The sequence below is a fragment of the Bacteroides sp. ET489 genome, from assembly GCF_030518095.1.
GTDB lineage: Bacteria > Bacteroidota > Bacteroidia > Bacteroidales > Bacteroidaceae > Bacteroides > Bacteroides ndongoniae.
Map to the genome: position 1 here is coordinate 57,672 of NZ_JAULLJ010000012.1, position 53,241 is coordinate 110,912.

Here is a 53,241-nt window from a genome sequence, read left to right on the forward strand (position 1 = left end):
ATGCAGACAGAGGCGTGAACCCTTGTGCCCGTATAGTTCATCGCCCACAATGGGGCAATCTAATCCCAGCGGATGGGCGGCATGCACCCGAAGCTGGTGGGTGCGGCCCGTCAGCGGGTAGAAGGCTATCAGTGTGCGGCCATCTCTGCGGCACAGCACTTCGTAGTCGGTGATGGCTTCTTTGCCATAGATGGTGTGCACCAGTTGCCGCGGACGGTCGTGCGGGTCGGGGCAGAGGGGCAGTGTGATGCGGCCTTTGTCGTTCGGCACGGCTCCTTCGAGCAGGGCGGTGTAGCGTTTTCGTACGCGGTGCTCTTCGAATTGTTTCTGCAAAGCCTCGTGCACCCGCTTCACTTTGCTGACGATGAGCAGGCCCGAGGTGTTCATGTCCAGACGGTGCACCATCATAGGCTCTTCGGCATTGGGGTAGCGCTGGCGCATCAGGCTGTATACCGATACGCAGTTTGGGGTCTTGCCGGGTACGGAGAGCATGCCCGCAGGCTTGTCGACTACCACCAGCCATTTGTCTTCGTAGACGATGGGCAGTGCCTGGGGCATGGTGTGGTAGTTTTCCATCGGATTGTCGTCTACATCCAGGCCGACGAGCATATGCGATAGGATAGGCCCGCACTTGCCCTTACAGGCGGGGTAGAAATTGCCCTGCCGACGTATTTCGGTTTTGGGCGACTGGCCCCACCAGAATTCGGCCATAGCTATGGGTTGCCAACCGTTCAGATAGGCTTGCTGAAGCAGTTTGGGGGCAGCACATTCGCCGGCTCCTGCGGGGGGTATTTTTTCGAAATCTTGGATAAATATATCGTGCAGGCTCTTGCGTTCGCCCTTGGCGTTCAGCAGGGTGAATTGGTCGAACAGGCGCCGTTGCAGGGCGGCGGAACGCTGGCGGCGCTCCGACCTCAGACAAGCCATCTTTTCCTCTGCTTCGTTGGTCAGATTACGCGAGGCATCGAGCCATGCGGACAAGCGTTTTTCGAGCCGTTTGTATTCGGCCTTCTGAAACTGGCTTTCACGTATCAGGGCGGCTTCTTCGTCGGGAGCGAGGCGACCTTTGGGCGTCAGTGAGGCTTCTTTTCGGCGTTCTTCTCGCCGCAGGCGGGCTTCTCTCATCGCGGTTTTGGCATCGTCGAGCACCTTGTGTACGGCTCTCTCTCTTTGGAGTAGTGTGTTTTTCTGGTGTATGTACTGTTCGTCGGTCTGCATAGCGTCGATGCGTGCGTTGAGCTGCGAGATCTGCTCTTCTTCGATCTTAAAGAAACCGTCGGGCTGAAGCAGGTCGTAGACAGGCGGTACGAAGAAAGGGTGCATGTTTTTACCAGCCAATATGCCCGAGAAAGCCGCCAGATAACCCAACTGGCCGTCGGCAGTGCGCACTACCAGTACGCCAAACATCTTACCAGCGTCGAGCTCCTGCTTCCATTGGGCCTGCTGCTTCAGGTATTCCTGCACTTCGTAGGAAGCTATGAGGCAGAGGGGGTGGGGTGTATAGCAGAAGGGATAAGTGAATTTTGTCGGCAAGGCGATGTGGTCGATGGGAACGTGAAAACGGTGTAGCATATTGTCGGTGAGGCGTTAACTGAGTTTTTTGCGATAGTACGAGTGGGCGGTATAGAGCGTGGCGGCTGGGTTGTTGCCCGTTACACGGTCTTTGGTGACCAGCGTTGTTACGTAGGCATCAGAATATTTGTAGAAGAGGCTGTCGTGCCCCACACACAGGCCGATGACTACGTTCAGGTCGGTCTGGGCTTTGTTCAGCAGGCGTGCTTGCAGGATGGGGTTACACATGGCTGCACCGATACTTTCGCACTGCTGCGGGATGCCGACTGATGATTTGGCCTGTCCGGCCACCTTGCAGACGACGGAATAGACTTCGAAGCCGTTTTCACGCAGGATGCGGGCAAAGATGCGCGCTTCGCTGACGAGGCCGATGCAGTTGGCGATGCCTATCTTGTGGGCGCCTATCTTACGGGCAAAATGCATGATTTCTTCCACACGCGTCCATTGGCAATAACCTTCGTATTCGACTTCGGCACTGGCCACCATGATGTCGTGGTTACGTCCTTCGTCGTAACGCTCCAGAGCCCATTGCTGGTCGGCAGGGTCGAGGTGGGTAGTCAGACAGAAGCCGGGGTAAGTCTTGGTCTTATATTTACAGTTTTGGGTGCCGCAGTCCACGCACGAGGGCGGTGTAGCTCCTGTGTCGGGCTTTACGCTTTCGGCAGGCGTTGTACTTTCGGCAGATGCCGCCTTGCCGGTTGTCGGCGGGGGAGTGGGATGCGTCTTTCGCTTGCCAAGTTTTTTTTCTCGCTCCCAGGCGGCTTTGCGTGCCTGGTATTGCTCGAATTGGTTTTCAAGATAGTTGTCAGCCATATATGTATTAAGTTTTTTAGTTTATCAGTTTATTCGTTTGTAAGTATATGAGCTCATGAACCGTTGCTCTGCTCTCACTTGGAAACGTAAGTCTTACAAACGGCTTTTTCAGTGCGATTTGTTTTCTGCTTCTCTCTCCGAACAAGGCTGTGGAAGGTGAAAATCGCGTTTAGGGGCGCAAGTTACGAATTAATCTGTTCGGATGTATCGTTGCAGACTTGCTATTTTTCGTTCACGGGCGGTTCGGATAAAATAAGTACCTGCATGCGGACACCTTATCGGATTTTATTCGTATGTTTGTGTCTACCATTTGATTTTATTATAAGGAGGAAATACAGAAATGCTTGCATATACTTACATTGAGAAAGGCCGCTTCGCCTTAACCGAAAAACCGATTCCGCAATTGATTGATCCGCGCGACGCACTGGTGCGCGTTACCCTGGGAAGCATCTGTACCAGCGATTTGCATATTAAGCATGGCAGTGTGCCTCGCGCTGTGCCCGGTATCACCGTGGGGCACGAGATGGTAGGCATCGTCGAGCAAGTAGGCTCCGCCGTAAAGACGGTGAAGCCCGGCGACAGGGTGACAGTCAATGTAGAAACCTTCTGCGGCGAATGCTTCTTTTGCCGTCAGGGCTATGTAAACAATTGCACCGATGCCAATGGCGGTTGGGCGTTGGGCTGCCGCATCGACGGTGGACAGGCCGAATACGTGCGTGTTCCCTATGCCGATCAAGGGCTGAACCGCATCCCCGACTCGGTGAGCGACGAACAGGCTCTTTTCGTGGGCGATATTCTGGCTACAGGTTATTGGGCAGCCCGCATATCCGAGATTAAGCCCGATGATACAGTGCTGCTTATCGGAGCAGGTCCGACGGGTATCTGCACCTTGCTTTGCGCCCTTTTGAAGCAGCCTCGGCGCATCATTGTCTGCGAGAAGTCGGCCGAAAGAAGACGCTTTGTCGAAGAACACTATCCTGATGTGTTGGTGACGGAACCCGACGCGTGTCAGGACTTTGTACTTGCGCACAGTCTTCATGGAGGCGCCGATGTGGTAATAGAAGTAGCTGGCTCGGACGATAGCTTTCGCCTGGCATGGCAGTGCGCACGCCCCAATGCAGTGGTCACCGTCGTAGCCCTCTACGACCGTCCGCAGGTGCTTCCGCTGCCCGACATGTATGGTAAGAATCTGACTTTCAAGACGGGTGGAGTGGATGGATGCGATTGCGCCGGGATACTCCGTCTGATCGAACAGGGAAAGATAGATACCACACCGCTCATCACCCACCGTTTTCCGCTCTCCGACATTGAAGAAGCTTACCGCCTGTTCGAAAACCGTGCGGATGGAGTAATCAAGGTGGCCGTTATCATGGAAGGAGGATGCCGATGAAGCCAAACATCATCCTGATGAATTTCACCCACGTTTACGAAGAAGAGAACTTCATAAAGAATCGCCGCTTCCGATGGATTGACTGCACCGACCTGAACGGTGTGGATTGCTATTGCGATGTCGATGCCCGTCGTCGGCTCGAAGAGAAGATAGCTTCGTTTTCGCCTGAAGGCATTCACTTTATCGATTCGGGCAACTATCACTATTTGAGCAAATTGTGGACGGATAAAATTCGTGAACCTTTCTCGTTGGTCGTTTTTGATCATCACCCCGACATGCAGCCTACATTGTTCGAGGATATGCTATCGTGTGGATCGTGGGTGAAGGATGTGCTCGAAACCAACCCCTTTTTGCATAAAGTGTTCATTGTGGGGGCTGCCGAATCGCTGGTCGAAGCTATGACGACGGGCTATGGCGATAAGGTGAAGTGTTATAGCGAAACCGACTTATCGCACGAAGAGGGCTGGAACCGTTTTTCGGAAGAACATGTCGATTGCCCCGTTTATATATCTGTCGATAAGGATGTGTTGAACGGAGCATCGGCCGCTACCAATTGGGATCAGGGCTCACTTACACTGGACGAACTCGAAAGTTTGCTGGGCATTATCCTGAAAAAAGAAGCCGTTGTAGGGGTGGATATTTGTGGCGAATGTTCTCGTTCGCTCAATTTCTTTGAAGAAAAAAGAGAACTCGCCATAAACGGAAAAGCCAATAGCGAGCTGCTGGCTTTGTTTCTGAAATCAGCCGAATCGCATGGATGCCGTAAACATGTTACATTTATGTCTCGTAAATGAGATTTTAAAAAGGCTTTGAATGCCGCTGTACCGTTTTGTGGGGGCGTTTGCGGATTGTTATCATTAGTTTTTTTAGTTAAAAAACTATTTTTCAAAGAATAATATGTATTTTTGCGGGCACAATAAAGTTGAGATATAATGACATATATGACTAGAGAACTACTGACCCCCGATTATATTTTTGAAGCAAGTTGGGAGGTATGTAATAAAGTAGGTGGTATTTATACGGTTTTGTCGACAAGGGCAAATACTTTACAAAATAAGTTTCGTGACAGAGTGATCTTTATAGGGCCTGATTTCTGGCAGGGAAAGGAAAATCCCCTGTTTGTCGAATCAGACAATTTATGCGCAGCATGGAAAAAACATGCGACAGAGAAAGATCAGCTCGCAGTGCGTGTAGGCCGTTGGCAGATTCCTGGAGAACCGATTGTCATACTCGTTGACTTCCAGCCTTTTTATTCACAGAAGAATGAAATTTATACCGAAATGTGGAATCGCTATCAGGTTGATTCCCTGCATGCGTATGGCGATTATGACGAAGCGTCTATGTTTGCTTATGCGGCTGGCCGTGTTGTGGAAAGTTTTTATCGCTACAACCTGACGACAGCCGACAAGGTAGTTTTTCAGGCACACGAATGGATGACAGGCATGGGAGCCCTTTATCTGAAAACGGCTGTTCCTGAGATAGCAACCATTTTTACTACACACGCCACTTCGATAGGTCGCTCGATTGCAGGTAATGACAAGCCGCTGTACGATTATCTCTTCGCTTACAACGGCGATCAGATGGCGGTCGAACTGAATATGCAATCCAAGCACTCCATCGAGAAGCAGACTGCCCACAACGTCGATTGCTTTACAACCGTCAGCGAGATTACCAATAACGAATGCCGCGAGTTGCTCGACAAGTCGGCCGATGTCATCCTGATGAACGGATTCGAAAACGATTTTGTTCCGAAGGGGGCTACTTTTACAGGTAAGCGCAAGCGCGCACGCGCCCTGATGCTGCGTGTGGCCAATTGTCTGTTGGGCGACAACCTGGACGATGATACACTGATTATCGGTACGAGCGGACGCTATGAATTTAAGAATAAGGGTATCAATGTCTTTCTGGAATCATTGAATCGCCTGAATCGTGATAAGAATCTGAAAAAGAAAGTACTGGCCTTTGTCAATGTGCCCGGATGGGTAGGCGATCCGCGCGAAGACCTTCAAGCCCGTTTGAAAAAGAAAGGCGGCAAATACGATACTCCGCTCGAATGTCCCTTTATCACCCACTGGTTGAGGAACATGACGCACGATCAGGTGCTTGACATGTTGAAATATCTGGGCATGGGCAATCGGGTAGAAGATAAGGTAAAGGTTATCTTCGTGCCCTGCTATCTGGATGGAAAAGACGGTATCCTGAACAAACATTATTATGACGTCATTCTGGGCGAGGACCTCAGCGTCTATCCTTCGTATTACGAGCCGTGGGGATATACGCCGCTGGAGAGTGTGGCTTTCCATGTGCCCACCGTTACAACCGACCTTGCCGGGTTCGGGCTTTGGGTAAAAAGTTTGAAGAACCAGCATGGCATCGACGACGGTGTAGAAGTGTTGCATCGCTCGGACTATAATTATTCGGAAGTGGCCGACGGCATCAAAGATACCATTTCGGCGTTCTCGGCTAAGACCGAATCCGAAATCAAAGAAATACGTAAAAGAGCAAGCCAGGTAGCCGAACAGGCTTTATGGAAGCACTTTATACAATATTATTATGAGGCTTATGACGTTGCCTTGCGCAATGCCATGAAGCGTCAGTTGGGTTAACGTAATTATTTATCAATCAAGTTATCATACAATGAAGATTAAAGTTAGTAATGTAAACACTCCGAATTGGAGGGAAGTGAATGTGAAATCTCATATTCCTGAAGAACTGGAGAAGTTGTCTGAATTGGCACGAAACATCTGGTGGTCGTGGAACTATGAAGCTACTGAGTTGTTTAAAGACCTTGATCCGGCTCTTTGGAAAGAAGTGGGACAAAATCCCGTTCTACTATTGGAACGTATGAGTTTTGCCAAACTTGAAGCATTGGCAAATGATAAAGTAATTCTTCGCAGATTGGAAGCGGTTTACTCCAAGTTCCGTACTTATATGGATGTAGAGCCGGACAAAAAACGTCCTTCTGTAGCCTATTTCAGTATGGAGTATGGTTTGAACCATGTTCTTAAAATATATTCAGGCGGTTTGGGTGTACTGGCCGGTGACTATCTGAAGGAAGCTTCGGACAGCAATGTCGACTTGTGCGCGGTAGGTTTCCTCTACCGTTATGGCTATTTCACTCAGACACTGTCGATGGACGGCCAGCAGATTGCCAATTACGAGGCACAGAACTTCGGCCAGTTGCCTATCGACCGTGTGCTCGATGAAAACGGTCAGCAAGTAATTGTCGATGTACCTTATCTCGACTATTATGTACATGCTTATGTATGGAGAGTAAACGTAGGTCGTGTTTCTCTGTATCTGCTCGATACGGACAACGAGATGAATAGCGAGTTCGACCGCTCTATCACTTACCAGCTTTATGGTGGCGACTGGGAAAACCGTTTGAAGCAGGAAATCCTGTTGGGTATCGGTGGTATCCTGACGCTGAAGAAGTTGGGCATCAAGAAAGATATCTATCACTGCAACGAAGGACATGCTGCTCTTATCAATGTTCAGCGTATCTGCGACTATGTAGCCGAAGGACTGACTTACAACCAGGCTATCGAATTGGTTCGTGCTTCTTCGCTTTACACCGTTCATACACCTGTGCCTGCCGGTCACGATTATTTCGACGAAGGCCTGTTCGGTAAGTACATGGGAGGCTATCCTTCAAGAATGGGTATCACTTGGGATGAACTGATGGACTTGGGCCGCAACAATCCGGGCGACAAGGGCGAGCGCTTCTGTATGTCTATCTTTGCCTGCAACACTTCTCAGGAAGTCAACGGCGTAAGCTGGTTGCACGGAAAAGTATCGCAAGAAATGTTTGCACCTATCTGGAAGGGCTACTTCCCCGAAGAAATGCACGTAGGTTATGTAACCAACGGTGTACACTTCCCGACATGGAGTGCAACCGAGTGGAAACAGCTTTATGCTGCTCACTTCGACGAAAACTTCTGGTTCGACCAGTCGAATGCAAAGATCTGGGAAGCCATTTACAATGTGCCCGATGAAGAGATCTGGAAGACCCGCATGGGATTGAAGAACAAGCTGATTGACTACATCCGCCGTCAGTTCCGTGAAAGCTGGCTGAAGAATCAGGGTGATCCTTCGCGCATTGTATCTCTGCTCGACAAGATCAATCCGAATGCATTGCTGATTGGATTCGGTCGTCGTTTCGCTACTTACAAGCGTGCTCACCTGCTGTTCACCGACTTGGATCGTCTGGCCAAGATTGTGAACAACCCCGACTATCCTGTTCAGTTCCTCTTCACTGGTAAAGCTCACCCGCACGATGGTGCTGGCCAGGGATTGATCAAGAAGATTATCGAAATCTCTCGTCGCCCTGAGTTCTTGGGTAAGATCATCTTCCTTGAGAACTACGATATGCAATTGGCACGTCGTCTTATTTCGGGTGTTGACATTTGGTTGAATACACCAACTCGTCCGCTCGAAGCATCTGGTACATCTGGCGAAAAGGCATTGATGAATGGTGTAGTCAACTTCTCTGTACTCGACGGTTGGTGGCTCGAAGGCTATCGCGAAGGTGCTGGTTGGGCTTTGACCGAGAAACGTACTTATCAGAACCAGGAACATCAGGATCAGCTCGATGCTGCTACTATCTACAGTATCCTGGAAACTGAAATTCTGCCTTTGTACTATGCTCGCAACAAGAAGGGATATTCTGAAGGCTGGATCAAGACGATCAAGAATTCTATCGCTCAGGTTGCACCTCACTATACAATGAAGCGTCAGCTGGACGATTACTATAGCAAGTTCTACAATAAGGAAGCCAAACGTTTCCATTTGCTGGAAGCCAACGGTTATGCGAAAGCCAAGGAAATTGCCGCATGGAAAGAAACTGTGGCTGAAAAGTGGGATAGCATCGAGATTGTTTCGAGTGAAAAGTCTGAAGAAGTTAGACAAGGATCTATCGAAAGCGGTAAGGAATATACCATTACTTATGTAATAGATGAGAAAGGCTTGGACGACGCTATTGGTTTGGAATTGGTTACTACCTATACTGCAGCCGATGGTAAGCAACATGTATACTCTGTAGAACCGTTCGAAGTAGTGAAGAAGGAAGGTAATCTCTATACTTTCCGTGTAAGTCACAAGTTGGAGAATGCTGGAAGCTTTAAGGTTGCATATCGTATGTTCCCCAAGAATCCGGATCTGCCTCATCGTCAAGATTTCTGTTACGTTCGTTGGTTTATCTGATACGAAGTAAGCGATAATCAGGATTGGGGTTTCCTGTCCTGACAAAAGAATAGGCTGCGTCGGCAAAGTGTCAATGACAGATTTTGCTGATGCAGCCTTTTTTGTGTTCGGGTGTTTGTCGCAATGTTTCGGGCAGGTTGGTGTATGCGGGCAGTTTCTATTTTTTGTGTACTTTTTTAGTTTCTTCAAAATTTTATTTGTAAGTTTGTCAAATAAAAGAAGAATGATATGGATATTTCCGTTATATTCCAATTTTTGAAAGATTTGGCCGCAAACAATAATCGCGAATGGTTCAATGCGCACCGCGATTACTACGAGGCCGCCCGTAGCGAGTTCGATCATTTACTTTCTGCGGTTATCTCTCGGATTGCCCTGTTCGACGAGAGTGTCCGGTGTCTGGAGCCTAAAGACTGCACCTATCGGATTTATAGAGATACCCGTTTTTCGGAGGACAAGACTCCTTATAAGATACATTTTGGCGGGTATATCAATGCAAAAGGGAAAAAGTCTTATCATTGCGGATATTATGTGCATTTGCAGCCGGACAATTGTCTGCTGGCAGGAGGCAGTTATTGTTTGCCGTCGCCTTTGTTACGTGCTATAAGGCAGGCGGTGTACGACAATATGACAGAGTATCGCAGTATTGTAGAAGATCCTCTCTTCAAACAGTATTTTCCGGTTGTAGGAGAGACCTTCCTGAAAACCGCTCCCAAGGGTTTTCCGAAAGATTATCCTTATTTGAAGTATTTGCAATGCAAGGAATATACAGTGGCTTGTAGTCAGCCGGATCATTTCTTTCTTGAACCGGATTGTCTGGATCGCATCGATGATATTTTCAGGCAGATGAAGCGCTTTTCAGACTTTATAAACTATACAATCGATGAGTTCGAATATGAATAATGCTTATATGATAATAACCAACTAACATCTTAAAACTATGGTAATAGACAAATTGGAGCATATAGGAAAGTACGTCTCTCTGCATCCGTTGTTTGCACAGGTGGCAGAATTCTTGAAATCGTGCGATTTGAAGAATATGGAAGTCGGAAAAACAGAGTTGAAGGGTAAAGAGCTTTGGGTAAATGTGGCTCAGACACAGCCGAAAACTTCAGAGCAGGCCCGACTGGAAGCTCATCAGGAATATATAGACATTCAGATTCCTCTTTCAGGAGATGAAATCATGGGGTATACGCCGGTTCAGGATTGCCTTTCGGTAAGTACACCTTATAATGCGGAAAAGGATATTGTCTTCTTTGACGGTCCTGCCGAAAGCTATATTACTGTCAAGCCTGGCATGTTTGCCATCTTTTTCCCTCAGGATGGTCATGCTCCCGGCATCACACCCGATGGAGTGAAAAAAATTATTGTGAAAATAAAAGTCTGACTGTATAAAATCCTAAGATAGTATTTTATGGAAACATTGAACTTGATAAAGAATGACCCGTGGCTTGAACCTTATGCTGACGCTATCAATGGTCGTCATCAGCATGCCATAGACAAGGAAGCCGAACTGACCAACAAGGGAAAGAATACTTTGTCGGACTTCGCATCCGGTTATTTGTATTTTGGCTTGCATCGTACTGCCGACGGATGGGTATTTCGTGAGTGGGCTCCTAACGCAACTCAGATATTCTTAATCGGAACTTTCAATAATTGGAAAGAAGAAAAGAAATATAGCCTGAAGCGCAAGGCCAATGGTAATTGGGAAATCAAATTGCCTGCAAATGCCATGAAGCATGGTGACCTGTACAAAATGATGGTACATTGGGAAGGCGGTCAGGGCGAACGCATCCCTGCATGGGCTACACGTGTGGTGCAGGACGAGCAGACAAAGATTTTCAGCGCACAGGTTTGGGCTCCCGAGAAACCGTATAAGATGAAGAAACGGGCATTTAAGCCTGTGAAAAATGTGCCTCTGTTGATTTACGAGTGCCACATCGGTATGGCTCAACGCGAGGAGAAGGTTGGCACTTATAAGGAATTTCAGGAAAATGTGCTTCCGCGTATAGCTAAGGATGGTTACAACTGCATTCAGATTATGGCTATTCAGGAGCATCCATACTATGGAAGCTTTGGCTATCATGTTTCCAGTTTCTTTGCTGCATCATCGCGTTTTGGTACGCCCGAAGAACTGAAGGAACTTATTGATACCGCTCACAGCATGGGCATCGCCGTAATCATGGATATTGTCCATTCTCATGCCGTAAAGAATGAGGTCGAGGGACTGGGTAATCTGGCAGGCGATCCCAATCAGTATTTCTATCCGGGCGATCGTCATGAGCATCCGGCTTGGGATTCGCTGTGTTTCGATTACGGAAAGAATGAAGTGCTTCATTTCCTTCTGTCTAATTGCAAATACTGGCTCGAAGAGTACCACTTCGACGGATTCCGTTTCGACGGAGTTACTTCCATGCTTTACTATAGTCATGGTTTGGGCGAAGCTTTCTGCAACTATGGCGACTACTTTAACGGACATCAGGATGATAATGCGATCTGCTATCTGACGCTTGCCAACCGACTGATTCATCAGGTCAATCCTTTGGCTATCACTATTGCTGAAGAAGTATCAGGTATGCCGGGTTTGGCAGCCAAGTACGAAGATGGCGGATATGGCTTCGATTATCGGATGGCCATGAATATCCCCGACTACTGGATAAAGACTATCAAGGAAAAGATTGATGAAGACTGGAAGCCTTCCAGCATGTTCTGGGAAGTAACCAATCGTCGTAGCGATGAAAAGACTATTTCGTATGTCGAAAGCCACGACCAGGCCTTGGTGGGCGACAAGACCATCATTTTCCGACTGATCGATTCGGATATGTATTGGCATATGCAGAAGGGTGACGAGAACTATCGCGTTCATCGCGGTATTGCCCTTCACAAGATGATTCGTTTGCTTACTGCTACTACCATCAATGGTGGTTATCTGAACTTTATGGGTAATGAGTTCGGTCATCCTGAATGGATCGATTTCCCACGCGAAGGTAACGGATGGTCGTGCAAGTATGCTCGCCGTCAGTGGGATTTGGTCGACAATCATAATCTGGCATATCATTATATGGGCGATTTTGATGTCGATATGTTGTCTGTCATCAAAGGAATGAAAAATTTCCAGGATACTCCTGTACAGGAAATCTGGCATAACGATGGCGATCAGATATTGGCTTATATGCGTAAGGATCTTGTGTTTGTCTTCAACTTCAATCCTAGACAGTCGTTTACCGATTATGGTTTCCTGGTACCTGCAGGTTCTTATGAAGTAGTTTTGAATACTGATAATCCTGCCTATGGTGGCTATGGGTTCAGTGACGATACCATTAAACATTTCACCATGCCCGATCCTCTTTATAAGAAAGAGAAGAAAGAGTGGCTGAAGTTGTATGTACCTGCGCGTACGGCAGTTGTATTGAAGAAAACAAAATAAGAAATACGAAACGTTTTGAGTAGCGTTTTAAGCAAGGAGGGTGTTTGTACATCCTCCTTTTTTTGTCAGTGCCGATGCGTTTTCTTGCCGAATCGTACTTGAGCCCTAATTCAGGCAAGTGCTCGATGCGAGCCACACAAGTGTCTGAGGTGAGCTGCACAAGTGTTCAATAAATGGATTACAAGTGTCTGGCGGGGTAGGGGCTTGATGAGAGGAAACAGAAAAGGAAGCCTCAAAACTGTTTCCAGTATTTTGCAGACTTCCTTTCTCTGTGATTCCGTTGCGATTCGAACGCAAGACCCACGCCTTAGAAGGAAAAAGACGAAAATTGTCTTAATGGTATAATTATCAACTAACTACAAGTCTTAAAATATTTAGTTTCGGTTCGTTTTTTCTATTTGTATGCCTTGCCTATTCTATCGCCTGTTACCCATCCGTCACCGAACTGGCAATCCTTAATATCCACGATATAGACACCCTTTATATCCAGTCCCTTGCTCTGGGCTTCTTCGAGGTATGTGCGTGCATAGACATCAAAGTTAGCTCCTGGATAGGCGTCAACAGCAAGCACAAGAAAGTTAGCATCGGTCAGTTCACCTTGGTAGATCCCTATTTCGGCATCCACAAGACTTTGAACATATCTATCAGCCTTGTCTTTCTGTTCCTGCGATGGCTTGTTACTTCCACAACTGAAAAATAATATAGCCAATAGAACGGGCACTAATAAATTCTTCATAACTTCATCAAGTATTAAGTTTGTTCCTCAGTTCATTATATAAATCGGGGTCCTTCATATCCTCCCAATAATACTTTCTGTATCGGCTTCTACTGAATCCGTTCTTGTTATCATAAACCATAATACATTCTTTGTCACACAAGACGATTAACGAAGATAGAAGCAACTTGGCATAAGAGAATGCTTGAAGGAAGGCCGCTTCTATTTCCTGATTATTCTTCATGTGATATTTTACTTCAATCAGCACCTTTGCCTTTTCTTCTTCCGGTTTGTTGTCGTAATGAAGTGCGTAATCCGGGAAAATACGGTGCCCTCTGCCTGCATGGATTGGCAACTGACGAATGAAGTCCTTATGCTCATACCACCCCATACTATTCAACAAAGGTTCCAATAAATTCACTTCAACATCTCTTTCATTATTTACAATTACTCCCTCCGGCAACGAAGGTGTGTAGATTTGCGGAAGTGCAGACGTATCAAACCCTTTGGCCGCAAGCAATCGAAGAAATTCAGAATAATCCTTTCCAGTAACCGGCCACCCGTTAACTCCTTGGAAATTTTTCCTTACGAGCGGATGGTTGGAAAAGTATTCATCAGCTTTCAGGTCTTTCAAAGAAATGTTAGGTATAGCTATCCTGTCTCCGATATATGTATTACTATAATAATGAAAGAATGGGTCTACTACTCCATCGGTCTGCGCAATCCACAGGCAAGTAATGGCACTCACAGGAGAAGTTTCATAATGAATAAGAATATCTCCCCTCTTAGTATCCATGTTTGTTTGCCAGAATCCGGTAGTCCAATGAGTACCATATCCTTTGATCAATCCTCCGATAAACCACGCAGCGGATGGCTTGGGCATTTCCTTCTTTACGTCAATCCCTATGACGCCTGGAACATGATCGTACATGAATGCGCTCAACTCAGCAGGTGACAATTCATTCTCTTTTCTGAATTGATAGAAAACTTTGCATAGTTCCCAATAATACATGCACCTTGCTCTATAATCAGGTTTCTTGGGGATTGGAGGCAATTCTATTTCAAAGCAATCAGAAAGTCTTGTAAGCTGGTAAAAATCATCAATATAAAGATATGGGAAGAAATATTCTCCGAACAAATAGTTCAATTCCATTGACAAAAATGGTACGAACTCAAGCATTCGGTCAAAGTCGCCAATCTTCAGAATTTCTTCCGATTCTATCATTAGCCCGGTGGATATGATTTCCTCATACAGCTTTCCTGCATCATCCAGAGAGTTTAATTCAATCCCATCGTATTCTGAAACCTTATAACACCAGAAGTCCTCCAGTATTCCACAAATCATTTCTGAATTGAAAGAATCCTTGATTTTAGGATTGTACTTCTCGAACAGACGTTCCTCTTCCATCCACTCTTTTCTGTCCGAAAATGCGGATATGGTAGACTTTCCTTTATGAGAATTCTTGTATAGGTTCCAAATGTATGGAGAGAACTTCATGACTAAACCCAATTTATAACATTGACTACTCCAACTACAAGCGCCCAATCTTGAATCTCGTCTATTGGCAAGTCGTAAGGAGGAAAATCTTCTTCTTCGTTAAATGACACACAAGTGATGTATCCTTCTTTTTGTGATGGCATTATTTTTTTTATTACGACTCCATCAGGAGTAGCAAGTGCATATACCTCTCCCCATCGAACATGTGTCCTACTTTTCCAAATACGACATCCGACAATTGAACGCTCAGGAATACTTCTTTCTGGGTATTTCCTATTAATCATACTTCTTCCACATGTTCTTATTGTAAAATCACATCCTGCTAAATCTGGAATGATATACTTATCGCATTTGTTTGATTCAATTGCGATTTCAAATCCTGACGGCATTCCACAAGAAGCGGCTTCTGCCTCAAAAAGTGGAATTGAATTTCTATTGTTAGATTCAATATGTGGAGTTACCTTTGCGATATTATCGCTAATTTCTTCAATAAATGGAGCGATAGTCCCTATGCCTACTTTTTCTATAATAGTATTGTATAACTCTTCAGTTAGTTCTTTTTTACCTGTTTCAAGTTCAGATAGATACGATTGTGATATACCACAAATCTCTTTCCTAAAAACTTCTTGACTCATTTTAAGGGACTTGCGAAGTTTGGCGATATTTAGTCTTTTCATAATAGTTAAATATTGTCAATATAGCGATATTATATTGCGATAAATAGCGATATATTGCGATAAAACTGTAAATTTGCGTCAGAAACGTAACAATGATACGAAACAAAGATAAGCAATTTACTAAAAACTACACACGATTATGAAAAGAAATGTATTACACGAGATTATGAGCCTTGCTTGGCAGTTCGTAAAGCGTAACGGCTTTACGATGAGTGAAGCGCTGAAATGTGCTTGGGCTAACATGAAACTGAAAACTGCAATGAAACAGAGAATCGTCAAGTTCTACTTTAAAAAGGTAGATGGATCTGTTCGTGAAGCTTACGGCACACTGAAAGAAAACCTGATGCCTGCCACCAGCGGTGACAACAGAAAGAAGAATGATACCGTTCAGGTGTACTTCGACACAGAGAGACAAGAATACAGATGCTTCAAAAAAGCGAACCTGATGACTAACCTTTAATACTTACCGATATGACACGTTACGAGATAGAACAAGAACTTGACAGTCTGTATCAGGACTTGAACATCGCCCACAATGCTGACGATCAGACTGTATGCCGGACTTTCAATGTAGATACGAAACAAGAGGCTATCCGGATGCTTACCAGCGAGATTGATAATTACGAAGCTGTTCTCGAACAGTTTGATTTGCCCGACGACGACGGTATGGATTATGATGCCCTGTGTCGTGTGCAGGGACTTGCCCGATATGCTTAATCTTTTCAACCCCTGCTGACGGCCAGCGACCGGTAACCGATAGCGAGAATCGGGTGGGGGACTACACTCATTTGATTAGTTCTTTGACATGTTGGAAGATTTTAGGCTTGCCGTTAAGCCTGACGCAAAAGGGAATCGACTGAGTAGCGATAACGGCGCGGTGAAAAGGATGCGAGTAAGGGACTGACAATAAGCAAACGCAGCGCATTAATCACCGTGATAACAAAAAGTGACTTATACGATTGCAGGTGGCCGTAGGTCGGCTACAAACACGTTCTTCACTGAGCAGGCACCAGCATGAACTATATAATCCCGCAGGCCACCGGCCTCGTAACCCAACAAAGCGAAAGCCATAGACATCGGAACTGGGGCGGGAACTTAACCCGGAGAAACCGCAGAAAAGGTCAGTGCTATATGCCTTGCCAAAAGCCGTGGGGGACGCGAAGTGCGCACCGCTATCCTCTTACCCTCGCAAGGGCGGTTTTCTCTTCTTAATCTATTTATCAATATGAATGTAAAGACTATATCGGCCGTTATGGTTGTGTCGTTTATCGTTTGTGCGGTCACGGTTTCAGGCCTTGGGCTGCTGTTTTGGTTGTCGCTGACCGTCTTCTCTTGGCCGTGTCTATACACTGGCAGGCACAAAGATACCCTGTCGGCCGAACTGGACAAAATATTCGGTAGTGACGAAGAACTCAGATGAATACATTTTGTGTGAAACAGTCAGTGTGTGCGGTCTGTGAAGATAGCACACCTTTTTTATGGGTGATTAGCTCAGTCAGGTAGAGCGGCGCATGTTTCGGGATTGGTTGTGTGTTTTCCATAGTTTGTTTTAAGGTTAGTTAGATATGCGCAGGTCGCGGCGTTCGAGTCCCGCATTACCCACTTGAAATATTAAATCCCAAAAAAGTTATGATACGAGAAATTGCAGTAGATGAAAGTTATCAGACAGTGCGGCTGTTTGATACGATGAAGCAGGGCGACATCTATAAAGTGCCCTACGACAAGAAGCGACACAGCGGCATCAAGCTGGAGGCATCGCGGCGCAACCGCGACTTGAGGCTGACGGGTGTGTTGAAGAATAAAATGGACGTGAAATACCGCGTGTCGGCCACCGAATATCCGGGCTACACGGCCATCATGTGTATAAAATAAACAAGGATAGGGGAGGAACGGATATGGTGAACGAAGATGTACTGAAAATCGTACTCAACGACAAGACCTTCGGCCGCGATCAGGCAGCCGACATCGTGGGTGGGCTGTCCCGCCTGATGCGTTTGGTGGGGCAAGGCCTGATCCGTGCCGAGAAGAGGACGAACAAGCAGAACGGGAAATGGTTCTGCAACGCTTGGGACGTGATTAAACATGCGCAACTGAAATAAACCAACCAATTCAATATCAATATTATGAGTCTGATTAAGAAATCCAATGAATTAGTAATTCCTTCCACCGTAAAGATGATGATTTACGGACAGGCAGGTATGGGTAAGACAACCGTGGCTTTGAGCGCACCGAAACCGCTTTTGTTAGACTTCGACAACGGCGTGAAACGTGTAAACATGGCTCACTTGGACGGCATCGACATCGTACAGGTAAGTTCTTGGCAGGACGTACAACAGGTTTTGCAAGAAGATCTTTCGGCCTACCAAACCATCGTAGTAGATACTATCGGTAAGATGATGGACTTCATCATTTCTTATAAGTGTGGCACACGCCAGCCGCAAATTAAGGATTGGGGAGGTATTAACGCCGAATTCTCTTGGATGACGCGCACGCTTTCTTCGCTGAACAAGAACGTGGTGTTCGTTGCCCATCGTGATACCCGCAAGGAAGGCGACGATACTGTATTTATCCCGGCCTTGCGCGAGAAGTCTTATAACTCAATCGTTACCGAACTCGATCTGCTGGGCTATCTGGAAATGCGAAACGAGAATGGCGCACAGAAGCGAACCATTACTTTCGACCCCACATCGCGCAACGACGGGAAGAATACCTGCAACCTGCCGGGTATCATGTTTGTGCCTAACATCCTCGACAAAAACGGCAATCCGACCGCAAAGAATGACTTCATCAACACCCAAGTCATTCAGCCATACCTGAACATGCTTCAGGTGAAGAAAGAAGAAGCTGCTAAGTACGACCGTGTGATAGCCGAAATCAAAGAGAACATCGAATTAATCACCGACGCCAATTCAGCCAATGAATTTGCTTCACACATCAACGAGTTCGATCATGTAGGAAGCTCATTGAATATGGCCAGAAACCTTTTCTCGGCCAAGGTAAAAGCCCTCGGGCTGATATTCGACAAAGAGACCAAGACCTATGCAGACAAAGCAGCCTAAGTTTAAGTTTTATGCCACGCTTCTCGATGCCTTCACTGGGTATCTGAGAAGCGATGTCATATACGAAAGGTATTGGGGATTCAGCGATAATCCACCGCATACCCCCGAAGAATTCAGAGAAAAGCAGTTTCAAAGCCTGATTGATACGATCAACCGCGTGCCGTTCGACAGCGAGGCAGCCGACAAGGGAACGGCTTTCAATGAAGTGATAGACTGCATGATTGAGAACCGGAAATCGGAAAAGGTACAGGTGGAAAGGTTGCTGTCGATCATGCCGGACGGCAAGCAAGTCGTAGCAGGATTGCAAGTTACTTACAACAACCGTCTGTTCGAGTTTCCTATATCCATCTGTCGCGAGTTTGCCGACTATTACAAAGGCGCGCTGACCCAGCAACAGGTGGAAGCCATCCTGCCCACTTGCTTTGGAAATGTTCTTTTGTACGGCTATATAGACGAGCTGATGCCCATGTCCATCCACGACATCAAGACCACCGGCAGTTACTACGTTGGCAAGTTCAAAGACCACTGGCAGCACATGGTTTATCCATACTGTCTGATGCAGGGCGGCAGCGATGTCAGGTTGTTCGAGTATAACATCACGGACTTTCGTGCGACCTACACCGAAAGCTATACTTTCGTTCCCGAGCGGGATATACCCATCCTCACTGAGCATTGTGAGGACTTTATCCGGTTCTTGAACGATAACAGAAATTTGATAACCAATAAGAAGATTTTTGCAGAAGATGCCTAACCAAATCACCGGACGCCTCCTGTCCATCGGGCAGACCGTCCAAATCCCAACCAAATCGGGGGCGACGTTCAAGAAGCGTGAGTTCCTGCTCGACGCAACCACTTACAACACCTACACCGGTGAACGAAGCCCGTACGACAACATCCTTCCGCTGGAATTGAGCGAAGAAAAGTGTGCCGAACTCGACCGATTCCACGTCGGCGACATCGTTACCGTATCGTTCGCCCTGCAAGGCCGACAGTGGCAGACGCAGGACGGAGAAGTGAAACGTATGATCGGCATCCGCTGCTACAAGCTGGAGCAACACAATGCGCATCAACAGGCACCAGCGGCTCAACAGCCGATGCAACAAACCGCATCCGACGCACAGCAGTATGCGCCCAAACCCGCATCCGCCGCAGCCGTGCCGACAATGGTAAACGCATTCCCGCCCAAGGTGGATGCAAACGGAAAACCTGAAGACGATCTTCCATTCTAACTATGATTTTCAACCTGCAAAACGAATACGAGATTCCCAAGTTCAAGGAATACATCAACCGCCTGTTCCGCGAGCGGGCCGTTATCGAGGTGAAGAAGAAACACCCCAACCGCACGCTCGCCCAGAACAGCTACCTGCACCTGCTGCTCGGTTACTTTGGCAGCCAGTACGGTTGCAGCCTCGATGAAGCCAAGATAGACTTCTACAAGCGGACGTGCAACCGCGAACTATTCGAGCGGAAAACCATCAACAAGCGAGGCCGCGAAGTAACCTACCTTCGCAGTTCGGCCGAGCTGACTACCGCCGAAATGACCCTCTCGATAGACCGCTTCCGCAACTGGTCGGCACACGTGGCAGGTATCTACTTGCCGTCGCCCGAAGAGCACCAGATGATTGTGTTTGCGCAGCAGGAGATTGAGAGAAACAATGAATTTTTATAGTAAAAAACAGACTACATCCCCGACTGGTTCATCCCCTCGGGAAGCAAATAAATCAATGTTCAACCCCGCTTTCACCAAAGTCTGACATTGGAGGCATTAATGTCTGACATTGGACCGACCAAAGTCTGACATTGGTGGAAGCACTAAAAACTCAATCATTATGGCTTTTTACAAGAAGCAATTTCACAAAGAAACGGGAGTTTACTACCCGCAAGCAGTCACAGTGGGCAACCCCGTGGAAACCAAAGAAGTAGCTGAACGACTCGCGCAGATCAGCACAGTAAGCAAATCAGATGTAGCCGCCGTCTTGGGCGACCTTGCCGGCGTGCTGGCCGACTTCATGAAGCAAGGCAAGTCCGTCCGCCTCGACGGGCTTGGCACATTTCGCCTGACGCTCGACACCACCGGCGTAAAAGAAGAGAAAGACTTCGACTTCAACAAGCAGGTCAAAGCCGTGCGCGTGCAGTTCACCCCGCAGCGCGAAGGCAACACCAAGCGCGGCGAAACCATTACCCGCGGACTGGTATCGACCGGCATCGAGTGGCTGCCCTTCAGTGCCGAAGCCGCCACTACCGATGACGGCACCGACGACACACAGCAGCCGGGCGAGGGCGGGGAAGATCCGCTGGGATAATTATTTAATGGATAATGGAAAATGGATAATTGATAATTAGTTCCACATTCTCCATTCTCAATTATTAATTCTCCATTCTCAATCCAAGGCGGTTCGTTCACATGGGAGGACGCTCCCGCACGGGAGAAAAGCCGGTTCGATTCCGGCACCGCCTGCAAAGAAACTTAATCAATAGGATTATGCCATACTACATCAAACGAAAACCCAAGAAGAAGAAAGAAAAACCCTTGCCACTCTTCGACCGTGCAGGCATCAAGGTCAAAAAGAAACCCGACCTGAAAGCAAAGCTCGACAAGGAGTTCAGCCGCTATATCCGGCTTCGCGATTGCATGCCCGGTGGATATTTCCGCTGTATCTCGTGCGGTCAGATAAAGCCATACGAACAGGCGGACTGCGGACACTTCCATTCGCGCCGCCACATGGCCACACGCTTCGACGAGGACAACGCCCACGCCGAGTGCCGGGCGTGCAACCGTTTCAGTGCCGACCATCTGATACGCTATGAGGCAAACCTGAAAGCTAAAATCGGGCAACAACGTTTCGACAAATTAGCTTGGAAAGCCGGTCAGGCACGAAAGTGGACCGACTTTGAATTAATCGAACTAACCAAGTATTACAAGGCTTTGGCCGACAAACTGAGCAAGGAGAAAGGACTATGACATACAAGCTACGTGATTATCAGCAGCAGGCCAGCGATGCCGCCGTCCGCTTCTTCAACGACAAAAGGACGAAGCGCAACGCCATCATGGTGCTGCCCACCGGTGCCGGAAAAAGTCTGGTGATAGCCGACATTGCCAGCCGCCTCGAAGGGCATACGCTGGTGTTTCAGCCCAGCAAGGAGATACTCGAACAGAACTACCTGAAGCTCTGTTCCTACGGCGTACTGGATTGCTCCATCTACTCCGCTTCCTTCGGCCGGAAAGAAATATCGCGCATCACCTTCGCCACCATCGGCAGCGTCAGCAACCATCCCGAACTCTTCCAGCACTTCCGCAACATCATCATCGACGAATGCCACCTTGTCAACCCCAAAGCAGGCATGTACAAGGAATTTCTCGCTATGCTGCGCTGCAAGGTGCTGGGGCTGACGGCCACGCCTTACCGCCTGTCGTCGAGCCGCGACTACGGATCGGAGCTGAAGTTCATCACCCGGACCCGTCCGTGCGTGTTCTCCGAGGTAATCTACCACGTCCAGGTATCAACGCTGCTCGACATGGGCTATCTTTCGAAGCTCAACTACTACCCGATGAACCCGTTTGGCTGGAACGAACTCAACCTTGAGGTGAACACCACCGGTGCCGACTACACCGACCGTTCCGTTGTCCGCGAATACGAACGCATCGACTTCTACGGCTTTCTGGTCAGCATCGTCCGCCGGCTGATGAACCCCAAGAGCGGCGTCAAGCGCAAGGGCATCCTTGTCTTTACCCGCTTCCTGAAAGAAGCCGAAAGGCTCACACGTTCCATTCCCGGTACGGCCATCGTCAGCGGTGACACGCCCAAAGCCACCCGCGAGATGATACTTCGGCAGTTCAAGTCCGGAGAAATACCCGTTGTAGCCAATGTCGGGGTACTCACTACCGGATTTGATTATCCAGAGCTGGACACCATCGTCATGGCCCGCCCCACGATGTCGCTCGCTCTGTGGTACCAGATAGTAGGCCGCGCCATCCGTCCGCATCCCGACAAGGAAGCGGGCTGGGTCGTTGACCTCTGTGGCAACCTGAAACGCTTTGGCGAAGTGAAAGATCTCCGCCTTGTGGACGGAGGCAACGGCAAGTGGGCGGTATATTCTAATAACAGACAATTAACCAATGTAAGATTTTAATCTATGAGAAGCGGATTTGTTTTCTACCGAAGCTGGTTTGAAGCAGTCAAGAATCTGCCGAGAGAGATGCAGGGAGAAGTGCTCACAGCTATAATAGAGTATGGCTTAAACGGAGAAACAACTGGATCACTGAAGCCGATTACGAGTGCTATGCTGGCAATGGTAAAACCTCAGATTGACGCGAATAACAAACGGATGGAGAACGGCTCTAAAGGTGGAAGGCCATGCAAGGCCACTTCCGCAGAAGAGCAGTCCTACAACCAAGTAGTAACCGAACAAGAACCAAACAATAACCAAACCAAAACCAAACCAAAACCAAAAGAAACCAAACCAAAACCAAACCGAAACCAAACCGAACCTAAAGAAAAAGATAAAGAAGACGATAAAGATAAAGAAAACTCTACTAGCGTAGAGTCAAAGAAAGACGCGGCTAAAGCCGCTACACTCTTACGGAAAGAAACCTTCTATCAGATACTCGTTCCATACGTCGGGCAATACACGAAGGAAATGATACGTTCCTTCTTCGACTACTGGAGCGAACTGAACCGATCAGGAACCAAAATGCGATACGAGCTGGAAAAAACATGGGAGCTATCCAAGCGGCTGGCCACTTGGGCTTCCCGCGAGCGGATGCCCGCAAAGGTGGACACTGGCATGATACTCACTAACAACTCAACTGAGAAATATAACACTCCTGAAGAACGAAAATGGGAAGAACGATGGAAACAATAAATTTTAAAACTACCCTCGACAGCCTGCGCGAAGTTGGTTTCAACCCAGTTCCCAACCAAGTGCATATAACCGTTCCCGGGGCTAAGGATGTGCTTTGGAGAGGCTTGAACTATTTCACAGACGGACAAGCCAAGTGGTTGCCGGAATATGATCAGATAGTCCAGTGGCTCACCGACAACCGTGGAAGGGGGCTATTATGTCACGGAAACTGCGGACGCGGAAAGTCGCTTATCTGCTGGAAAATTATTCCGTTACTGCTCAACCACTACTGCCGCAAGATAGTATCATGCTACGACGCCCAGCAGATGAACGCAGAACTTGACACCGTGAAGCAGAAGCACATCCTCTACATCGACGACGTTGGCACCGAAAGCATGGCCGTGAAGTATGGCGAGCGACGCCTTGCCTTCTGCGAGATAGTGGACGAAGCCGAGAAACGCGGCAAAATGCTTATGCTCACTACCAACCTGTCCCTCGACGAAATTTCCCAGAAGTACGGCGAGCGCACCATGGACCGACTGGTTGCTATCACCCGCCGCGTCAAGTTCGAAGGAACCAGCCTGCGCCGATAATCCCATGAGACTGACTATCTGCTGGACAAAGAAAGGCCGGCAAAAGGATTGCTACAACAGCATCCGCGAAAAATTCGTCCTCCCCGACTACATGACCGTGAACCACGAAACTCCATGCGACATCCGCCCGGAGGACATGGAGTTGTTGAGGGAATGCGAGAGGAGAGGATTTTTGATGATAAGATTTAAAAAGGAAACGAAATGCCAATAAGCGAAGTATATAACATGGACTGCATGGAATACATGCGAAACATACCGGATAAGTTCTTTGAGCTGGCGGTGGTGGACCCGCCGTACGGAATAAATGCGCCAAACATGACAATGGGCACCAATTTAAACCGGAAACATGGAGGGTATAATGGTGAAAGTGTAGCGCAACGGCTGAAAAAAGCAAGATTAAATCAAGGAGCGGGAAAGCTAAAAAACAGAGCATTAAATACAATGCAATGCGATTGGGATTTCAATCCGCCAAAGAAAGAATATTTTCAAGAACTTGTTAGAGTTTCAAAGAACCAGATTATTTGGGGAGGAAACTATTTCGAACTGCCACCTACGCGTTGCGTTTTATACTGGGATAAAATTCAGCCGTGGGAAAGCTTTTCCCAATTTGAATTAGCATGGACTTCGTTCGATTATCCGGCAGCTATTATTCACTTATCGAACAAGGGAGGAGACAATAAAGAGAAAAAGATTCACCCGACACAAAAACCCATAAAGCTGTATAAATGGGTTTTAGAAAAGTTTGCGAAGCAAGGAGACAAGATACTCGATACTCACTTAGGTTCCGGAAGCAGCCGAATTGCCGCTTACAAAATGGGTTTTGATTTCTACGCAACTGAGATTGACAAGGAATACTTCGAAGCACAGGAAAGAAGATTCAAGGAAGCATGCATGGGGCAGATTGAGACGGGGCACGGAACGTTAGTGCAAAAAACATTATTTGAATAATAACAGAAAATAATTAACCATGAGAACAATATCCCAAATCCAAACCCTTATCAACGCCGGCGTCGGAACAAGCATATCCGCCGGCGAACTGATGGAATACAATGTACCACCGGAGACAACCCTGAAGCTGGTATATATCCCAGTCGTCACCAGCCGCGCGGCATTCGAATACGCAGATGTAGTTTGCCAGATATGCGCCCGGAAAAGGTTGAACTACAAAGAACAGACCCGAACGCTCAAACAGGAGATGAAAGAATATGAGCGCGAAACGATGGGGATTGTAGGTCACGAGATAGAAGAAGACCTGAAAGACAAGGTAGATTTCTTCTTCGACGAAGCATACGGTCACATCGAGAAGTTGCAGCAGTCGGTTTATGCTGAAATGAAAAAGCAATGGCCCGATCTGACAGACTACACCTTGCTGCTCAACCTGTACATGTGCGTCATTTTGATAGACTATATCTGGAAGTTCGAGCGTGCCACAGCACAGTTCATTCAGAAAGCCACCATGTCGCCATACATTCCACGGCCCAATCAGCACCTTGTCAACATCCGCCGTGCGTGCATGTCCATTGCCGGAGAGCACGTACTTCCCAGTTCGGATAACATCCGTCTTGCAATCAAGATTCTGGCGATGAACATCGACAAGATGGTAAAGGTAGAGTTTAATTAATAAAAATGAGAAAGCATAATGGCAAACAAGAACACATTACCTCCAACCAAGGAGCGCAAGTCAGATACCAGCAAGAACGGTAACGACCTGACCGAATATATTCAGAGACAGTTGACACGTGAAAGGAATCTTTATCCATTGCGGATTAATGCAACTACCGTCATTTACGTCACCAAAGCAAAGTGTACGAAAGAGTATGCTGATTGGTATAGAAGAGAACGATTAAGAATTAAATGATATGTGAGAGCTTTGAAGGAGGATAATTCATGAAAAAGATACTAAACATCATCAAAGAAATACTTGGCGTGATAGCCTACGGATCAGGAATGACTTTGGTTGTGATAGAGCTGTATTATAGATTTAGCGTGATTGAGCTGGTATTGATAGCTACATGTTCGACAATTCTGTACATTGGTTTGTCCAAGACATTGAAAAACCTTGAAGGAGATTAAGAGCATTTTAAGAGCAAATTAAGAGTAATTTAAGAGCAATGGCATCATTAATCGACGAAGCAAAACATGCAAGAGGACGAAGCAGGCGATGCAATAACTGTCCTCTTGTCTATTGTATGTGCAATCCGGAAGTTGCCAAAGTATGCACCGACAACTTTATTGAAGGATTTATTAAGGGTGCAAAGTTTATTCAATCTAAAATGAAAGACTATGAAAGCAAAGGTAAAAGCGACAGGTGAAGTAATAGATGTAGAAATTGATAAATGCGCTGTTCCAGTAATAGGCTACGGAGCAAGCTATGTTTATTTAGGAAGTAATGGTAAAGCTTACCTTGATATACAGTTGGATTTTATTAATGTTTACCCAGACTGGAAGCACGTAAAAGTACAGGCGGCTATTGCGGCGATGCAAGGATTTTGTTTAAATACCGATATACTGCGGTTAGCCAAAAGTGATACTAAAGACAAACCTTCAACAGTCATAGCTAAGATTGCAGTAGAACAAGCCAATGCGCTCATTGAAGAACTTAAAAAGACAATGTGATATGAGTGAAAAGCGAAAATCAATGGAATATGTAGAAGCAAAAATCCGTCAGCTTGATAAGGATAATATAATTGAAAAAGAAGGTATTTCAAAAGCAATGCAACAACCTTATTTTGACGGTTACGACTTAATGTATGCTTATGAAAAAGGATATAATGAGGCGTTGGAGTATGTTTATTCAATAATAAAAGATAAGTGATATGGAAACAAAATACGTAAGAGTACCTTTTGAGGTGGAGTTAGCAAAACGCATACAGAACAAGGAATTCGAAGGTAGAATTGTTACACGTGACGGAATTCATGTTAGAGTTGTTTGCTGGGACAAAATAGATGACGATTCTCCTATTGTCGCTCTTTTAAAATATAGAGAAAAAGAAGTTGTTGAAACATTTATGATTGACGGAAGGTGGCATTGTGAGGGCGACGAAGAAAGCAATTTGGACTTACTTCTTGAAATCCCCGAATACATGACGTTTAAGGATGGAGATATACTAATTTGCGAATGTGGAACTCCGTTTATTTACAAAGATACAAAAGATAGACATGGTAACTTTAGTGCGTATTGTTGCATAGACCTTCAAGGTAATATTTTTTTCGATATGAAAGGTTGGACTTATTCGATAAAAGGTCATGCGAATGAAGAACAGAAAAAAATTATTATTGAAGCACTGAAAGAAAGCAAAGAGCCGAAAGCCAAAGAATATCTCAAACGCTTTTTTCCAAATCATTCCAATTCTTCAAACATTGGAAAGGATTGTGAGTTTAAACCTAAAGATTGGGTTCTTACAAGAGAAGGAATTGAAGATAGATGGTGTTTGAATATATTTTCTCACAGGGTATGGGATGAAGATGAAAAATGTTACCTCTATTATTGCGTAGGTGGATGGGACTATGAGTGCATACCTTACAACGAACAAACAGCACACTTATTAGGAACAACAGAAAGTTATGAATCATATGAAATTCAAATCACAAATCTCCACTACCAGAAGGCAGTCGGAAAAATTGCTTGCACTGGGGATAAAGCCTGAAACGGCAGATTGCCATATCGAAATGTCCCCAAGCGGAATGGACTATACGTATATTACTCAAAACTATCACTGCCCTGCGAGTAATACCATACCTTCATGGAGTTTTAACCGTTTGCTGGAGCTGATTCCAAAGTCGTTAGAACAAACAAACCGCCCGAATGCCGATTTGGAAATCTCCAGCGACAGAATGTATTGGTTTGTTACCTATGAAGAATTAGGTTATGATGTGAAGCACCAAGAAATGAAAAAAGATTTATTTGATGCTGTCATTTCAACGATTGAGTGGCTTATAAGAGAAAAATATTTTTATAAAGAATACCTGAAATGAAGAACCTGAACGACCTAAGAGATAAAGCCTACCAGTGCGCAGTCGCCCACGGATGGCATGAAGGAAACCTGAGTGATGAACATTTCCTATGTCTTGTCATATCTGAGCTGATGGAAGCTGTGGAAGCAGACCGGAAAGGAAAAAATGCAGATACTAAAAAGTTCAATCAGGAATTGGATTACTACATACACGAGATGAAGCTGTATGGAGAAAACTATGATAAAGCCTATCGTGATACGTTTGAATATTATCTTAAAGATAGCGTAGAGGATGAACTTTCCGATGCATGCATCAGACTGCTGGATCTGGCTGGACTTCGCAACTGCGAATTGTTGTACATGGATAGCTTATATATAGAGGAAATATCATTCACGGAATTTTCTTACATGTTTTGCTCATTTATCACCAACCCAGATAAAAGCCAAAAGGATTGGTTGAAACTACATATAAGTTGTTCTTTGGGAAGAATATTTTCTTGGTGTAGAGCAAAAAACATAGATATTGCATGGCATATCGAGCAGAAGATGAAGTACAACGAGCTTCGCCCGTTTATGCACGGAGGGAAAGCATACTAAAAAAGGGAACCAGCCCACACGATTAGAAGCCAACTCCCACACACGATTATGATGCAAATATAAGAATTTCAATCATAATAATCGTTCTATGACAAAAGAATTTTCATCAATCGTGGAGTTGAAATCCATACGTAAACTGAAATCAAGATTATCTGAGAGAGAGAATGAGCTTTCCTCCCCTATCCTAACCGACTTTTCACTCATTCCTGAGCTTTATTCCTGGTTCAAAGAGTTGCTGGCTGGGATGGCTTGCCCGCCCAATCCTGAAAGCGTCACCCAGCGGAAGAAGTTTCTCTTCATCGTTCTGTTCCTGTTCGCCCCCAGCGTGCTGGCCGGCGGTCGGTTGCCGAACGGAATCCGGGCCGAGATTTCCGGTGTGTTCCCGGATGTGTCCCCGTGTGTAATATCGAACAATATCGCCGATGTTTCCTTTATCTACCAGCAGTATAAGGATTTCCGCCAGGATATAGAGTATCTTTACAACCAAATTATAGAAAGGTTGAAAAACAAAGGACTAATCAAGTAAAAAGCCGGAGCGTTATGCTTCCGGCTATATATTATTTCCTAAAATGTTTCTCAAAATATTTTTGCGAACTACTTGTTGGTAAAACGATAGGAATAGAAAATTTAATTTTACTTATACTCTCATTTTGTTGTGTATTTTCAGACGAAATACCAGCATTTATAATTTTAGCAATTCCGAGTCCAGATTTGTTCCCTTCTTTTTCTGTTACAGATATTGCAATGTCCATATCTATGTTTTGCACTTTGGATCTTGATGAATAGTTGTCATATTCATTTTCGTCCAAAATATATAAACCATCTTTAACTTCCTGAATATTATCAGGGCAAATTACTACATTGGTATCTTTATACTTCTCTTGAGTTTCTTTCACCGCGTCAATTATTTGGCTTAATGACTCTTTAATAAATTCTTTAAGTTCCATAATTATTCTCCTTCTCTATTTTTATTTTATACGATAAACCCCGAACCATAAGGAACGGGGCTGGAATAGTTTTAATTATTCATTAAATATCGTCTAACGCTTCACTTTCTTCTTCTTTCTTTTTTAGCTCATAATTAATATTATCCTCGTAGCCTATTTGAATATAACCGAACTGAGATATTTCTACAGCGGCATCCCCCAATGGCAATTTGTAAAATGATATATAATGGCATTTTTCTTTCCTTAGTGCTTGTAATTCATATCCATCTCCCTCATAATAAGGCTTTGAGAAAAACTCATAGTGCTTTTCAGGTTCACCATACTTTTTAGTAAACAGTTCTTTCATATCTGAATAATCAGATTTCAAAGAACTCCAAGATTCTTTTTTATTATAATTAACTGTCGCTTTCCATACAGTTTTGGATTTAGGAGTTGCCAATATATATATTGTAGCGTAATTCCCTGCAAAATTGCCTTCCATAACTGCTACGTAATCTCTTGGATATTCTTTGAATGTAAATCCCTCTTTACTTAATTGTAAAACAAAATCTGAAAGTTTCCCATCTAATGGAATACCTTTAAATTCTAAATGTTGGGAATCTTGTGCAAATGAAGGCAATGCAATAATAAAGCCTATCAATAAAAACAATATTTTCTTCATATTCCTAATTTTATGATTAAACATTCGGATTCAATTTTATCTCCTTTCCACAATGAGGGCAGTGTATTACCCCCTCTTTGGGTTTATCAAAGAGTTCTGTTACTGGCACATCTAAAGCGGTGGCGATTTCTTCAAGTCGGCTTATGTTAGGATTTCCATTAAGGGACTTAGAGAGTCCAACTTCCGTTATTCCTATCATGCTCGCAAGGTCTTTAAGCATTATACCTTTTTCTCTGCAAATTTCCTTTATTCTAAAATTCATAATTAAACTATTTGTTTATGTTGCAAATATACTCAAAATTTATAAATAGTATAAGAAAATCACAAAAATAATACTATCAGATTAATTATTAATACTTATTAACTATATTCTTATTGCTATTAATTATACTATCTGTATATTTGCACTGTGATAATTAAACAGATTGTATAATTAATAAATACACACGATTATGAAGACATTGAACGAAGAAATCCAAGAGATCAAAAACATGAAAGGTTCTAAGGCTGCAAAGAAAGAGGCTTTCATCAAGTTAGGTTTGAGAAAGTATGAGATTGAACTTCTGCTTTCAGAACTGCCTAAACAAGTCAGAGAGGTACACAAGTTTACTTTTGGCGTTGAGATTGAATGTCTGGTAGCTGCCAGCCTTATGAGAGAAAGCGCAACAAGAAACAAAATGCCTTTTCAGTATGAGGGTTACAACCACACAGACAACAACCACTACTACAAGTTCGTTTCTGATTCATCTATCAGAGGCGAAAATCCTATCGAATGTGTGTCGCCGGTTCTAACAGGCAGAGAGGGCATGAAAAGCCTTGAAAACTGCTGCAAAGCGTTGAATGAAGCTGGCGCACAGGTAAACCGTTCAACGGGATTGCACGTCCACATCGGTGCTCAAAATCTGTCTGACGAAGCTTATATCAACGTATTCAAGAACTATCAAAAGTTAGAGAGAGTAATTGATACGTTTATGGCGAGATCAAGGCGTGCCAACAACAGCCAATGGTGCAGAACACTACAAGGTAGAAACTTTATGTGGTGTACGACAAAATCGGATATTTTCGACGCCATGAACTGCGACAGATATTTCAAGGTCAACGCCTGTTCTTATGCTCGCCATAAAACTATTGAGTTCAGACAGCATCAAGGCTCAACAGACTTCGAAAAGATCTCTAACTGGGTAAACTTTTGTGCTAAGCTGGTGGCATGGTCTAAGAAGAACGTGCTAAGTTCAGAGATTACTTCAATAGACGAGATACCTTTCTTGACAAAGAAAGAAAAATCATTCTTCAAATCACGTGCTGAGGTTCTTGCATGAGCCTCACACAATTAAAATCAATCAATTATGTGTTGCATTATCTATAAGCCAAAAGGTGTCCAGATGCCGAGTCTGGACACTCTTGCAAAAATCAAGAAGCTAAACCACAACGGTTATGGGTTCGTTTCAACCAATCATTTTCATAAGGGATTGGATTATCGGACATTCTTACGCCACCTGTCAGAGGTTAGTGACGACGAAGATTGCATTCTTCATTTCAGACTGGCCACGAATGGGTCTATATGTAGGGCTAACTGCCACCCGTTCGTCGAGAACGGCGTTTATTTCGCCCACAACGGCGTTTTAAACGTATATCCAGTTGGCGACATGACAGACAGCGAAATCGCTTTCAGAACAATGGTTTATCCTGCCATCAAGAAATACGGATATGGTAGCCAAGAAGTCTATCGTCTTATCAATTCGTTTATCGGATATTCAAAATTCGCCCTCATGTACAGGGGTGAAGTTAGATTGTATGGTGATTATACCAAAATTAATGGTGTGTATTACTCTAATTTAAGATGGTTATGAAATCAATAAACGTAAATGGCTGCAGCGTATGCCAACCCGGTAGTGAGAACTATTGTACCTACACTACCAAATTAAGAGGCAAAAAAGTAAAAATGTATCAATACGATTATAAAGCAGATTCAGGTGAGTTGTTTTCTTGCTGTGCCCCAACGCTGGAAAAGTGCAGGGAGAAACGTGACATGTGGATGAAAAGCAAACATTTGGCATAATGTTTCGTATATATTGAATTGTTATTGAAAATTGTCTTCATAATGAGGTATCTTTGTACAGATACCATCGCGGGTTAGAGAAAAAGACATCTCGCTACTTTGACTTGGTAGAGACAGGTGGGGCGGTACCACCACCCGCAACTAATTTTAAAACTTACACGATTATGAAAATGCTTACTTTACAAATTAACAAAGAATGTTTTCAAGACATCCTTAATGGCAAACAAAGCGTAGAGCACAGATACGTTTATCCTTCTAACGTAACAAGATATGTCTATTTTAGACACAAAGGTATAGATTACAAACGGCAAGAAGATATACCTGATGATGGCGAAAATATAGAGGTTATACCTGCCAAATATGATGCTTTATACCTGATAAATGGTAGGAGAAAAAATGCTCCACGACTTAAAGTGGAAGTAAAATCCGCAGAGTATATCATCTTCACAGATGAAGATGGCAATGACCTTACAAAAACAGAAAACGGTGTAGAATATCTGATAAGTCAGGTATGGTATCATCTTGGCAAAGTGATAAGTACGGAAAATGTCTAACTTTTAAAAACTTAAAGTAGAGTCGCAAGAACAATCAACAGAATTGCCGGACCAAGAAGAAATATGAATGGTGCCGGTTTAGGCGGTAGATTGGTAGCCAACCGTCGAAACACATCAAGTGCCTCACAATTAGGTAGTAGAGAACAAAGGCGATATGATTTAAATGTTGCCTTTAGTGGAGCTGGGGGTAAGTAATGAACAAATATTTACTCTCTATGCAAATAATACAGGGTATCCGTGAAAAAACGGATACTGCTGTATTGTATTATTCTGCGGGAGGTAAGGATAGTATAGTCTTATTAGATATGCTCGCTGGCATATTTGATAAGGTTATATGTTATTATATGTATCTTATTCCCGATTTAGATCATGTTCAACCTTATATAAGATGGGCAGAAAGACGATACAAGAATGTAGAAGTTCGACAAATAAAGCATTTTCAACGTGATTATTATGATTCTTGTGGCTTTTTTCGTGAGCCAAATTCCGCAATCAAGCCAAGAAAAATAGGTGAAATAGAGCAAGCTGTAAGAGATGAAACAGGAATTTCATACGGATTTAGCGGGATGAAAGGAGTGGATGGTTATATGAAGCGAATGCGGTTAAAGAGATTCGCAAAGACTGGTTATGTAACAGAAAAGGGTATGGTATATCCTCTTGCGTTATGGACAAATAAGGAGGTGCTTCATTACATCAATCAAAGAAATCTGATAAAGCCGTTTGTGTATGATGCCAATGCAATAAGCCAGGGGTTCACTATAGACCTCAAGACGCTTTTGTTGATGAAGAATAAATATCCAAATGATTATGCGAGAATCCTTGATGAGTTCCCGTATTGCGAAAAATTGATATTTGATTATGAAAAAGAACAAAATAAATCAGCCGGAAAGTCGTGAGATTAGAAGAAGTGACATAAACTTCGCCAATTACAATCCTCGGACAATCACGCAAGAAGCACGGAGAAGTCTAAAGGCAAATTTGAAGCGTGTCGGTCTACTAGGTGGTATAGTCTGGAATGAAGAGACCGGAAATCTAGTTTCTGGGCATCAGAGAGTGTCAGTAATGGATGAAGTAAATAGATATAATCCGGTTACGAAAGATAACGATTATCCGATTCGGGTTGAAGTTGTCCACATGGATGGAAAAACCGAAAAAGAACAGAATATTTTCATGAATAGTAGAAGTGTTCAAGGAGAGTTTGATTCCGATATGTTGAAAGAACTGCTTGATGGAATAGACTATAATCTGGCCGGACTTAATGATTTTGACCTTAACATGCTTGGTGTTGGTGATATAGATTTAAACATAAACGACGAAATCTGGAGTAAAAACAATGTGTTGGACGATTCGCTGTCTGTTATTGATGAAATGACTAGGAACGGTGTAGAAGATAAGAATGTTGACCGTTCGAATAATTTCTATGAGGATTCTAAAGAGAATCAGATTGCACGCCATAATGAAGTGCAAAAGATAAAAGACAGGATAGGCAGTCAGAATAGTTTCGAAAAGGATAATGGAATGCTAAGTTATGTCGTTTTGTCTTTCAAAAGTCCAACAGAAAGGGCAAACTTCATGGAAATGTTCGGTTATGGATTTGATGAACGTTATATTGACGGAAAGGAATTTATGGACAGGGTTGAATTTGGAATTGAGTAACCAAAGTAAACAAGTACGCGCGCATGGGGAAGAAGCCAGACATATTAAAATTCAGGGAGATTCTTCATAAGACAGGAGGTAATCTTTCCAAAGTAGCCGTCACGTTCCGTGTGACGCGGAAGACCATATATGACTGGGCTAAGGCAGATGAGCTATTCAAGGACGCTATATCAGATGAAAGAGGTTCTTTAGTGGATGAATGCCTTGTGTCTGCACGTATACTTGCTCTTGGCATCCCTGAGAAAGATGAGAAGGGCAACTTTATTGGATGGCGTGAGCGACCAGATGGGTATATGATTCGGTATCTACTTTCTACACTAGGAAGGAAAGAAGGATTTGGAGAAACACAGGATGAAGAAAATGACCTTCACCGCGAGAACGGCATTGGCATAGACAAATGGATGGAGGAGAACGAAAGTGAAGATTAAACCCCAGAAAATATATGCACCGCTATATCATAACAAGGACAAGTTTATTATCCTCGTCACCGGAGGACGTGGGTGTGAGACACCTACACAAGAGGTCATAATGTCCGATTTGACGATAAAGCAAATTAAAGACATTAAGGTCGGAGACTATGTTATGGGTGACGATGGTACACCGCGTAAGGTTCTTGCAACGATGAAAGGCCGAAGCGAGATGTTCCGTGTCAGACAAACGAGCGCGGAGGATTATCTTGTAAATGACGCACATATCCTCTGCTTGAGGAAAAGCCAGGATTCAATCAACGCAGGAAGATACAATGACTTCGAAGAGTACACTGATATGTGTATTACCGACTATATGAATCGTAGCAATCGTTTCAAGGAACATTTCAGAGGCTATAAGACTGGTTCGATACACTATAAAGAGAGTCCTGTTGAGTTAGATCCTTATCTGCTTGGCTTATGGCTGGGCGATGGAACAAGTATATATCCGCAGATAACAACTCCTGATATTGAAATTGAACAGTATCTGAATGGGTATGCGGAAAACCTAAATTTGCGTCTTTCAGTCAACGGAGTAAAAGGTAAGGCTAAGACATTCCGGCTTGCTAAAAATGGTGGACTAACGAATCCTATAATGGATGTTTTGCGCCACTATGATTTGATTGGGAATAAGCATATTCCACAAGAATACATATCAAACAGCGAAAAGGTACGTCTTGAATTACTTGCAGGATTGCTTGATACTGATGGAACGATGGCAAGAAACGGATACGAAATCACGCAAAAAAGTGAAACGCTTGCAAGGCAAATAAAATATATTGCGGACACTCTTGGCTTCAGGACAAGCATCAACGAAAAGAATGCACGCTGTAGCGGCAAGGATTGCGGTAAAGTATTTCGTGTTCATATCAATGGTGATACATGGAGAATACCTTGTAAGGTAAAAAGAAAAATTGTAAACAAAGCTAATGTTCATAAAAACAAGGACTGGCATTTGTCGCAACTTTCGATAGAGCCTGCCGGGATTGGTGACTGGTGCGGCATTTGTCTTGACGGAAACCAACGGTATTTGCATTCCGATGGGACGGTTACACACAATTCGGGGAAATCGTTCAATGTTTCTACATTCATCGAACGATTGCTTTTCGAGGTGCGTCATCCGTCACCCGAAAAGAGAATCGTCCATCAGATACTTTATACCCGATACACGATGGTTTCTGCCCACATATCCGTCATCCCTGAGTTTATGGAGAAGGTGGATTTAGACGGGCACTCCAAATATTTCAGAAGCACCAAGACGGACGTAAAGAACCTGCGAAGCGGCGGGTGTGTCATGTTCCGAGGCATCAAGACGTCATCGGGTGTGCAGACTGCCAAGCTGAAATCTATTCACGGTATTACTACTTTCGTAGTAGATGAAGCCGAGGAATGGGTATCGGAAAAGGAGTTTGAAACCATCATGCTTTCCATCCGGCAAAAAGGAATCCAGAACCGAATCATTATCGTGATGAACCCTACCGACTCGAACCACTGGGTCTATAAGCGTTTTATCGAGAACACCCACAAGCTGGTGGAGATTGACGGCGTACAGGTGCAGATATCCACCCATCCGAATGTCCTTCATATCCATACCACCTGTTTCGATAACATCGAGAATCTTTCCCCTGAGTTCCTGAATGAAGTCAAGGAAATGAAGGAGAAGAATCCTGAGAAGTATGCCCACACCGTCATCGGCCGATGGGCAGACGTAGCCGAAGGGGCTGTGTTCAAGAAATGGGGTATCGTGGATGAGTTCCCGATGTGGTGCAAACGAGTAGCAATTGGACAAGACTTCGGGTATACCAACGACCCGTCGGCTTCCATTCGGTGTGGTATCATTGACAATGCGTTGTATCTGGATGAATTGGATTATAGAACAGGACTGCTTTCGGGCGACATCATAAAAACCTTGCGGCCTTGGAGTCTGAGGGTGATTGCTGACAGTGCAGACCCGCGACTCATTCAGGAAATCCACAACGGAGGTATCAAAATTTATCCGGTAGAGAAGGGGAGTGGCTCTATTAATGCCGGTATTGACAAGATGCAAGGTATGGAAATCTTTATCACAAAACGTTCTTATAATCTTCAACGGGAGTTTAGAAATTATGTCTGGGCAAAAGATAAGGACGGAAACTATATCAACGAGCCGGAAGACCATGATAATCACTGCTTCGTAGGTGAAACTATGATAGAAACTTTATCGGGTAGAAAGCGTATTGATTCCATCAAAGTTGGCGAGTATGTGCTTACATCAGACGGCTATCGGAAAGTAAGTAAATTCTTTGATAATGGATATAAAAGGATATTGCATATTCGTCTGATTTTTAGTAACTTTATAGTAGAATTAAAGGCTACGCCTGAACATAGATTTAAAACTAAAAATGGATGGAAACAATTAAAAAACTTGACGGAAACGGACATACTCTATACGTGCAAATCTTTAATGGGAAAGAATATTGTTTATATAACGGAGAACGATATTTCTCTCGTGGAACGAAAAGACTTCACAGGGAAGTGTGGAAATACTTCAATGGAGATATACCAAAAGGATACCATGTTCACCACAAAGACGAAAACACATGGAATAATGAAATTAGCAACCTTGAGCTTGTTGAGATGCACACCCATTTGCGGCTTCATGCGAAAGAACAAAATGAGAATGAAGAAATACTTGCACAACGCAGAAAGAACATGGTTAAAGCAAGTAAATATGCTGCTGAATGGCATGGATCAGAAGAAGGCAAGAAATGGCATAGCGAACACGCTAAAAAACAATTTGCAAACGCAAAGCCAAAGGAGTTCGTCTGTGAATGGTGTGGAAAGACGTTTTCTGCAATGCCGAATGGAATTAACAGATTCTGTTCAAATAAGTGCAAGACTGCATACAGATACCATTCAGGAGTTGACAACGAAACACGGAAATGTAAATGGTGCGGTAGAGAATTTACTGCAAACAAATACAGTAGAACATGGTACTGTAGCAAAAGGTGCAGCGGAAAGTATTCTGCAAGCGTCAGAAATAAAAAAGATTGAGATAATAAGTGATAATATAGCAAGTGTTTACGACTTGGAGGTTGAGGACATGCACGAGTTTTTTGCTAATGGAATTCTTGTACATAATTGCATAGACGCTGCACGCTACTATGTGTTGGGAGAACTTCTCGGTAGGATTATGAAACCGAAAGATGTATCAGGAATATTTGGACATTAAAAAAATAGTATATGAGAACCTTAGAAGAAATTTTAGCTATACCCGAAGTAGAGAGAAAAATCTACTACCTGAAGAAAGGGCGCAAAACCGAGCTCCCCAACGCTCATGCTCTATATAATGACTGGAATCCGAACAAGCACGAGATAGTGATAGACGAGGAGAAATATCCTAAAATTAAAATCACCACCCAGCCTGAGAAACGGATTACAGACCCGACCACCGGTAAAGAGTATATAGAACCAGCAGTGAAGAAAGAGGTCGAACCTAATAGAATTACATTGCCCATTGAGCAGGACATCGTAAACCTTCAGACAGCTTTCACTGTTGGGACAGAACCTGTACTTGATTGCCAACCGGATGAATCAGAAGAAAGCCTTCTTTCTGCCTTGAAGCAGGTGTTTAAGAAGAACAAGTTGAAGTATCAGAATAAGAAACTTGTCCGTGCATGGTTGGCCGAGCAGGAAGTAGCTGAATACTGGTATGTGGTGAAAGATGATGGTTTCTGGGCCAAGCTTAAACGTAAGATTTCAGGAATTTTTGGTAAATCCAAACCTGAGTATCGCCTAAAGAGTGCTATCTGGTCTCCGTTCCGGGGTGATAAGCTCTACCCATTTTTCAATGACAACGGGGATTTGGTAGCCCTTTCTCGTGAGTACAAGAAGAAAGACCTGGACGATGTTGAGATAACGTGTTTCATGACCATTACCAAGGATATGGTCTACCAGTGGGAACTGACGAGCAAATGGACTGACAAAGGATCATTTTCTCATGGATTCAAGAAAATGCCGGTGATTTATATGTACCGTCCGGAAGCGTACTGCGAGAAGATAAAGAGCATGCGCGTCCGGCTGGAGAAACTTCTTTCAAACTATGCGGACTGCATCGATTATCATTTCTTTCCGATCCTCATGCTGTTCGGTGACGTACAAAACTTCTCCGGTGAGTTCAAAAATAGGGTAGTGGAACTTACAGGTCAGGGAGCAAACGCCCAGTATCTTACCTGGTCCCAGGTACCAGATACGGTAAAATTCGAGGTGGAGACACTGCTAAGTCAGATATACGGACTGACCAATACGCCACGAATTTCTTTTGACTCCCTGAAAGGAACCGGTAATGCGGTTTCCGGTGTTACCTTTGACTATGTGTTCATGTCCACCCATCTGAATGTGGAGAACCTGAATGAAACTGTCGGTGAGTTCATGCAGCGACGGGTGAACTTCCTTGTATCCGCCTTGGGTTCCGTGAATACTACTCTTGAAGCAGCCTCCGAGACTATCGACGTGGACGTACAGATGCAACCTTACCGGCTGGAGGACATCAAGGATAAGATAGATACCGCCATCAAGGCCAAGGACGGTGAAATCTGGTCTCAGCAGCGGGCTATTACCTTTGTTGGGAATGTAGATTCAGTTTTGGACGAGATTGAAGCCATCAAGGAAGAGCAGGCAGAGAAGCAAAAGAACGACATCGAGAAGCAGAAACAGCTTTCCTCTCTCAAAAGTTCCAGTAACAAATCTGAAGAATAGAACAATTCAGTCAGAAAAATTACGGGCAATATACAAAACAGACGAATGAAAATCTAAAATATTGACTAATTGAATAGCGGTATCTTTCGAGGTGTCGCTATTTTCTTTATCATAGTAAAAACATGAATACTTTTTTTGATATTATTCGTTATTTTACTATATTTGCATCGTAATTAAGTCTTAAACGCTATGAGCTACAAATCAGTTAAAGACGTTGTAACGCTGCTTACTGAAAATGGCTTTTGGTTCGTGAGGCAGAAAGGCAGTCACATGGTTTACACCGATGGCAGCCACGTAGTGATTGTCCCCGACCACGGCAAGAAAGGCGTTGAGAAAGGCACTTATTACAACATTTTGAGGCAAGCGGGGCTTAAATAAGCCCCCTCCTCTTTTGTTTAATAATAAAAGGAGGTATGTATGAAAACCGTTGAAGTAATTGTAGAACATGCTGGAAATAATCTGAGTGCCTATATTGAAGGTGCTCCGGTGATAACTGTCGGCAACGACGTGAAGGAAATCGAGAAGAACATGAAGGAAGCTGTTGATCTTTACCTGGAGTCATGCAAGGAGATGAACATCGCTCCGGTGGAAGTATTACAGGGAGAGTTTACCTTGAAGTTCAAGATAGATGCTGCCACTTTCATCAACTATTATAGCAGTATTTTCACAAAGGCTGCTTTGAGCCGGATAACCGGAATCAATGAGCGCCAGTTGTGGCACTATGCGGCTGGAGTGCACAAGCCACGCAAACAGCAGTTGGAGAAGATTCAGAAAGGTATTAATGCGTTGACAGAGGAACTGGCAGCTATAAATTTGTTGTAGGATATTTATTTTGATGTTTTCAGCGTGATTACCCCAGTAGTCACGCTTTCTTTTTGTCTAAAAACAAACATTCTCCCAATTGTTTCGTATCATTATCCTTAAAATTTCCCCTTCCCTTTCTCTATAAGTAAATTTACCGTATGAAATTATTAATCAAACTCATACGGTATGACAATCTTTGAACAAATCTTGGCAGGACTGCAACAGAAGTTTTCTGGGGTGGACACTGCTACACTTACCCGTATCGCCACCAAAAAGGCTGAGGGTGTAACGGACGAAACGAAGGTAAACTCCATCGTGGAGGGTATCTCATTTCAGGACGTGATGCAAAACTATGGTGATTTCCGTGCAGGACAAGCGCAGACTTCCGCAGTTACCAACTACGAGAAGAAGCATGGACTGAAAGACGGAAAGCCAATCGAGGAACCGGAAGAAAAGAAAGACGAAAAGAAGGATGAGAAAAAAGACGAAGTTCCTGCATGGGCCCAGGCCTTGATTGATTCCAACAAGACTCTTTCTGAAAAGCTGTCTGCTTATGAATCAGAGAAAGCGCAGGCGCAGCGCAATTCTCAGATTTCAGCAGTGGCGAAGAAGTACGGTATTCCCGAATTTATGCTGAAAGACCGCAATATTCCTGAGAACACGGACTTGGACACTTACTTCAAGGACATGAAGCAGGATATGTCTAACAGCGGATTTCAGTTCGCTAAAGCACCTGAAACTGCCGAACAGAAGCAGGAGCAGGAAGCAAGCGAGTTCGCTAAAATGATTGAGGCGGACACAAAATCTATTGTCGAACAACAAAACAAGTAATTTATGGCAGCAGGATTTAAGTACAACATCGAGCCTGAACCGTCTGTAGAGGAACGCTATGACGTGGAGACCGGACGCAGACGCAGAGGCCCATACAAGCTGGACACAACCAACCTTGTCGCTGGTTCGTTCCTCCCATCCTTCACGCCGATTGCCGCCGATCTGGTAAAGAAAACCGCTCAGGTGGCTATCCGTGTGGAAGTCTATGAAAAGTTTACAACCGGTTCTAATACCACGTTGAAAATTAAAAAGAACTCTTTGGCTTATGCCGGCATGCACATTGGGAATGGTGCGCATGGTGCAACTATCAGTTCAATTGATAAAAGTGACAAGGCTTTCGATAAGCTTACTTTGGGAGCCGATTTCGGGGCTACGCTTGAAGCTGGAACCGTACTTTTTGAAGCAAGTGCAGCAGCCGGAACTACACCTAAGGTCATCGCCAATTCAGCTTTATATGAACGTGCAAAGGTGGAGGAAGGCATCACCCTTGTAGCCTTGCTCATGCGGGCGTTTGAGATTGAACCCACTAAGTTGGCTATGCCTTTCCATGCGAAGGACAAGGAGAACATGAAATTTTTCCAGTTTAACGAATAAGAAAGGAGGACTAAGATATGATGCTAACTATCTATACCCTGTTTAACGATCCTAACATCGTTAACGCCGTTATCCAGCGCGTCCTTCAGACCCGTAAGGATACAATCTACTGGCAGCAGTACCTGGACTTCCGCAGAACGACCACCCGCGTATTCAAAGACTATATCGGCCAAGTTACGGGCGTGATGGCCGGTTCCATCAATTCGCGCTATGGAGAGAAGCCAATCCGTGAACGCCGGAACATCGGTTCGGGATATGGTGAAATTGCCTATCTGGGCGACCGCTACCAGATTTCCATCGACCGTTTGTCCGAACTGCAGGACTTGGTGGATAAGTTCAATGCGGCCAAGACCGCCGACCAAGTTGCCGCCATGCAGGACATCGTGAACTTCATCTACGATGACTATCGCCAAGTGCTTCTTGCCGCTCACAAGCGAATGGACATCGTTGTAGGTTCTTTGTTGATGACTGGTAAGGCTCAAGTGAAGAACAAGGACGACAATGCCGGCGGCATCGACCTTTTGGATATCGAACTTCCATTCAAGTTCATTACGCCCGAAGCTGGTGCGAAGGCTAACTTCATTACCTATCTGCAGCAGCAGATCAATGAGTTGAAAGCCGTTTATGGCAACTTCCCGAAGATGATCATGTCACGAGGAACTTTCGTGAAGAACATCATCGGTTCGAGCGAGTTCGGCGACAAGTTCAAGATGCAGCTCACAGGTAACGAGATGTACATGTCAACCGGACTGATTACTTCCCAACTGGCCTCTTCTGTATTTACGGGCATAGGGCTCCCAGCTATCGAAATCAAGGAAGACTATGTTCTGGACCAGTCCGGCAAAAACGTGCAGATTTACGCAGACAACCGCATCACCCTGCTCCCGCAGGACAAGATCGGTTACATGCGTTTCCACACACCCTACGAAGCCGTGGATGGCGTACCGGGACGTAACTACAGCCAAGCAGATGGCGAAATGCTCATCTCCGGTTATAAGGATGGTAACGGACGCTATCTGGAATATACCGCTGAGTGGATTCCGCAGATTACGAGTCCTAACCTGATTGTGAACTTCGATTTGACCACCATGAACGCATGACAGTAAACGACTACATATCACAGAAGTTTCAGACCTTCGGCATTAACTTGTCGGAGGCTGACCTTTTGGAGATAAGTCTGTCTTCAGGGATATGCGGAGAATATGAGATAGACCCGTCAAACATCGGACTTGTGTCGGTGGCTATGGCAAAGTTCATCCCCTCTCTATTACTCCGTGCCACTTCCATCAGTGAGAATGGTTTCTCTATGTCTTGGAATACTCAGGGCTTGAAGGAATACTACTCTTTCTTGTGCAAGAAGTACGGTCTTGAAGACACGCTGTCAGATAAACCTAAAGTCAGATTCCTATGATATTTGCTCCGCATACATTACAGGTTAAGGTCACCACTCCAATGGACACAGACGAGTTCGGCCGGCCTATTCCCGGTACCGGTGGAGAAAGCTGGCAGGACGTATGCAAGTGCCGGTGTGACGATAACTCCACCAAGGAGTTTACTTCTGAGAACGGCGAGGTGTACCGACCGAATTACCATGTAGTCTGTGAGAAAAGAATCTCACTGAAGGCTGGTGATGAAGTCAGATGTATGGACGGTGAGAATATCCGGGGTACAGGCGAGGTTTACATGGTCAAGAATACGAATTATTTTGGTTACTCAGAGGTATGGATGTAAAGTTTGACTTTTCGGACGTGGACAGCTTTTTCGACCAAGGTTATGCCGAGGTGAAAGCTGTTGAAGATAAGGTTGGGAAAGAAGCTGTCGATTATGCTGTGAAGAACGGCAGTTATCAGAACCGGACCGGAACGCTCCGTAAGTCAAACAAGTATTCAGTTGAGGATGACGGGCTGGTGATAAAAAACGTTGCTGAATATGCCTCGCACGTCGAATCTAAAGGCTATGAAGTATCAACTGGTGCGGCTCTATACGCTGAGAGACGATTGAAGGAGGAAATCAAATGATAGTGACTACCGACATAGCGAACATACTCTACCGTGATTGCCAGCCTTTCGGCATATCTATCGTTCCCCATGGCAAGAAGTTGACAGGGGCGATGAAGTCAGAAAGAATTGTCATTCACGCCAAGAAGCAACAGCCGGGTACATACTGGAAGAAATCTTTCGCAGAAGTGAACATTTGTGTCCCTGATCTGAAAGAAGGCGAAGCCAATACCATTCGCCTGAACGAACTGGAGAAAGAGGCACAAGGATTGTTTGACGGAGTAACTGGACGTTATGACGGTACCACCTATCATTATTTCATCGACTCAATAGGAACAGAGGAGGACACTGCCTTAAAGTGTCACTATGTGAATGTAAGAATTTTGTTTGAAGTTTTAAATGTGAAATGATATGGCATTGAAACCTTTTATTGGAATCAAGAGAATTTGGTACGGCGATGTGTTTACAGCAGCCGTAACAGCGGCCACCTTGAAAGAGTGGCTGGAAACAGCAACCGAAGTGAAAAACTCTCATCAGGATACATGGAGCTATACCGAGGATGATCCTACCTACACCGACTATATCAATGAACTGACTGGTGGTGTGTATTATCGTGACGTGACCGCTAAGGGAGCAAAGACCATAGCGTTCACAATGGGTGAATATGAACTGGATGACCTTGTTGCTCTTCGTGGCGGTGAAAAGGTGGGAACAGATGAAGGATGGAGTTCCCCGGATTCTCCTACTATTATGAATATGGGTATAGTTGGTCAGACCAAGACTGGTAACTATATTGTCTTCTCAAATGCTGCTGTTATCGGTAAGGGAGATCAGCAGGAGAAGAATATCGGCTTAGGAGTTTCTGCCGTTGCTATGGATAACCCGAATGAAGGTGTTAAGTCTGACTATTTGTTTGATGGGACAAAAGTAGACGCAGCAGCTTAAGTTTTGGCAAATTGATTATTTAAGGACGGCGGTGGGTGATTGCTCACCGCCATTTTAGTTTTAATTATGTTGAACGAAGGTGCAAGATTAATAACAAGCGCGATTCTTGGGATGGATTTCAAGAGCGTGACGGTAGCAGGGAAACTATATACGATAGCTCCACCTACCATGAAGAAAATAGCCGGTGCCGGACATTGGTTATCAGGGATGGAAGGAGATACAATTAAGGACGTGATCATGTCTGGAGGGAACATAGATGCGTTTGCGCACGCCTTGTCGTGGTTCATACAAGGTGATGACAGTCTGTTTGATGAATTGTTACAAGGTGACGAAAGAGAAATAAGGGTGGCTTTGAATGAGGCTTATTCCTTGCTTTCAGTTGAGGATTTTATAGGGCTATCGGGTTTAGCAAGGAATGTAGCAAACCTGATAGCAAAACCGAAGCTGTAGGTAATGACTGCTTTTTAGGGCAGATTGCGTCATTCATGGAGAATCTTCATCTTACATACACGGAAGTTATGGAAGTGATACCATATCGTAATCTGGTGATCATGCAAAAAGATAAACTTCATACGGCATCGGGTGAAGTGATGAAAGAGGTTTCCGATGCAGAGATGTTCAAGAACAGAAAATTCGATGAATAATGGCAACACTATACTTTAAAGTCAGTTCCAACTTTGATGAGGTTATCCGTTTGAGACAAGAATGTGAGAAACTGGAAATGCAATTGCTTAAGATGGATAAGCGTAAATCTCCAGCGGCTGTGGCTACTTTGGAAACTCAACTTGCATCAGCCCGACAGCAGATGATGGGGTTGGTAACTGAGGCGGCAAGAGCCGGTGCGGTGATGGAGAATGATTTCAAGACAAAAATTTACAACGCATCACAAACTGTAAATGATTTTACTCAAAAGATTATTGACCAGAAAAAGGTGGTGAAAGATGTGGAGTATGATGTCAAACGATTAGCAGAAGCATACAAAGTTTCCTTAAAAAGAAATCCATTTGGTGCAACAGAGCAACTTTCAGAATATAAAGCTGCTAAAAAAGCTCTTGAAGAAGAAAAAGCTGCTTTATTTGGACTGACACAGCAACAAGCAGAGGCTCGACTTTCTGTAAAGAAACTAAAAGATGAATATTCTGCTTTTAGAGAAGAAGCCGGAGAAACGGCACAAGCGAACGAAAAGATGTCTCTCTCATTAACAAAAGTATTGGGAATTATAGGAGGTGTAACAGCGTTAAAAGGATTCGCTTCTGAACTTATACGTGTTCGTGGAGAATTTCAATCTATGGAAACGGCCATTGAAACATTGGTTGGTAAGAATATGGCCAACAAACTAATTCCTCAAATTAAAGAGTTGGCAAAAATTTCTCCACTAACTATGTCTGACATGGTAGGTGCGGAAAAAATGATGCTTGGGTTTAATATTCAAGCAGAAGATACTATTAGATATTTACAGGCATTATCAGATATTTCAATGGGAGATAGCGTAAAATTTAATTCTCTTACTTTGGCTTTCTCCCAAATGTCAGCAGCCGGAAAACTGATGGGGCAAGATCTGAATCAAATGATAAACGCTGGGTTTAACCCATTACAAGTTATTTCAGAGGAAACAGGAAAATCTATTGCCACATTAAAAGATGAAATGTCAAAGGGGGCTTTGTCGGCAGAAATGGTGCAGCAGGCATTTATAGATGCAACTTCAGCCGGAGGAAAGTTTTATCAAATGTCAGAGAATGCTTCCAAAACAATAAATGGTCAAATCTCAATGATGCAAGACGCATTAGATACAGCTTTCAATGAAATAGGCCAAGCATCCGAAGGAGTTATTATGAAAGGCATTCAAGCTACTACTTCATTGATACAAAATTATGAAACGGTAGGTAAGGTGTTGATAGGACTAATTGCAACTTATGGTGCTTATCGCGCTGCTCTTATGCTCGCAACCGTGGCCACAAGTAAACATACCATAGCAGAAATAGCATTAACAAGTGCAAGGGTTATTGCAAGAAAAGCGCAAATGCTTCTAAATGCGGCAATGTTGACTAATCCTTACGTGGCTGTAGCTACGGTGTTGGCTGGATTAGTGACCACGATGTGGGCATTTCATGATAGTTCAACAGAGGCCGAAAAAGCCCAGAAAAGGTTGAATGAGAGACAGCAGGAAGCACAAAAGGAAGCTGAAGAACATAAAAGAAAGATTGATGCTCTTGTTGAAAGTTCGAGAGATATAGCTTTATCTGACTTACAGAGAGAGCAAAGCTTGGCCCAATTACGAAAAGAATACCCTAAAATCTTCGCTCAGTACGACATTGAGAGTATTAAATTGGCCGATATACTCAAACTTAAACGGCAGATTTCCGAAGAAGATGCAAAACGTGCAGGAGAAAGGCAAAAGAATGATTTTGCTGAATTAAACAAGAGGATAGCAGTAGAGGAATTTAATGTAACGATAAAGAAAGGCACACAAGCTGCACGTGAATCTCTAAAAAAACTTGAGGGATTGTATCATGATAGGGATGCTATTTTGCAAGAAAGGGGAAAAGGCATTTCCGAACAATTCATTTCCAGTTTAAAGGATATTGATATTAACGAGTTTGACCGATATATATCAGAACTCGAAAAAAGGATAAAGGGGAAAGGCGAAAATGGTAAGATAAAAATGCGTCTTCCTATTGATGTAAAAGGTTCTTTGTCTGATGAAGCGTTATTTGAAGTGAAAGACATTAAGACGCTTATTGATACAGCTAAATCAACAAGACAGTCACGTATCGATGCAAATAAAAATCAAACCACCTACCAACAAGATCTTGCAGCAGCAAAAGCTGACTGGGAGAAAGCAAAAAAAGGATATGATTCTCTGATTAAAGACCAGAAAGCCACATCTGAGCAGGTAAAGAAAGCCCGTGAAGAAATGGAGGCAAAGGAAAAGGCTTACAAAGAACTTGGAGGAGATGTGGATAAGAAAAAGCAAGTAAAAGGCTCTTCTCCATTCCCTAAATTTGAACAGAATTATTCCCAAGAACTCGAAAAGCAAGCAGATGCCGCAGAAGAGGCCACCGCAGATACCATCAATGATATGGTTCAAACAATGCTGGACGGACTGGACGCCGAACAAGAGGCCATGTACAAGTATCTGAGGAACTACGGTACATTCAGGGAGCAGCAACAGGCCATCACGGAGGAATATTCCAAAAAAATAGCAGAAGCGGGTGGGGCAGATACGTGGCAGGGGAAACTGCTGGGCAAAGAGAGAGACCAGGTGCTTTCTGACCTGTATGTGAAATCGGAAGATACCGCATCGGCCATATCTCGGCTGTTTGGCGACATGAAAGACAAGACACTTGGCGAGCTTCAGGACATCAACCTGAAAGGAAGCGAAGCTTTGGAGTTCCTGAAGTCCGGCGAGTGGGACGAGGACAAGGGTGCCATATTCGGGATTACCAAAGAACAGTTCGATACCTTGAAGCAGTCACCTGAAGCATTGGAGGCCATTTCAAATGCCTTGAATGACAACAGACATGCGACGGATAGATTGAGGCCGGCATACGGCAAGGTGGAGGACGGTCTAAAGAAGATGTTTGACGCAGGAGACGACAGCAAGAAGCTGAAGGAGGCGCTTACTGACATCCGGGACGGGCTAGATGAAATCATCCAATTGGGCTCGTTTGCGTCGGACGTATTCTCCAACATGGGAGATGCCTTTGGCTCTGATATGCTCAAGGGGGTATCGGACGGCATCAGTGTAGCGATGGATACAGTCAATGCTACCATGACCGGGGCACAGGCAGGTTCCATGTTCGGGCCGATGGGTTCCATTGTTGGTGGGGCGGTAGGATTTGCCACCTCACTAGCAAGCTCCATTGCCGGGATGTTCGGTGCAGATTATTCGGAATACGAGAATATGAAAGCCCAGTACGATACGCTGATTTCAGTTTGGGATACGCTTATTGGAAAGAAGACCGAATACATTGATATCGATTATGGCGTGGAGGCGCAGAAGGCGGCGGACGAAGCGGCAAGGCTGGTAGGTATACAGATACAACGGCAAAGGCAGTTGGCGAAGATGCTGGCAAGCAGCGGGTCTAGCGTCGGGTCGCACTCGCTGGCCTACAGGGTGAACGACCGGATGAACTCAAGCGACTGGAGCAACCTCTCGGTACTGGTCGGGAAGCAAGTGGGAACCTTGCAGGACGTGCTGAACCTCGATGCCGACGTGATAGGAAAGGTGCTTCAGGACGAGCATTTCGTCTCCGTGCTCACCACCGTCAATTCGGACTTCATCGAGTACATACAGAACATTGAAAAGTACAGCGAGCAATTGGGGGAAATAGCCGAGAAGGAGCGTGAGGCATTGACAGGCATCGGGTTTGACGCCTTCAGGGACGGCTATTTGGACATGCTATCCGACCTTGAAAGCACCAACGAGGACTTTGCCGATAACTTCGAGAAGAACCTACAGAATGCCATACTATCGTCGTTGGTGGCCAACAAGTACAGCGACCGGATAAAATCGCTGTATGAAGACTGGGCGAAGGCTGGAGAAGACGGACTCACGTCACGGGAGGCCGAGGAACTGCGCCGGGAGCAGCAGCAAATCGTAGAGGACATGCTGGCCGACCGTGAGCAACTGATGGAAGATTTCGGATGGAGTTCTTCCTCTGAACAACAATCCGCTTCAAGTCGCGGCTTTGGCACCGAAATGACACACGAGGATGCAGGTGAATTAAGTGGACGGTTTACCGCCGTGTATGAGTCCAATCTTAGGATAGAAGCTGCTGAACAACAGCAGACGGTTGCTATTACCGAGCTTCGAGGTTCTATTAGTGCGTTGACTGCTCAGGCATCGGGTATATACAACATCGCCGACGAAACGCGTACTATTCTGGCTAATTCCTATCTGGAACTGCAACAGATCAGAGAGAATACAGGCGAAATCGTAAAACCTATCAAACAGATGCAGGCTGACATCGCTGAAGTGAAACGTAATACATCAAGACTATGACAGGAGATTTATTTATAAATGGGAAAGACGCCTTCTCTACGTGGGGCGTCCGCATGGGAGATGGTTTCCTTGATTCTATTGACGGATTCAACCAAATGAAAGACTACATTGAGAACGAAAGCCGTCTGGAGCATGGTAAGCGTGTGATAACAGATAACGCAAAAGTGGATTCGCGCGAAATCACTCTTCAGTTCACTATTGAAGGCAGTTCGAAAAGTGATTACCGAAGCAAAAAGAAATCTTTTCAGGCAGAACTGGAGAAAGGTGCCGTGAATATCAAAGTCCCCGTTCTCGGAAGCGAGGTTTACAAGTTGGTTTACCTGGGGAAAAGCATCTCTTATGGATTGAGTTGCGACAGGTGTTTTGGTAAAGTATCGAGCAAATTTGAAGAGCCAAATCCAGTGGACAGGAGCGAATAACAAACCTTTTCCCTATTGTTTCAAATGGAAGTCCAAATTTTTAGGGCTTCCATTTTCTATTTCTGAACTTTGGGGATATGATTGAAATTAAAGACATATCCGGACAATTAAGATTTTCGACAGCCATTAACAAGGGTGCGAAGGGAAAGTTCACGCTGATGAAGGAGGATTATATTATTCTTCCTTTCTCCGTGCCTTCTCCCATTCAGTTCAAATTGGGCGATTACGTGGACCTGGCTGGAGTGCTTGATGAATCTCTTGGCGGCAAATTGGGGAAAATATATGAAATAACCGATCTGCAAAAACCGACTTACAACACATCTACCGGCGCCTATGACTACAAGCTTCAGATGAACGCCTATTACTGGAAGTGGAAAAACAAAATCTTCAAATACACTCCTGAACAAGCTGGCAGCGAAGCATCATGGTCGCTTACCGCTTCTCTTGATGTTCAGTTGGGAGTGTTCCTTCGCAATCTGAAAGCCTTAGGATATACTTACCGTGGGGCAGACTTTACTTTCAGCATAGATGATACTGTAGAGAACAAAGCCGTGGCAATGACCTATGACAACATGAACTTGTTGGACGCTTTGTTTTCTATGGCGGGTGAGGATAAGTGGAACTGCGATTGCTGGATAACGGACAACGTTATTCATTTTGGGCGAAATGAATTCGGAGATGCCGTTAAGATCGAGCGTGGTGTCGAAGCGTCGAGCATCACCCGCAGCGAAAGTCAGGGCACTTATGCCACCCGCATCTATGCGTTTGGCTCAACGAAGAATATCCCTACAAACTATCGTCCCACTGACGAGCAGGCTGTAATCAATGGCGTAGTCCAGAAACGGCTGATGCTCCCTGCCGACACTCCCTATATAGACGCATACGAAGGGATGTCGCAGGAAGAGGCCATTGAAGATGTCGTAGTGTTCGATGATGTCTATCCTCGCCGAGTGGGTAATCTTTCTGATGTTCATACCCGCACCGAAGAAGTAGAGAATGAGGACGGTACAAAAGAAACCGTTACGTACTACCGCTATAAAGATACCGGACTGGAGTTCAAGGATGAATATATTCTTGAAGGACAGGAGTTGAAGATTAAGTTTCAGTCCGGAAAACTAAACGGATTGGAGTTCGGTGTGATCTTCAACCCCGAACCTAAGGATGAAACTCGTGGTGATCAGCTTTGGGAAATCGTCCGGAACGAGGATTACGGCCGCCCGTTGCCAGACGATATGATGTACCCTGCCGACGGAGACGAATATATTCTTTCGGGTTTTGACATACAGCTGGTGTCCGACCAGTATGTCCCAGCAGCCGAGCAGGAATTAAAGGAGAAGGCACAAAAGTACGCCGACAAGGTAAAGAAGGACGACGGTACTTACCCTACAACTTTGGCGAGCAAATGGGTACATGAAGACCCGATTTTACGTACATACGAGTTTGGGCAACGTATCAATCTGGTGGACGACACCTACTTTGAAGTCGGGCGTATTTCCCGTGTTCTTGGCTGGGAAATGAACTTGGATATTCCTTGGGATAGTCCAGTCTATACCATCGGTGAAAGCATGCCATATTCACGTATCAGTGAGATTGAGGATAAGGTGGATTCACTTACATATAAAGGTCAGACCTATGTCGGTGGAGGAGGTGGCGTTTACCTTATTAAAGCAAATGATAAAACAGCGGCATCTGACAGTAATGCGTTTTCGGCATTGAGGTCGCTGAAAGAATTTGTCAGAAAGAAAGTCGATGATACAGTTATAGGTATCCTTACTTTTTTGCAGTCGGCTATTTTCCATGCCGGTGCGATTTTTGGAAAAAACGGCTATGCTTCAGGTATGACCGGATTTGGGGCAAAGATCGATGAAAACGGAAATGCTGAAGTAGAATCCCTGACATCGCGTCGCTATATTGAAGCTCCCGAATTTCGGTTTAACAGCATCGAGATATTTTTGGGTGATAAATGGAGGGCACCTGGAGGCGGACTGATTGATAAGGTGGATGTTGAGAGCAAAACCTGTACGTTGAAGCTGGAGGACGGGCAAATCGGCGCAGTAGCTGTCGGTGACATCTGTATGGGTATATTTCACTCTCTTACATCTTCTGACAATGCCACTGAAGATACGGATGACAGTAGAGGTAATCGAACCTTTGCAGGATTCTGCACGGTTTATTTTACGATTACCGAGGTGATGGGTGACAAGAACGAGCAGTTCAAGTACCAGATTCGGCCCGTCTCAGACAGTTGGAAATATTCTTTCGACCCTTTCGAACAGATGAAGTTTGTGGCATACGGCAGTTTCACGCGTGAAGACAGGCAGACATCTGTTTACGAAACCCGTACTTATACAAGGTATCTGTGGCATCAGAATACCTGGGAAATCGGTAAGGGTAACATAGCCAAGCAGTCCGGAGACCTGTCGAACCTGAACGTCTTTGGCCTGAATATGGAAGGGTATTCGGAATACACGACCGATGTTTATTTTACCGGGAAAATCATGCAGGTAAAGCCGGATGGCACTCCCGTCCGCACAGCCAACGACCGCGGCGCATGGGAGGATCTTGTGAAGGAAGAGGGCAAGAAGCTGTGTGATTATTATGATCGCGTGAGCCACGACGGATGCCTTTGGCTGTGCGTCAACGAAGCGGGTACGGATGCCGAACCGTCGGCGGACAGCGTGGACTGGCTGTTGCAGGTGGACAAGGGTACCGACGGAACGTCGTTCAACCTGCTTGGTGAGAAAAGTAGTATAGAAGAACTCCCTTCCGAGGGCAACCATCCAAACGATGCCTGGATAGTGGACGGCAACCTGTACGTATGGAACGGTACGAAATGGGGTAGCGCAGGCAGCATACAGGGCCCGGCAGGTGCTTCCATCTCTAATTTAGGAGGCTGGTATTCCGGTCTTCAGGTTCCTTATTTAGGCATCGTCCGCATGGGGTGGGGCTCGTGGATGTGCAGGTTGAAGGAAGGCACGCAGAATCCACCGCTATGGACGTGGACGGACAGCGCCGGAAACAGATTGATCTTTGCAGAGGATGGACAGACATTCGGTTATCTGCTGACTGGTGAAGTGAATTCCGATGAATATACGCTGGTGGCCAGCGATGGCGAACAGGGTTTAGAAGGAGTGCCCGGAAAGGACGGAGTACCCGGTGCACCGGGACAGGACGGAAGGACTTACTACACGTGGATTCGTTATGCCGATGACGCACAGGGCAACGGCATT

At 44.9% G+C, this 53,241-nt stretch carries 63 protein-coding genes, 2 tRNA genes and 3 pseudogenes (1 of these 68 cut by a window edge); 60 read left to right on the forward strand and 8 right to left on the reverse strand.

Annotation, left to right across the window (positions count from 1 at the left end; translation table 11 throughout):
- Positions 1 to 1,572 carry the 5' portion of an RluA family pseudouridine synthase gene (locus tag Q3C19_RS08830; RefSeq protein ID WP_302728698.1) on the reverse strand. The gene continues 117 nt to the left of window position 1, outside the view, so only the first 1,572 of its 1,689 coding nucleotides appear in the window; the start codon lies at positions 1,570 to 1,572; its stop codon lies off the left edge, out of view.
- A 15-nt stretch (positions 1,573 to 1,587) separates the two neighbouring features.
- Entirely contained in the window at positions 1,588 to 2,190 is a 603-nt protein-coding gene (locus Q3C19_RS08835; RefSeq protein ID WP_368045233.1) for a DUF1847 domain-containing protein, read from the reverse strand.
- A 535-nt stretch (positions 2,191 to 2,725) separates the two neighbouring features.
- Here Q3C19_RS08835 and Q3C19_RS08840 point away from each other — a divergent pair.
- From Q3C19_RS08840 to Q3C19_RS08870, 7 genes are all read left to right on the forward strand, one after another.
- Positions 2,726 to 3,775, forward strand: a complete 1,050-nt coding sequence (locus Q3C19_RS08840; protein WP_302728702.1) for an alcohol dehydrogenase — start codon at positions 2,726 to 2,728, stop codon at positions 3,773 to 3,775.
- Positions 3,772 to 4,569: an arginase family protein gene (locus tag Q3C19_RS08845; RefSeq protein ID WP_302728704.1), complete on the forward strand. Its 798-nt coding sequence runs from the start codon at positions 3,772 to 3,774 to the stop codon at positions 4,567 to 4,569. The genes Q3C19_RS08840 and Q3C19_RS08845 overlap by 4 nt, the downstream gene beginning before the upstream one ends.
- A gap of 147 nt (positions 4,570 to 4,716) precedes the next feature.
- The gene (locus Q3C19_RS08850) at positions 4,717 to 6,381 is read left to right on the forward strand and encodes a glycogen/starch synthase (RefSeq protein WP_277120710.1); all 1,665 of its coding nucleotides are present in this window, start codon (positions 4,717 to 4,719) and stop codon (positions 6,379 to 6,381) included.
- 31 nt (positions 6,382 to 6,412) lie between these two features.
- Positions 6,413 to 8,977 (forward strand): glycosyltransferase family 1 protein, encoded by a 2,565-nt coding sequence (locus Q3C19_RS08855; RefSeq protein WP_277120709.1) that lies wholly within the window; start codon positions 6,413 to 6,415, stop codon positions 8,975 to 8,977.
- 228 nt (positions 8,978 to 9,205) lie between these two features.
- Positions 9,206 to 9,877 carry a DUF2461 domain-containing protein gene (locus Q3C19_RS08860; RefSeq protein ID WP_071149896.1) on the forward strand — a complete coding sequence of 224 codons (672 nt, stop codon included), beginning with the start codon at positions 9,206 to 9,208 and terminating at the stop codon, positions 9,875 to 9,877.
- Positions 9,878 to 9,914: 37 nt separating this feature from the next.
- Positions 9,915 to 10,361, forward strand: coding sequence for a YhcH/YjgK/YiaL family protein (locus Q3C19_RS08865; RefSeq protein WP_022163031.1), 447 nt, complete (start codon positions 9,915 to 9,917; stop codon positions 10,359 to 10,361).
- A gap of 27 nt (positions 10,362 to 10,388) precedes the next feature.
- A complete protein-coding gene (locus Q3C19_RS08870; protein ID WP_302728708.1) occupies positions 10,389 to 12,401 on the forward strand; it encodes an alpha amylase C-terminal domain-containing protein in 2,013 nt (670 codons plus the stop codon).
- A gap of 394 nt (positions 12,402 to 12,795) precedes the next feature.
- On the opposite strand, the gene Q3C19_RS08875 is transcribed toward Q3C19_RS08870, so the two are convergent.
- The 3 genes from Q3C19_RS08875 to Q3C19_RS08885 form a co-directional block, all read right to left on the reverse strand.
- Positions 12,796 to 13,137 (reverse strand): hypothetical protein, encoded by a 342-nt coding sequence (locus Q3C19_RS08875; RefSeq protein WP_302728710.1) that lies wholly within the window; start codon positions 13,135 to 13,137, stop codon positions 12,796 to 12,798.
- Between the two features lie 7 nt (positions 13,138 to 13,144).
- A complete protein-coding gene (locus tag Q3C19_RS08880; RefSeq protein ID WP_302728712.1) occupies positions 13,145 to 14,524 on the reverse strand; it encodes a type I restriction endonuclease subunit R in 1,380 nt (459 codons plus the stop codon).
- A gap of 92 nt (positions 14,525 to 14,616) precedes the next feature.
- On the reverse strand, positions 14,617 to 15,291 hold the full coding sequence (locus Q3C19_RS08885) for a helix-turn-helix domain-containing protein (protein WP_302728714.1): 675 nt from the start codon (positions 15,289 to 15,291) through the stop codon (positions 14,617 to 14,619).
- A gap of 139 nt (positions 15,292 to 15,430) precedes the next feature.
- Between Q3C19_RS08885 and Q3C19_RS08890 the strand changes: the two genes are divergently transcribed.
- The 26 genes from Q3C19_RS08890 to Q3C19_RS09015 all read left to right on the forward strand — a co-directional run bounded on the left by Q3C19_RS08890 (position 15,431) and on the right by Q3C19_RS09015 (position 28,861).
- Entirely contained in the window at positions 15,431 to 15,751 is a 321-nt protein-coding gene (locus Q3C19_RS08890) for an SH3 beta-barrel fold-containing protein (protein WP_277121785.1), read from the forward strand.
- A gap of 11 nt (positions 15,752 to 15,762) precedes the next feature.
- Positions 15,763 to 16,008 (forward strand): hypothetical protein, encoded by a 246-nt coding sequence (locus Q3C19_RS08895; RefSeq protein ID WP_277121783.1) that lies wholly within the window; start codon positions 15,763 to 15,765, stop codon positions 16,006 to 16,008.
- Positions 16,009 to 16,516: 508 nt separating this feature from the next.
- On the forward strand, positions 16,517 to 16,711 hold the full coding sequence (locus Q3C19_RS08900; RefSeq protein WP_302728718.1) for a hypothetical protein: 195 nt from the start codon (positions 16,517 to 16,519) through the stop codon (positions 16,709 to 16,711).
- Positions 16,712 to 16,771: 60 nt separating this feature from the next.
- Positions 16,772 to 16,893, forward strand: a tRNA-OTHER gene (locus tag Q3C19_RS08905).
- Between the two features lie 27 nt (positions 16,894 to 16,920).
- Positions 16,921 to 17,163, forward strand: coding sequence for a hypothetical protein (locus Q3C19_RS08910; protein ID WP_277121780.1), 243 nt, complete (start codon positions 16,921 to 16,923; stop codon positions 17,161 to 17,163).
- Positions 17,164 to 17,186: 23 nt separating this feature from the next.
- Entirely contained in the window at positions 17,187 to 17,390 is a 204-nt protein-coding gene (locus Q3C19_RS08915; RefSeq protein ID WP_277121779.1) for a hypothetical protein, read from the forward strand.
- A 24-nt stretch (positions 17,391 to 17,414) separates the two neighbouring features.
- On the forward strand, positions 17,415 to 18,350 hold the full coding sequence (locus Q3C19_RS08920; protein ID WP_302728721.1) for an ATP-binding protein: 936 nt from the start codon (positions 17,415 to 17,417) through the stop codon (positions 18,348 to 18,350).
- Entirely contained in the window at positions 18,331 to 19,101 is a 771-nt protein-coding gene (locus Q3C19_RS08925; RefSeq protein ID WP_302728723.1) for an HNH endonuclease, read from the forward strand. Before Q3C19_RS08920 ends, Q3C19_RS08925 begins: the two co-directional genes overlap by 20 nt.
- On the forward strand, positions 19,094 to 19,579 hold the full coding sequence (locus tag Q3C19_RS08930) for a DUF3127 domain-containing protein (RefSeq protein ID WP_302728807.1): 486 nt from the start codon (positions 19,094 to 19,096) through the stop codon (positions 19,577 to 19,579). Before Q3C19_RS08925 ends, Q3C19_RS08930 begins: the two co-directional genes overlap by 8 nt.
- A 2-nt stretch (positions 19,580 to 19,581) precedes the next feature.
- Positions 19,582 to 20,019, forward strand: coding sequence for a hypothetical protein (locus tag Q3C19_RS08935; protein ID WP_302728725.1), 438 nt, complete (start codon positions 19,582 to 19,584; stop codon positions 20,017 to 20,019).
- Between the two features lie 109 nt (positions 20,020 to 20,128).
- Positions 20,129 to 20,653: an HU family DNA-binding protein gene (locus Q3C19_RS08940; protein ID WP_368045232.1), complete on the forward strand. Its 525-nt coding sequence runs from the start codon at positions 20,129 to 20,131 to the stop codon at positions 20,651 to 20,653.
- Positions 20,654 to 20,739: 86 nt separating this feature from the next.
- Positions 20,740 to 20,808, forward strand: a tRNA-OTHER gene (locus tag Q3C19_RS08945).
- A 24-nt stretch (positions 20,809 to 20,832) separates the two neighbouring features.
- The gene (locus tag Q3C19_RS08950) at positions 20,833 to 21,312 is read left to right on the forward strand and encodes a recombination protein NinG (RefSeq protein WP_302728727.1); all 480 of its coding nucleotides are present in this window, start codon (positions 20,833 to 20,835) and stop codon (positions 21,310 to 21,312) included.
- Positions 21,309 to 22,481, forward strand: a complete 1,173-nt coding sequence (locus Q3C19_RS08955; protein ID WP_302728730.1) for a DEAD/DEAH box helicase — start codon at positions 21,309 to 21,311, stop codon at positions 22,479 to 22,481. The genes Q3C19_RS08950 and Q3C19_RS08955 overlap by 4 nt, the downstream gene beginning before the upstream one ends.
- Positions 22,482 to 22,484: 3 nt before the next feature.
- The gene (locus Q3C19_RS08960; RefSeq protein WP_302728732.1) at positions 22,485 to 23,213 is read left to right on the forward strand and encodes a DUF6291 domain-containing protein; all 729 of its coding nucleotides are present in this window, start codon (positions 22,485 to 22,487) and stop codon (positions 23,211 to 23,213) included.
- Positions 23,201 to 23,785, forward strand: coding sequence for a hypothetical protein (locus Q3C19_RS08965; protein WP_302728734.1), 585 nt, complete (start codon positions 23,201 to 23,203; stop codon positions 23,783 to 23,785). The genes Q3C19_RS08960 and Q3C19_RS08965 overlap by 13 nt, the downstream gene beginning before the upstream one ends.
- A 4-nt stretch (positions 23,786 to 23,789) precedes the next feature.
- Complete coding sequence (locus Q3C19_RS08970; RefSeq protein WP_302728736.1) at positions 23,790 to 23,996, forward strand: hypothetical protein; 207 nt, start codon at positions 23,790 to 23,792, stop codon at positions 23,994 to 23,996.
- A gap of 23 nt (positions 23,997 to 24,019) precedes the next feature.
- Positions 24,020 to 24,733: a DNA methyltransferase gene (locus Q3C19_RS08975; RefSeq protein ID WP_302728738.1), complete on the forward strand. Its 714-nt coding sequence runs from the start codon at positions 24,020 to 24,022 to the stop codon at positions 24,731 to 24,733.
- Between the two features lie 19 nt (positions 24,734 to 24,752).
- Positions 24,753 to 25,406: a hypothetical protein gene (locus tag Q3C19_RS08980; protein ID WP_302728740.1), complete on the forward strand. Its 654-nt coding sequence runs from the start codon at positions 24,753 to 24,755 to the stop codon at positions 25,404 to 25,406.
- 18 nt (positions 25,407 to 25,424) lie between these two features.
- Positions 25,425 to 25,643 (forward strand): hypothetical protein, encoded by a 219-nt coding sequence (locus Q3C19_RS08985; RefSeq protein WP_302728742.1) that lies wholly within the window; start codon positions 25,425 to 25,427, stop codon positions 25,641 to 25,643.
- A gap of 425 nt (positions 25,644 to 26,068) precedes the next feature.
- Positions 26,069 to 26,401 carry a hypothetical protein gene (locus Q3C19_RS08990; RefSeq protein WP_302728744.1) on the forward strand — a complete coding sequence of 111 codons (333 nt, stop codon included), beginning with the start codon at positions 26,069 to 26,071 and terminating at the stop codon, positions 26,399 to 26,401.
- A 1-nt stretch (position 26,402) separates the two neighbouring features.
- Complete coding sequence (locus Q3C19_RS08995; protein WP_302728745.1) at positions 26,403 to 26,600, forward strand: hypothetical protein; 198 nt, start codon at positions 26,403 to 26,405, stop codon at positions 26,598 to 26,600.
- A 1-nt stretch (position 26,601) separates the two neighbouring features.
- Complete coding sequence (locus tag Q3C19_RS09000; RefSeq protein ID WP_302728746.1) at positions 26,602 to 27,432, forward strand: hypothetical protein; 831 nt, start codon at positions 26,602 to 26,604, stop codon at positions 27,430 to 27,432.
- Between the two features lie 37 nt (positions 27,433 to 27,469).
- Positions 27,470 to 27,760, forward strand: coding sequence for a hypothetical protein (locus Q3C19_RS09005; protein WP_302728747.1), 291 nt, complete (start codon positions 27,470 to 27,472; stop codon positions 27,758 to 27,760).
- Positions 27,757 to 28,335: a hypothetical protein gene (locus Q3C19_RS09010; RefSeq protein ID WP_302728748.1), complete on the forward strand. Its 579-nt coding sequence runs from the start codon at positions 27,757 to 27,759 to the stop codon at positions 28,333 to 28,335. The genes Q3C19_RS09005 and Q3C19_RS09010 overlap by 4 nt, the downstream gene beginning before the upstream one ends.
- Positions 28,336 to 28,423: 88 nt before the next feature.
- Entirely contained in the window at positions 28,424 to 28,861 is a 438-nt protein-coding gene (locus tag Q3C19_RS09015) for a hypothetical protein (protein ID WP_302728750.1), read from the forward strand.
- 31 nt (positions 28,862 to 28,892) lie between these two features.
- On the opposite strand, the gene Q3C19_RS09020 is transcribed toward Q3C19_RS09015, so the two are convergent.
- The 3 genes from Q3C19_RS09020 to Q3C19_RS09030 form a co-directional block, all read right to left on the reverse strand.
- The gene (locus Q3C19_RS09020; protein ID WP_302728752.1) at positions 28,893 to 29,282 is read right to left on the reverse strand and encodes a hypothetical protein; all 390 of its coding nucleotides are present in this window, start codon (positions 29,280 to 29,282) and stop codon (positions 28,893 to 28,895) included.
- An 82-nt stretch (positions 29,283 to 29,364) separates the two neighbouring features.
- Positions 29,365 to 29,943, reverse strand: a complete 579-nt coding sequence (locus Q3C19_RS09025; protein WP_302728754.1) for a hypothetical protein — start codon at positions 29,941 to 29,943, stop codon at positions 29,365 to 29,367.
- Between the two features lie 16 nt (positions 29,944 to 29,959).
- A complete protein-coding gene (locus Q3C19_RS09030; RefSeq protein WP_302728756.1) occupies positions 29,960 to 30,205 on the reverse strand; it encodes a helix-turn-helix domain-containing protein in 246 nt (81 codons plus the stop codon).
- A gap of 190 nt (positions 30,206 to 30,395) precedes the next feature.
- Between Q3C19_RS09030 and Q3C19_RS09035 the strand changes: the two genes are divergently transcribed.
- The 27 genes and pseudogenes from Q3C19_RS09035 to Q3C19_RS09150 form a co-directional block, all read left to right on the forward strand.
- Positions 30,396 to 31,262: an amidoligase family protein gene (locus tag Q3C19_RS09035; protein ID WP_302728758.1), complete on the forward strand. Its 867-nt coding sequence runs from the start codon at positions 30,396 to 30,398 to the stop codon at positions 31,260 to 31,262.
- 63 nt (positions 31,263 to 31,325) lie between these two features.
- Positions 31,326 to 31,793, forward strand: coding sequence for a class II glutamine amidotransferase (locus Q3C19_RS09040; RefSeq protein ID WP_277122665.1), 468 nt, complete (start codon positions 31,326 to 31,328; stop codon positions 31,791 to 31,793).
- Positions 31,790 to 32,002 carry a DUF3873 family protein gene (locus tag Q3C19_RS09045; RefSeq protein WP_277122663.1) on the forward strand — a complete coding sequence of 71 codons (213 nt, stop codon included), beginning with the start codon at positions 31,790 to 31,792 and terminating at the stop codon, positions 32,000 to 32,002. Before Q3C19_RS09040 ends, Q3C19_RS09045 begins: the two co-directional genes overlap by 4 nt.
- Before the next feature lie 164 nt (positions 32,003 to 32,166).
- Complete coding sequence (locus Q3C19_RS09050) at positions 32,167 to 32,556, forward strand: hypothetical protein (protein ID WP_302728761.1); 390 nt, start codon at positions 32,167 to 32,169, stop codon at positions 32,554 to 32,556.
- Positions 32,557 to 32,771: 215 nt separating this feature from the next.
- Complete coding sequence (locus tag Q3C19_RS09055) at positions 32,772 to 33,452, forward strand: phosphoadenosine phosphosulfate reductase family protein (protein WP_302728763.1); 681 nt, start codon at positions 32,772 to 32,774, stop codon at positions 33,450 to 33,452.
- Entirely contained in the window at positions 33,415 to 34,212 is a 798-nt protein-coding gene (locus Q3C19_RS09060) for a hypothetical protein (protein WP_302728765.1), read from the forward strand. Before Q3C19_RS09055 ends, Q3C19_RS09060 begins: the two co-directional genes overlap by 38 nt.
- Positions 34,213 to 34,235: 23 nt before the next feature.
- Positions 34,236 to 34,640, forward strand: coding sequence for a hypothetical protein (locus tag Q3C19_RS09065; RefSeq protein ID WP_302728767.1), 405 nt, complete (start codon positions 34,236 to 34,238; stop codon positions 34,638 to 34,640).
- Positions 34,630 to 35,547 (forward strand): annotated as a pseudogene (locus Q3C19_RS18410) (Hint domain-containing homing endonuclease); the annotation flags it as partial. The gene Q3C19_RS09065 and the pseudogene Q3C19_RS18410, both read left to right, overlap by 11 nt.
- Before the next feature lie 192 nt (positions 35,548 to 35,739).
- Positions 35,740 to 36,846 (forward strand): annotated as a pseudogene (locus Q3C19_RS18415) (PBSX family phage terminase large subunit); the annotation flags it as partial.
- A 218-nt stretch (positions 36,847 to 37,064) separates the two neighbouring features.
- Entirely contained in the window at positions 37,065 to 37,712 is a 648-nt protein-coding gene (locus Q3C19_RS18420) for an HNH endonuclease signature motif containing protein (protein WP_368045234.1), read from the forward strand.
- Positions 37,713 to 37,728: 16 nt separating this feature from the next.
- Positions 37,729 to 37,890: a hypothetical protein gene (locus Q3C19_RS18425; protein WP_368045235.1), complete on the forward strand. Its 162-nt coding sequence runs from the start codon at positions 37,729 to 37,731 to the stop codon at positions 37,888 to 37,890.
- Positions 37,891 to 37,901: 11 nt separating this feature from the next.
- Complete coding sequence (locus Q3C19_RS09075; RefSeq protein ID WP_302728771.1) at positions 37,902 to 39,416, forward strand: phage portal protein; 1,515 nt, start codon at positions 37,902 to 37,904, stop codon at positions 39,414 to 39,416.
- 189 nt (positions 39,417 to 39,605) lie between these two features.
- Positions 39,606 to 39,794, forward strand: coding sequence for a type II toxin-antitoxin system HicA family toxin (locus Q3C19_RS09080; protein WP_117671892.1), 189 nt, complete (start codon positions 39,606 to 39,608; stop codon positions 39,792 to 39,794).
- A gap of 39 nt (positions 39,795 to 39,833) precedes the next feature.
- Positions 39,834 to 40,238, forward strand: coding sequence for an antitoxin HicB (locus tag Q3C19_RS09085; protein ID WP_277122645.1), 405 nt, complete (start codon positions 39,834 to 39,836; stop codon positions 40,236 to 40,238).
- A 168-nt stretch (positions 40,239 to 40,406) separates the two neighbouring features.
- Positions 40,407 to 41,051 carry a hypothetical protein gene (locus Q3C19_RS09090; protein WP_302728782.1) on the forward strand — a complete coding sequence of 215 codons (645 nt, stop codon included), beginning with the start codon at positions 40,407 to 40,409 and terminating at the stop codon, positions 41,049 to 41,051.
- A 3-nt stretch (positions 41,052 to 41,054) separates the two neighbouring features.
- A complete protein-coding gene (locus Q3C19_RS09095; protein WP_277122641.1) occupies positions 41,055 to 41,645 on the forward strand; it encodes a head fiber protein in 591 nt (196 codons plus the stop codon).
- Positions 41,646 to 41,662: 17 nt separating this feature from the next.
- Entirely contained in the window at positions 41,663 to 42,745 is a 1,083-nt protein-coding gene (locus Q3C19_RS09100) for a hypothetical protein (RefSeq protein WP_302728784.1), read from the forward strand.
- Positions 42,742 to 43,056 (forward strand): DUF6706 family protein, encoded by a 315-nt coding sequence (locus tag Q3C19_RS09105; protein ID WP_302728786.1) that lies wholly within the window; start codon positions 42,742 to 42,744, stop codon positions 43,054 to 43,056. The genes Q3C19_RS09100 and Q3C19_RS09105 overlap by 4 nt, the downstream gene beginning before the upstream one ends.
- A complete protein-coding gene (locus Q3C19_RS09110) occupies positions 43,053 to 43,376 on the forward strand; it encodes a hypothetical protein (protein WP_302728788.1) in 324 nt (107 codons plus the stop codon). Before Q3C19_RS09105 ends, Q3C19_RS09110 begins: the two co-directional genes overlap by 4 nt.
- A complete protein-coding gene (locus Q3C19_RS09115) occupies positions 43,367 to 43,663 on the forward strand; it encodes a hypothetical protein (protein ID WP_277122633.1) in 297 nt (98 codons plus the stop codon). Before Q3C19_RS09110 ends, Q3C19_RS09115 begins: the two co-directional genes overlap by 10 nt.
- Positions 43,660 to 44,052 (forward strand): hypothetical protein, encoded by a 393-nt coding sequence (locus Q3C19_RS09120; protein ID WP_302728790.1) that lies wholly within the window; start codon positions 43,660 to 43,662, stop codon positions 44,050 to 44,052. Before Q3C19_RS09115 ends, Q3C19_RS09120 begins: the two co-directional genes overlap by 4 nt.
- Position 44,053: 1 nt before the next feature.
- Positions 44,054 to 44,587: a hypothetical protein gene (locus Q3C19_RS09125; protein WP_302728792.1), complete on the forward strand. Its 534-nt coding sequence runs from the start codon at positions 44,054 to 44,056 to the stop codon at positions 44,585 to 44,587.
- 111 nt (positions 44,588 to 44,698) lie between these two features.
- Positions 44,699 to 45,037 carry a hypothetical protein gene (locus Q3C19_RS09130; protein ID WP_302728794.1) on the forward strand — a complete coding sequence of 113 codons (339 nt, stop codon included), beginning with the start codon at positions 44,699 to 44,701 and terminating at the stop codon, positions 45,035 to 45,037.
- Between the two features lie 68 nt (positions 45,038 to 45,105).
- Complete coding sequence (locus Q3C19_RS09135) at positions 45,106 to 45,231, forward strand: hypothetical protein (RefSeq protein WP_302728796.1); 126 nt, start codon at positions 45,106 to 45,108, stop codon at positions 45,229 to 45,231.
- A complete protein-coding gene (locus tag Q3C19_RS09140; RefSeq protein ID WP_302728798.1) occupies positions 45,231 to 49,592 on the forward strand; it encodes a tape measure protein in 4,362 nt (1,453 codons plus the stop codon). The genes Q3C19_RS09135 and Q3C19_RS09140 overlap by 1 nt, the downstream gene beginning before the upstream one ends.
- A complete protein-coding gene (locus Q3C19_RS09145; RefSeq protein WP_302728800.1) occupies positions 49,589 to 50,011 on the forward strand; it encodes a hypothetical protein in 423 nt (140 codons plus the stop codon). Before Q3C19_RS09140 ends, Q3C19_RS09145 begins: the two co-directional genes overlap by 4 nt.
- A 77-nt stretch (positions 50,012 to 50,088) precedes the next feature.
- Positions 50,089 to 53,241: pseudogene (locus Q3C19_RS09150) on the forward strand (hypothetical protein); the annotation flags it as partial.

What these genes read in the sequence shown, in the direction of transcription:
- Q3C19_RS09015 (WP_302728750.1), top strand. Translation starts at nt 28,424, where the DNA reads ATGACAAAAGAATTTTCATCAATCGTGGAGTTGAAATCCATACGTAAA.
- Q3C19_RS09075 (WP_302728771.1), top strand. Translation starts at nt 37,902, where the DNA reads ATGAGAACCTTAGAAGAAATTTTAGCTATACCCGAAGTAGAGAGAAAA.
- Q3C19_RS08910 (WP_277121780.1), top strand. Translation starts at nt 16,921, where the DNA reads ATGATACGAGAAATTGCAGTAGATGAAAGTTATCAGACAGTGCGGCTG.
- Q3C19_RS08870 (WP_302728708.1), top strand. Translation starts at nt 10,389, where the DNA reads ATGGAAACATTGAACTTGATAAAGAATGACCCGTGGCTTGAACCTTAT.
- Q3C19_RS09110 (WP_302728788.1), top strand. Translation starts at nt 43,053, where the DNA reads ATGATATTTGCTCCGCATACATTACAGGTTAAGGTCACCACTCCAATG.
- Q3C19_RS08840 (WP_302728702.1), top strand. Translation starts at nt 2,726, where the DNA reads ATGCTTGCATATACTTACATTGAGAAAGGCCGCTTCGCCTTAACCGAA.
- Q3C19_RS09055 (WP_302728763.1), top strand. Translation starts at nt 32,772, where the DNA reads ATGCAAATAATACAGGGTATCCGTGAAAAAACGGATACTGCTGTATTG.
- Q3C19_RS08925 (WP_302728723.1), top strand. Translation starts at nt 18,331, where the DNA reads ATGCAGACAAAGCAGCCTAAGTTTAAGTTTTATGCCACGCTTCTCGAT.
- Q3C19_RS09030 (WP_302728756.1), bottom strand. Translation starts at nt 30,205, where the DNA reads ATGAATTTTAGAATAAAGGAAATTTGCAGAGAAAAAGGTATAATGCTT.
- Q3C19_RS09135 (WP_302728796.1), top strand. Translation starts at nt 45,106, where the DNA reads ATGGAAGTGATACCATATCGTAATCTGGTGATCATGCAAAAAGATAAA.
- Q3C19_RS09125 (WP_302728792.1), top strand. Translation starts at nt 44,054, where the DNA reads ATGGCATTGAAACCTTTTATTGGAATCAAGAGAATTTGGTACGGCGAT.
- Q3C19_RS08960 (WP_302728732.1), top strand. Translation starts at nt 22,485, where the DNA reads ATGAGAAGCGGATTTGTTTTCTACCGAAGCTGGTTTGAAGCAGTCAAG.
- Q3C19_RS09035 (WP_302728758.1), top strand. Translation starts at nt 30,396, where the DNA reads ATGAAGACATTGAACGAAGAAATCCAAGAGATCAAAAACATGAAAGGT.
- Q3C19_RS08860 (WP_071149896.1), top strand. Translation starts at nt 9,206, where the DNA reads ATGGATATTTCCGTTATATTCCAATTTTTGAAAGATTTGGCCGCAAAC.
- Q3C19_RS08965 (WP_302728734.1), top strand. Translation starts at nt 23,201, where the DNA reads ATGGAAACAATAAATTTTAAAACTACCCTCGACAGCCTGCGCGAAGTT.
- Q3C19_RS08890 (WP_277121785.1), top strand. Translation starts at nt 15,431, where the DNA reads ATGAAAAGAAATGTATTACACGAGATTATGAGCCTTGCTTGGCAGTTC.
- Q3C19_RS09145 (WP_302728800.1), top strand. Translation starts at nt 49,589, where the DNA reads ATGACAGGAGATTTATTTATAAATGGGAAAGACGCCTTCTCTACGTGG.
- Q3C19_RS09025 (WP_302728754.1), bottom strand. Translation starts at nt 29,943, where the DNA reads ATGAAGAAAATATTGTTTTTATTGATAGGCTTTATTATTGCATTGCCT.
- Q3C19_RS08930 (WP_302728807.1), top strand. Translation starts at nt 19,094, where the DNA reads ATGCCTAACCAAATCACCGGACGCCTCCTGTCCATCGGGCAGACCGTC.
- Q3C19_RS09045 (WP_277122663.1), top strand. Translation starts at nt 31,790, where the DNA reads ATGAAATCAATAAACGTAAATGGCTGCAGCGTATGCCAACCCGGTAGT.
- Q3C19_RS09020 (WP_302728752.1), bottom strand. Translation starts at nt 29,282, where the DNA reads ATGGAACTTAAAGAATTTATTAAAGAGTCATTAAGCCAAATAATTGAC.
- Q3C19_RS09130 (WP_302728794.1), top strand. Translation starts at nt 44,699, where the DNA reads ATGGATTTCAAGAGCGTGACGGTAGCAGGGAAACTATATACGATAGCT.
- Q3C19_RS18420 (WP_368045234.1), top strand. Translation starts at nt 37,065, where the DNA reads ATGGAAACAATTAAAAAACTTGACGGAAACGGACATACTCTATACGTG.
- Q3C19_RS08885 (WP_302728714.1), bottom strand. Translation starts at nt 15,291, where the DNA reads ATGAAAAGACTAAATATCGCCAAACTTCGCAAGTCCCTTAAAATGAGT.
- Q3C19_RS09000 (WP_302728746.1), top strand. Translation starts at nt 26,602, where the DNA reads ATGGAAACAAAATACGTAAGAGTACCTTTTGAGGTGGAGTTAGCAAAA.
- Q3C19_RS09010 (WP_302728748.1), top strand. Translation starts at nt 27,757, where the DNA reads ATGAAGAACCTGAACGACCTAAGAGATAAAGCCTACCAGTGCGCAGTC.
- Q3C19_RS08955 (WP_302728730.1), top strand. Translation starts at nt 21,309, where the DNA reads ATGACATACAAGCTACGTGATTATCAGCAGCAGGCCAGCGATGCCGCC.
- Q3C19_RS09080 (WP_117671892.1), top strand. Translation starts at nt 39,606, where the DNA reads ATGAGCTACAAATCAGTTAAAGACGTTGTAACGCTGCTTACTGAAAAT.
- Q3C19_RS08990 (WP_302728744.1), top strand. Translation starts at nt 26,069, where the DNA reads ATGAAAGCAAAGGTAAAAGCGACAGGTGAAGTAATAGATGTAGAAATT.
- Q3C19_RS08970 (WP_302728736.1), top strand. Translation starts at nt 23,790, where the DNA reads ATGAGACTGACTATCTGCTGGACAAAGAAAGGCCGGCAAAAGGATTGC.
- Q3C19_RS08895 (WP_277121783.1), top strand. Translation starts at nt 15,763, where the DNA reads ATGACACGTTACGAGATAGAACAAGAACTTGACAGTCTGTATCAGGAC.
- Q3C19_RS08855 (WP_277120709.1), top strand. Translation starts at nt 6,413, where the DNA reads ATGAAGATTAAAGTTAGTAATGTAAACACTCCGAATTGGAGGGAAGTG.
- Q3C19_RS08915 (WP_277121779.1), top strand. Translation starts at nt 17,187, where the DNA reads ATGGTGAACGAAGATGTACTGAAAATCGTACTCAACGACAAGACCTTC.
- Q3C19_RS08935 (WP_302728725.1), top strand. Translation starts at nt 19,582, where the DNA reads ATGATTTTCAACCTGCAAAACGAATACGAGATTCCCAAGTTCAAGGAA.
- Q3C19_RS09060 (WP_302728765.1), top strand. Translation starts at nt 33,415, where the DNA reads ATGAAAAAGAACAAAATAAATCAGCCGGAAAGTCGTGAGATTAGAAGA.
- Q3C19_RS09100 (WP_302728784.1), top strand. Translation starts at nt 41,663, where the DNA reads ATGATGCTAACTATCTATACCCTGTTTAACGATCCTAACATCGTTAAC.
- Q3C19_RS08995 (WP_302728745.1), top strand. Translation starts at nt 26,403, where the DNA reads ATGAGTGAAAAGCGAAAATCAATGGAATATGTAGAAGCAAAAATCCGT.
- Q3C19_RS09090 (WP_302728782.1), top strand. Translation starts at nt 40,407, where the DNA reads ATGACAATCTTTGAACAAATCTTGGCAGGACTGCAACAGAAGTTTTCT.
- Q3C19_RS08880 (WP_302728712.1), bottom strand. Translation starts at nt 14,524, where the DNA reads ATGGAAGAGGAACGTCTGTTCGAGAAGTACAATCCTAAAATCAAGGAT.
- Q3C19_RS08845 (WP_302728704.1), top strand. Translation starts at nt 3,772, where the DNA reads ATGAAGCCAAACATCATCCTGATGAATTTCACCCACGTTTACGAAGAA.
- Q3C19_RS08850 (WP_277120710.1), top strand. Translation starts at nt 4,717, where the DNA reads ATGACTAGAGAACTACTGACCCCCGATTATATTTTTGAAGCAAGTTGG.
- Q3C19_RS09005 (WP_302728747.1), top strand. Translation starts at nt 27,470, where the DNA reads ATGGACTATACGTATATTACTCAAAACTATCACTGCCCTGCGAGTAAT.
- Q3C19_RS09095 (WP_277122641.1), top strand. Translation starts at nt 41,055, where the DNA reads ATGGCAGCAGGATTTAAGTACAACATCGAGCCTGAACCGTCTGTAGAG.
- Q3C19_RS09085 (WP_277122645.1), top strand. Translation starts at nt 39,834, where the DNA reads ATGAAAACCGTTGAAGTAATTGTAGAACATGCTGGAAATAATCTGAGT.
- Q3C19_RS08950 (WP_302728727.1), top strand. Translation starts at nt 20,833, where the DNA reads ATGCCATACTACATCAAACGAAAACCCAAGAAGAAGAAAGAAAAACCC.
- Q3C19_RS09120 (WP_302728790.1), top strand. Translation starts at nt 43,660, where the DNA reads ATGATAGTGACTACCGACATAGCGAACATACTCTACCGTGATTGCCAG.
- Q3C19_RS09040 (WP_277122665.1), top strand. Translation starts at nt 31,326, where the DNA reads ATGCCGAGTCTGGACACTCTTGCAAAAATCAAGAAGCTAAACCACAAC.
- Q3C19_RS08920 (WP_302728721.1), top strand. Translation starts at nt 17,415, where the DNA reads ATGAGTCTGATTAAGAAATCCAATGAATTAGTAATTCCTTCCACCGTA.
- Q3C19_RS08900 (WP_302728718.1), top strand. Translation starts at nt 16,517, where the DNA reads ATGAATGTAAAGACTATATCGGCCGTTATGGTTGTGTCGTTTATCGTT.
- Q3C19_RS08975 (WP_302728738.1), top strand. Translation starts at nt 24,020, where the DNA reads ATGGAATACATGCGAAACATACCGGATAAGTTCTTTGAGCTGGCGGTG.
- Q3C19_RS08980 (WP_302728740.1), top strand. Translation starts at nt 24,753, where the DNA reads ATGAGAACAATATCCCAAATCCAAACCCTTATCAACGCCGGCGTCGGA.
- Q3C19_RS08875 (WP_302728710.1), bottom strand. Translation starts at nt 13,137, where the DNA reads ATGAAGAATTTATTAGTGCCCGTTCTATTGGCTATATTATTTTTCAGT.
- Q3C19_RS09105 (WP_302728786.1), top strand. Translation starts at nt 42,742, where the DNA reads ATGACAGTAAACGACTACATATCACAGAAGTTTCAGACCTTCGGCATT.
- Q3C19_RS08985 (WP_302728742.1), top strand. Translation starts at nt 25,425, where the DNA reads ATGGCAAACAAGAACACATTACCTCCAACCAAGGAGCGCAAGTCAGAT.
- Q3C19_RS09140 (WP_302728798.1), top strand. Translation starts at nt 45,231, where the DNA reads ATGGCAACACTATACTTTAAAGTCAGTTCCAACTTTGATGAGGTTATC.
- Q3C19_RS08865 (WP_022163031.1), top strand. Translation starts at nt 9,915, where the DNA reads ATGGTAATAGACAAATTGGAGCATATAGGAAAGTACGTCTCTCTGCAT.
- Q3C19_RS09115 (WP_277122633.1), top strand. Translation starts at nt 43,367, where the DNA reads ATGGATGTAAAGTTTGACTTTTCGGACGTGGACAGCTTTTTCGACCAA.
- Q3C19_RS09065 (WP_302728767.1), top strand. Translation starts at nt 34,236, where the DNA reads ATGGGGAAGAAGCCAGACATATTAAAATTCAGGGAGATTCTTCATAAG.
- Q3C19_RS09050 (WP_302728761.1), top strand. Translation starts at nt 32,167, where the DNA reads ATGAAAATGCTTACTTTACAAATTAACAAAGAATGTTTTCAAGACATC.